The following is a 57,152-nucleotide window of genomic DNA, read 5'->3' on the forward strand; positions in this document are numbered from 1 at the left end:
CCCAAACGAAGGTTTTTTATCCACCACGGTCATGATTGTCCGTGTTGGCCATTCTCTGCAGTACCGTCAGAAATGACCATGCTCGATAAAATGGTGGCATCATTCACCACTTTTTTATGGGCGAAAAATCATGCAAATCGGTTACGTAAGGGTGTCAACAAATGACCAAAACACAGCGTTACAACGAAATGCGCTGGAGTGCGCAGGATGTGAGCTGATATTTGAGGATAAAATGAGCGGTAAAACCTCTGATCGTCCGGGGCTAAAGAAGGTCCTGCGCACGCTCTCCGAAGGGGACACGCTGGTAGTCTGGAAGCTGGACAGGTTGGGCAGGAGTATGCGGCATCTTGTTACTCTGATCGAAGACCTGCGAGGGAGGAGAGTAAATTTCCGCAGCCTGACAGACAGCATTGATACATCAACTCCGATGGGGCGTTTCTTTTTCCATGTTATGGGTGCCCTGGCAGAAATGGAGCGAGAGCTGATCGTAGAGCGAACCCGTGCCGGGCTGGCTGTAGCGCGTGCGCAAGGGCGGATTGGTGGCCGACGGCCAAAGCTATCAGAGGATGAGTGGGCGCAAATTGGCCGGTTGCTGGCTGCCGGAGAAACTCGAAAACGCGTGTCGATAATTTTTGATGTTGGCATATCTACCATTTACAAAAGATTCCCCGCGTCGGGCTTAACTGAATTGTCTGAACGCTCAGACACTCCTGTATAAATGAACATGCTTTCTCATTTATGTAACCTGAAATCAGGCACATAAGAGAGGCAAGGCTATGCAAAAAGCAGTTATTGGGGCGGCAACTATTTACTGTGGTGACAGCCTGGCAATTTTGCGCGAACTCACTGGCGAATTTGATGCAGTAATTACTGATCCGCCTTATTCCAGCGGTGGTATGACGCGCAGTGATCGGCAGGCCAAACCCTCCGGGAAGTATGTAGGCAATAACAACTACCATGAGTTTTTCGGCGATAACAGAGACGTGCGCTCCTGGGCGTTCTGGATGACGCAGTGGATGAGTCAGGTTAACCGCCTGGTTAAGTCAGGCGGCTATGCCATGGTTTTCACTGACTGGCGGCAGCTTCCAACGCTTACTGACGTTTTCCAGGCTGGCGGTTTTGTGTGGCGGGGGCTGATTCCGTGGGATAAAACGCTTTCAACCCGTGCGCCTCATACCGGTTATTTTCGTCATCAGTGCGAATACGTGGTTTGGGGAAGTAACGGACCATTGCCTAAAAGTCTGCATGGTGGACCCTGGCCGGGTATGGTGACTCGTCGGGTTATTCCGTCTCAAAAACTCCATATGACCGGCAAACCGATTGAGCTTATGGAGAGCCTGGTTGCTCCAGTTCCCCCTGGCGGCCATATTCTTGATCCATTTATGGGGAGTGCATCAACTGGCGTTGCCGCGCTGAGGAAGGGATATAAATTTACCGGGATTGAAATGAGCCAGCAGTATTTTGATATCTCATGCGAACGCCTGGAAAAAGAAAACGCAGATATCCGCGCGGGCGTATTGTGTGATTAAGGGAACAATGCCGCGTAGCTGTCTGCGCGGCCCATTCAATTCACCATAGGGCGAAACCTAAACACCGGAGGGTTCGCCGTATGGCTCAGGATTATCACCACGGTGTGCGCGTCGTTGAGGTCAACGATGGCACCCGCCCCATTTCAACAGTAAGCACGGCAATTGTCGGTATGGTCTGTACCGGCGATGATGCAGATGCGTCCGTGTTTCCCCTCAATAAACCGGTCCTGCTTACTGACGTGCTGACCGCCAGCGGTAAAGCAGGCGAGTCCGGCACGCTGGCCCGCTCGCTGGATGCAATTGCCGACCAGGCTAAACCCGTGACCGTCGTTGTGCGCGTTGCACAGGGTGAAACCGAAGCGGAAACAACCTCCAACATTATCGGCGGCGTGACAGCTGACGGTAAAAAAACGGGGATGAAAGCGCTGTTATCTGCGCAGTCCCAGCTCGGCGTTAAGCCGCGCATTCTTGGCGTGCCGGGGCATGACACGCAGGCAGTTGCCACTGAGCTGCTGAGCGTGGCGCAGAGTCTGCGCGGCTTCGCCTATCTGTCAGCCTACGGCTGCAAAACGGTAGAGGAGGCCATTGCCTACCGCGCTAATTTCAGCCAGCGCGAGGGGATGCTGATCTGGCCAGATTTCATCAGTTTTGACACCGTGCTGAACGCTGACGCAACGGCTTACGCCTCAGCCCGTGCGCTTGGCCTGCGTGCCAAAATTGACGAACAGACCGGCTGGCACAAATCCCTGTCCAACGTGGGCGTGAACGGCGTCACCGGTATTTCTGCTGATGTGTTCTGGGATTTGCAGGACCCTGCAACTGATGCGGGGCTGCTGAACCAGAACGATGTCACCACGCTGATCCGCAAAGACGGTTTCCGCTTCTGGGGTTCCCGCTGCCTCAGTGACGATCCTCTGTTTGCCTTTGAAAACTACACCCGCACCGCGCAGGTACTGGCTGACACCATCGCAGAAGCGCACATGTGGGCGGTGGATGGCGTGCTTAACCCGTCGCTGGCCCGCGACATTATCGAAGGTATTCGCGCAAAACTGCGCAACCTGAAAACGCAGGGCTACATCATCGGCGCAGACTGCTGGCTGGATGAGTCCGTAAACGATAAAGATTCCCTGAAAGCCGGGAAGCTCACTATCGATTACGACTATACGCCGGTACCGCCTCTGGAAAACCTGATGCTGCGCCAGCGCATCACCGATCAGTATCTGCTGGATTTCTCCAGCCAGGTCAGCGCGTAAGGGGACAAAATGGCTTTACCACGCAAGTTAAAACACCTGAACCTGTTTAACGACGGGAATAACTATCAGGGGATTGTTGAGTCCCTGACCCTGCCTAAATTCGGCCGCAAGTTTGAAAAGTATCGCGGCGGCGGTATGCCCGGTTCGGCTGATGTTGATCTGGGGCTTGATGATGGCGCGCTGGACACGGAATTTTCAATCGGTGGCACCGAACTGCTGTTATTCAAGCAGATGGGTAAAGCCACCGTTGACGGCATCCAGCTGCGTTTCACCGGCTCCATTCAGCGTGATGATACCGGCGAAGTGCAGGCCGTTGAGCTGGTTGTGCGCGGGAGACATAAAGAAGTCGATTCCGGCGAATGGAAAACCGGCGAGAGCAACACCACAAAAGTCAGCAGCACCAACAGCTACGCGAAGCTGACCATTAACGGCGAGGTGCTCTATGAGGTTGATGTGATCAACATGATTGAAATCGTTGATGGCGTGGACCTGATGGAAGAACACCGCAACGCCCTGGGCCTCTGATCTACTTTAAAGGCGCGGGCAGCCGCGCCAGTACCTTATTAACAGGAAATGACAATGAGCGAACAACTGACTGAAAAAACCGTACAGCTGGACACCCCAATCAAACGCGGTAAAACCGAAATTGCCGAAATTGTACTGCGCAAGCCGCAGTCCGGCGCGCTGCGTGGCACCCGTCTGCAGGCGATCATGGATATGGACGTCGGCGCGATGATGACGATTATTCCCCGTATCTCCACGCCCGCGCTGACCGCTCAGGAAATGGCTGAAATGGACCCGGCCGATCTCACCGCGCTGTCGGTTGAGGTGGTCACTTTTTTGTTGAAGAAATCGGTGCTTGCCGGTTTGCCGACAGCCTAACGTTAGAAGACCTGGTGGCTGATATTGCCACCATTTTTCACTGGCCGCCGTCCGTCACTGACGTTATGCCGCTGACCGAAGTGCTGGAGTGGCGGCATAAAGCGATTCAGAGAAGCGGGGCCAGCGATGAGTGACACTAACCTGCGTTTGCAGGTAATTCTAAATGCGGTTGATAAACTCACCCGCCCATTCCGATCAGCGCAGGCCAGTTCTAAAGAGCTGGCTACCGCCATTCAGCAAAGCCGCGCAAGATTAAAAGAACTGGACGCCCAGGCGGGCCGTATTGACGGCTTCCGCAAGGCAAGCGCGCAGCTGGCCGTCACCGGCAACAGTCTTAAAGCCGCACGCGAAGAAGCGGCGAAGCTTGCCACGCAGTTCTCGGCCACTAACCGGCCGACGGCGGCGCAGGCGCGTCTGCTGGAGCAGGCAAAAAACCGCGTTAACGAGCTGCAGAGCAAATACAACGGCCTGCGTCAGTCGGTGCAGCGTCAGCGTCTTGCGCTCAATGAGGCCGGGCTGGACACCAAAAAGCTGAGCAGTGCGCAGCGGGAGCTGCGGCAGAATGCCGACGAAACCCGGCAGGCGCTGGACCGACAGCAGAAATCCCTTAAGCGCCTGGGCGAGCAGCAGGCCCGTATGAACGCCGTACGCGATCAGTATTCGCGGCGCCTTGAGGTGCGGGATCGTATTGCGGGCGCCGGAGCAACAACTACTGCCGCCGGGCTGGCGATGGGCGCGCCGGTGATGGCAGCCGTTAAAAGCTATGCCAGCATGGAAGATGCGATGAAAGGCGTTGCAAAGCAGGTTAACGGGCTGCGGGACGACAACGGCAATCGCACAAAACAGTTTTACGATATGCAGGATGCCATCAAGGCTGCCAGTGAACAGCTGCCGATGGAGAATGGCGCCATCGACTATGCCGCGCTGGTTGAAGGTGGCGCCCGCATGGGCGTGACAAACCAGAACGATTCTTACGAAGACCAGAAGCGTGACCTGCTGGCCTTTGCATCCACTGCTGCAAAGGCCGCAACGGCATTCGAGCTGCCCGCTGATGAGCTGGCGGAGGGGCTGGGCAAAATCGCGCAGCTCTATAAAGTGCCGACCCGCAATATTGAACAGCTTGGCGATGCCCTGAACTACCTGGACGATAACGCCATGTCTAAGGGCGGCGATATCATCAATGTGCTGCAGCGCATGGGCGGCGTGGCTGACCGGCTTGATTTCCGCAAGGCGGCCGCGCTGGGTTCCACCTTCCTGTCTCTGGGCGCCGCGCCTGAAATTGCCGCCAGCGCATCAAATGCGATGGTGCGCGAACTGTCGATTGCAACCATGCAGAGCAAGCGGTTCATGGAAGGTATGGATCTGCTGAAACTCAATCCAGAAGAGATTGAAAAGCAGATGACAAAGGACGCAATGGGGACCATTCAGCGCGTGCTGGAGAAGGTCAACAAACTGCCGCAGGACAAACGCCTGTCCGCCATGACGATGATATTTGGCAAGGAGTTTGGCGACGATGCGGCGAAGCTGGCAAATAACCTGCCGGAGCTGCAGCGACAGCTGAAACTTACCTCAGGCACTGAGGCTAACGGCTCCATGCAGAAAGAATCCGATATCAATAAGGATTCACTTTCCGCGCAGTGGTTGCTTGTTAAAACGGGCGCGCAGAACGCTTTCAGTAGCCTGGGTGAAACCCTGCGCCAGCCGCTGATGGATATCATGGGGTACGTCAAAAGCGTTACCGGGGCACTGCGTCGATGGGTTGAGGCTAACCCGCAGCTGGCGGGCACGCTGATGAAAGTGGCGGCTGCCACTGCTGCGATAACCGTTGTACTCGGCACGCTGGCGGTGGCCGTGGCTGCCGTGCTGGGGCCGCTGGCGGTGATCCGTTTAGGCCTGTCCGTGCTGGGTGTAAAAACACTCCCATCGGTTATGTCTGCAGTGACCCGCACCGGAGGTGCGCTGTCCTGGCTGGCAAATGCGCCGCTTTCCCTGTTGCGCCGTGGCCTGGCGGCATCCGGCAGCAGCGCCGGATTGCTGACGTCTCCCCTTAACTCCCTGCGCCGTTCTGCCGGGCTGGCTGGCAATGCGCTGAAAGCGCTGGCCGGTACGCCGCTTGCTGTCCTTCGCGGCGGAATGTCTGGTATTAGCAACATTATCGGCATGGTAATGAATCCGCTGGCCGCGTTGCGCGGGGGATTATCCGCAGCCGGTGGCGTGCTTCGTTTTCTGGCGTCCGGCCCGCTGGCTCTCCTTCGCGTTGTGCTGTACGGGATTTCTGGATTGCTGGGCGCCCTGCTTAGTCCGATAGGTCTGGTCGTGGCGGCGCTGGCTGGCGTGGCGCTGGTTGTCTGGAAATACTGGCAGCCGATAAGCGCATTTTTAGGTGGAGTGGTTGAAGGATTCAAAGCTGCAGCTGCGCCTATCAGTGCGGCGTTTGAGCCACTGCAGCCTGTTTTCCAGTGGATAGGTGACAAGGTCCAGGCGTTGTGGGGCTGGTTTACTGATCTGCTGACGCCGGTTAAATCCACCTCTGCAGAACTGCAAAGCGCGGCGTCGATGGGGCGGCAGTTTGGCGAAGCGCTGGCGGCAGGGCTGAACATGGTCATGCACCCGCTGGATTCGCTTAAATCGGGCGTGTCCTGGCTGCTTGAAAAACTCGGCATTGTCAGCAAGGAGGCGGCCAAAGCGAAGCTTCCTGAACAGGTCACGCGGCAGCAGCCAGCTACGGTCAACAGAGACGGTAAAGTGGTGCTGCCGCCTGGCGGATTCCCGACGATGGTTTTTGCTGGAATGTACGACAGCGGCGGTACCATTCCGCGCGGCCAGTTCGGCATCGTGGGCGAGAATGGCCCAGAGATTGTTAACGGACCCGCCAATGTCACCGGCAGGAAACGGACTGCTGATCTGGCGAGGGTGGCGGCAACGCTCAATCCTTCCCGGGGGGAACCGGCCAGCGCTCAACAACGTCCTGAACGCGGGATAGTTCTGCCGCCTGATAGTGTGAACGGTCCGGCAAATATTCCGGTAATCAATCGCACTACTGAACTGGTGAAACTGGCGGCAACAGTAAGCCCCGTTCGTGATGTAACAGCCAGCCCGGAGCAACGGCCTGAAAGCAGGTTAATACTGCCTCCTGAGATTGTTAACGCCCCGGTAAAACTTCCTGGTCGGGATCGTGCTGCGGAGCTGGCTGATATCGCTGCTGCCGTCATGCCAGCACCGGCCATTATGGAAATCACGGATAACAGGGCTGACCCGATGGCTATGCGCCAGAAGGTGTTCGCTTCCGTGGTCGCTGGCGTAATGGGCCTTGCGGCTGCCCCGGCAGAAGCCGCACCACTTCATCCGTACAGTGTGCCTGTCAGGACGCAACCGGCGCCGTCGCCGAAGGAAGAGAGACAGCCGCAGGTAATTAAGTACGAGATAAGCGCGCCAATTCATATTGTCGCGCAGCCAGGGCAAAGCGCGCAGGATATCGCCCGCGAGGTGGCCCGGCAGCTTGATGAGCGTGAGCGCAGGGCCAGGGCAAAAACACGCAGTAATTTCAGTGATCGAGGGGGTTACGAATAATGATGATGGTGCTGGGGTTGTACGTATTCATGCTGCGAACAGTGCCCTATCAGGAGCTGCAGTATCAGCGCAGCTGGCGGCACGCAGCCAACAGCCGGGTTAACCGGCGCCCGTCAACGCAGTTTCTTGGACCGGATAACGATACGCTTACTCTGTCCGGTGTCCTTCTGCCGGAGATTACCGGCGGCAGGTTGTCTTTGCTGGCGCTGGAGCAGATGGCGGAGCTGGGAAAAGCCTGGCCTCTGATTGAGGGGAGCGGGACGATTTACGGCATGTTTGTGATCGAGAGTCTGAGCCAGACAAAAACAGAATTTTTTGAGAGCGGTATGCCCCGGCGCATCGAATTTTCGCTGAGCCTGAAACGGGTGGATGAGTCGCTGTCTGATATGTTCGGCAGTCTCAGCGACCAGCTCAGTAATTTGCAGGAATCTGCCACCTCTGCGATAGGCAATATGAAAAATACGGTTGGAGGGTTACTGCAGTGAATTTCAGCTCTGATCTCCTGAACAGCAAAACTCCCGGTTTCAGTATCATCATTGAAGGTAAAGATGTGACTACCGTGCTGGATGCGCGCCTGATGAGTCTGACGCTGACGGATAACCGGGGCTTTGAAGCGGACCAGCTTGATCTGGAACTGGACGACTCGGACGGGCTAATCGTTCTGCCGCGTCGGGGGGCCATTATTCAGTTTGCGCTGGGGTGGAAAGGTCAGCCGCTTTTTCCGAAAGGGGCGTTTACTGTCGATGAGATTGAGCACAGCGGCGCGCCTGACCGTCTCACAATCCGCGCGCGTAGTGCAGATTTCCGTGAAACCCTGAATACGCGGCGTGAAAAGTCCTGGCACCAGACAACGGTGGGCGAAGTTGTGAAGGAAATCGCGGGCAGGCATAAATTAAAGATGGCGCTGGGAAAGGACCTGTTGGACAAGCCTGTCGATCATCTTGACCAGACTAATGAAAGCGACGCCAGCTTTTTGATGAAGCTGGCGCGGCAGTATGGGGCGATAGCCTCAGTTAAGGACGGCAATCTGCTGTTTATCCGCCAGGGGCAGGGCAGAACGGCAAGCGGTAAGCCGCTGCCGGTTATCACCATCACCCGCCAGGCTGGTGACGGTCATCGTTTTACCCTGGCTGATCGCGATGCCTATACGGGGGTAATTGCCAGCTGGCTCCATACCCGTGAGCCAAAGAAAAAAGAGACAGCAAAGGTTAAGCGCCGTCGAAAGAAAACCACCGCGGCAAAGGAGCCGGAAGCAAAACAGGGAGATTACTTGGTTGGGACGGATGAAAACGTGCTGGTACTCAACAGAACTTATGCAAACCGCAGCAATGCAGAGCGAGCGGCAAAGATGCAGTGGGAGCGCCTGCAGCGCGGGGTTGCAACATTCTCCCTGCAGCTCGCAGAGGGAAGGGCTGATCTGTATACCGAAATGCCGGTGAAGGTGAGCGGCTTTAAACAGCCCATTGATGATGCCGAATGGACCATTACCACGCTGACGCATAGTGTCAGTGCAGATAATGGTTTCACTACGACTCTGGAGCTTGAGGTAAAGATAGGTGATTTAGAAATGGAATGATAATGTTCACAAAATGGATGTTCGTGTATCATTATGGGATTGCGGGTAATGACTTGGGGAGAAACGGATATGATGAATTGTCCGAAATGCGGACACGCGGCACATACTCGCAGTAGCTTTCGTGTATCAGATAATACGAAAGAGCGTTATTGCCAGTGCCAAAACATTAACTGTGGAACCACTTTTGTAACTCATGAAACCGTAGTGCGCTTTATCGTAACACCCGGACAGGTCGATTATGTGCCTCCGCACCCTTTAAACAGTGGTCAGGGACACATGAATTTTTGACAAACTAACCCGCTTCGGCGGGTTTTTTATTGGTGGCAGCTTATTTCCTGCTGCCATTTTGCTGCCAATGATGAAACCATAAACAAAAAAGCCACTCGCTAGAGTGGCTTAATTATATGAATTTAAAGCTAAAATTTGGTGGCCCCTGCTGGACTTGAACCAGCGACCAAGCGATTATGAGTCGCCTGCTCTAACCACTGAGCTAAGGGGCCGTGGCGGTGAATTATAAAGTAACTCCCCGCAGCAATCCAGCCATTCACTCCTGCCTGCTGTTTTTATAAACAATGCATAATCAATCCTTTATACTTCCATAACGATGTATCAGTGGGAGTAAAGATGATCAACGACATTCTGGCCCCTGGCCTGCGGGTGGTGTTTTGCGGAATCAACCCGGGGAAATCCTCGGCGCACACCGGTTTTCACTTCGCCCATCCGGGAAATCGCTTCTGGAAGGTGATCTATCAGGCCGGGTTTACCGACAGGCTACTCAAGCCAGAAGAGGAGCAACACCTGCTTGATACGCGCTGTGGGATCACCATGCTGGTCGAGCGTCCTACGGTGCAGGCGACCGAGGTAAATCTGCATGAATTACGCAGCGGCGGGCGTGAACTGGTCAAGAAAATAGAGGATTATCAGCCCGCAGCGCTGGCTATCCTCGGCAAGCAGGCTTACGAGCAGGCATTCAGCCAGCGCGGGGTGCAGTGGGGTAAACAGAGCATTAGTATCGGCGTAACGCAGGTGTGGGTGCTGCCAAACCCAAGCGGGTTAAACAGGGCAACGCTGGATAAGCTGGTTGAAGCCTATCGCGAACTGGATGAGGCACTAATGGTGCGCGGGCTGTAGCTGCCGGAGCCAGAGGCTCCGGCGTGACTGTCAGAACTCGAAGCGTGCGCCCAGGTTGTAGCGGCGTCCTTCCAGCAGGGAAGACTGGTTATAGGACGTTTTGTAAATCGGGTTCACGTCGAACAGGTTATAGACCCCCGCCATCAGCGTGATGCGCTTGTTGAGATGGTAGCGTGCGCCTAAATCAACCAGCGCATAGGCCTCTGTGGATGTCGATTTACCGGTGTTCGGTGTGTTGCTGCGCCAGCTGGCTTTGGTCCACAGCTCGAGATCGTTAAGCGCGTTCCACGTCAGGGAGAGGTTGGCCATGCTTCTCGGGAATTCGTTCAGCGCTTCACCCTTGTACTGACCGCTCTTTTGCTCGCTGTGCGTATAGGTGTAGTTCGCGTTAGCCTTCAGCGCGGGCGTGACCTGCCAGTCACCGTTCAGCTCCAGACCATAAATTTCCGCGTCGCTGACGTTGAAGTACTGGGAGACCTCTTCCGCTTCATAGCCGTTGTACACACACTTCTGCGTAGCCGTTGCGGTACAGATGGTGTAGTCGCTGATCTTGTCTTTAAATTTGGTGAAGAACACGGTGGCATCCAGCGCCAGCGCGTCCTCTTGCCAGTAGACGCCCAGTTCGGTGTTGACGCTTTGCTCCGGCTTCAGGTCGTTGTTACCGATGCCAATGTAGGAATAAGGATACGAACCGTAAACGCTGGTGAAGCCTTCGTTGTTCTGGCGCAGATCCGGTTTTTTATAGCCCGCAGAGACGCCACCTTTCAGCGCCCAGCTTTCATCAATCGTCCAGTTACCATAGAGCTTTGGCGTCACGTGGTAGCCAAAATAGCTGTCGTGATCGAGACGTGCTGAGGTGGTGAGGGTAAAGTCCGGCACCATCATCCAGGCGTCTTCGGCGAAGACCGCCCAGCCGTTACGCGTGATTTTGCTGACTGGCGTGACGCCCGGCACTTCCTTGTCTGCAATACCGAAGGTGTCGTCCAGCTCGTTGCGGGTGAAGTTAATCCCCAGCGTCAGCTTGTGATCGCCAAGCGTAAAGGTGTTCGCACTATTGGCCTCGTAGTTACGCTGTTTAATGAACTGCGAGCTCATCCCCGGAACGCGATATTCGGTTTTGGCGTTCTCGTAGCTGATGAAGTTCTTCGCTTCCAGCAAATCGTCACCGTACCAGGCGTGCTGAGAAAGCGACGCAGCATCGCGGTCAAAATCCCATTCCCAGGCTTTATCGTTATGTGATTTTTCCTGATGCCCTTTAACGACATTTAAATCCCACAGCTGGGTATCGGTCGGCGACATGTTGATGGTCGCGTCCAGATTTCCGGCCTGATGCTTAACAAAGCGCTCATCGTTCTGACTGTCGTCATCGCGACGGTCCAGATAATCCGCTGCCACGCTCACCCCGAGTTTGCCGGGAATAATAGGCCCCATCAGGAAAGCGTTGGTCTGGTTGGTGTTGCCGTACTCGCTCTTCTCCTGCAGGAAGTAGTTATCTTCCAGTACGCCGGTCCATGCATCCAGATTGTAGCCTTTTTTGGTGATGACATTCACCACGCCGCCAATGGAGTCAGAGCCATACAGGGAGGACATTGGCCCACGGATCACCTCAATGCGCTCGATAGCGGCAAGCGGAGGTAAAAAGGCCGCTTCGGTACCGATGTGGTGCCCGTAAGGGCGGGATTCGCGGGTACCCTGTTTGATGCCGTTCACCATGTAAGAGGTATAGGTCGAGTCCATGCCGCGCATCTGCACATCACCCGTTGCCAGGCTTCCGTTACCGTTGCCCACTAATACACCGGGCATATCACGAAGCGCCTCGGTGACGTTCTGGTTCGACCGGGTGTTAAGCTCTTTTTCACCGACGACAGAGATGGTGGCCGGTGCTTCGCGTCGTTCCTGCGCGAAACCGGTGGCGGTGACGACAAGCTGATCTTCATCTGCCGGGGTAGCTTCCTCGGCGAACACCGCCGCAGGAAGTGTGGTGAGGGCGAGCGACATCGCCAGCGCCGTTCGTGTCTGGTTCATCACATCGCACTCCTCAGAATGGGGTTAAATCGAGTTTGAGCACATAGTCAGCCTTGTTGGCCTTTTCATCCTGTTTCACGCTGACGAACAGCGTTTTGTTGTCAGGGGAAAGCACCATGCTGTTTGGCATCGCCGCCGTTTTGACGGTGTGTTTCAGGCTGTAGGTATTGGCATCGATAACGCTTATCTGACGGGCATTGCGATGGGTAACATACACTTCATCGCGCGCAGGGTTGTAGACCGCGGCAATAGAGTTCGGTGTTGGAACGCGATGAACAATTTTGCCGGAGTCGAGCTGGACAACCAGTACGTCACGGGTGTTGGTATCCGCAATAAAACCAACGCCTTTGGCGGTGTTCAACGCGATGTTCAGGAAGTAGTGTTTAGGTTCAGCGGGGTCAACCTTCACGCGGGAGATAACCTGTGAGGTTTTGCCATCCAGGGTAATCAGTTCGCCTTTGCCGGTCACAGCGTAAACTTTGTCGCCTGCTTCATCGACCGCAAAACCGACCGGATCCATCTGTTTGTGGGTCAGCAGTAACGTCTGTTTTTGCGAGTCGACGACCCACAGCACGCCTTTGCCTTCGCTGCCGATGCCGGAGACATACAGGCGGTGGTGTTTCTTATCAAGAACCACCTCGCGGACGTGTGCTTTATTCTCAGCATCCGCAAGCTGGAGGGATTTCACCTCTTTGTTGGTGCGGGTATCCAGCAGTGTTACTGAGCCATCAAGCGCGTTGCCTAACCACAGGATATGAGTGGCGTCATCCAGTGAAACCGCAAACGGGCGGCGCTGGGTAGTAATGCGCTCATCAACTTTTAGTGAGTCGGCCGCAAGCTTGAACACTTCACCGGCGGTTTTGTCTTTCTCGAAAGAGGGGGCAGAGGCCGCGTAGAATGCCTTTTGTCCAGCATCATAAGCCAGTTCGTAAACGCCGTGACCCAGCGGCTGAGAGGTAAACCGATCTTCCGTGAAGTCCTTTGCCAAAACAGACCCCGCGTGAAGTGCCAGGGACATCGCGAGCGCGCAGAGGGATTGATTTTTTAATGTTTTGAAATTCATGTAATTTTTCTTTACAGTAGTTTACGAAAAGAAAAATGATAATGAAAATAAATATCATTTACAATTGCATGTGTGAGCGGTTACCCCTACTAATTTTTGTACTCCCGCTAGAAAATCCCCAAAAAAAAACTCCCCGCAGGGAGTTTTTACTGTCAGGACAGATTAGTCGTCCAGGAAGCTACGCAGCACTTCAGAGCGGCTTGGATGACGCAGCTTACGCAGCGCCTTCGCCTCGATCTGACGGATACGTTCGCGGGTAACGTCGAACTGTTTACCCACTTCTTCCAGCGTGTGGTCGGTATTCATATCGATACCGAAACGCATACGCAGTACTTTTGCTTCACGGGCGGTCAGGCCAGCCAGAACGTCGTGCGTGGCAGCACGCAGGCTCTCGGTAGTGGCAGAGTCCAGCGGCAGCTCGAGGGTGGTATCCTCGATGAAATCACCCAGATGCGAATCTTCATCATCACCGATTGGTGTTTCCATGGAGATTGGCTCTTTGGCGATCTTCAGCACTTTACGGATCTTGTCTTCCGGCATCAGCATGCGTTCAGCCAGCTCTTCCGGCGTCGGCTCGCGGCCCATCTCTTGCAGCATCTGGCGGGAGATACGGTTGAGCTTGTTGATGGTCTCAATCATATGCACCGGAATACGGATGGTGCGCGCCTGGTCTGCGATAGAGCGGGTGATCGCCTGACGGATCCACCATGTCGCATAGGTAGAGAACTTGTAACCACGACGGTATTCAAACTTATCTACCGCTTTCATCAGACCGATGTTGCCTTCCTGAATCAGATCCAGGAACTGCAGACCACGGTTGGTGTATTTCTTGGCGATAGAGATAACCAGACGCAAGTTCGCTTCAACCATCTCTTTCTTCGCACGGCGGGCTTTCGCTTCACCGATGGACATACGACGGTTAATGTCTTTTACCTGTTCAATGGTCAGGCCGGTTTCTTCTTCGATCTGCTGAAGTTTCATCAGGCCGCGCTGCACATCGTCTTTCACATCATGCAGTTTTTCTGACCACGGTTTGTTCATCGCGATAGCCGCGTTGAACCAGGTCTCGCTGGTTTCGTTGCCGGTGAAGAGGGTGATGAAGTTCTTCTTCGGCATTTTGCACTGTTCAACGCACAGCTTCATGATGATACGTTCCTGGGTACGCACGCGATCCATCATGACGCGCATGCTGTTCACCAGGTAATCGAACTGTTTTGGCACCAGGCGGAACTGTTTGAACACTTCAGACAGCTTCAGGATCTCTTCCTGAGCGGCAGCATGGCTGCGGCCTTTCGCTTTGATGGTGTCACGCGTGACTTCGTACTGGGTACGCAGTTCAGCGAACTTCTCACGCGCCAGCTCTGGGTCGATGCTGTTGTCGTCGTCGCTGTCGTCTTCTTCTTCCTCATCTTCGTCTTCGTCGTCATCCATCTCTTCCTGAGACAGTTCAGAACCGACGTGAGTGGCGGTAGGCGCCAGATCTTCTTCAGCGTTCGGATCGACAAAGCCGGTGATCAGATCGGACAGGCGAGCTTCTTCAGCTTCAACGCGATCGTACTGTTCCAGCAGATAGGTAATGGCTTCAGGGTATTCGGCAACAGAGCACTGAACCTGGTTGATCCCGTCTTCGATGCGTTTAGCGATGTCAATTTCGCCTTCGCGGGTCAACAGTTCAACGGTACCCATTTCGCGCATGTACATGCGGACCGGGTCAGTGGTACGCCCGATTTCAGATTCCACGCTGGACAGTACCTGTGCAGCAGCTTCTTCCGCATCTTCGTCAGTGTTGTTGGAGGTTTCAGCCAGCAACAGATCATCGGCATCCGGTGCTTCTTCCATCACCTGAATACCCATGTCATTGATCATTTGGATGATGTCTTCGATTTGATCTGAATCGACGATATCTTCCGGCAGATGGTCATTGACCTCGGCATAGGTCAGATAGCCTTGCTCCTTACCGCGTTGGACAAGAAGTTTCAGCTGTGACTGCGGGTTTTGCTCCATAAGACGGTATCCACACTTATTTCGTTTGATTGGTGTCGGCGATGGGGCTGCCAACCTTTAAAGCGAGGGCGTACTTATATTTTTGCCGCTGCCTCTCAGTGCGGCTGCCGGGGGCTTCCCGATCGATATTCGGCACTTAAGCCGTTAAATTTTTTATTTCTTCGCCAGTTCCTGGTTAATCATCCAGAGCTCCCGGCGTTCTTCGCTGCTTAAGCCGTGTGTGCGCTCGCGAGCTATCAACTCTTCCTGGCGCAACTCAAGCATCGAATCAAACATATGGTTGAGCGAGTCGGTGAACGTTTTTTCTGCAATGTCCTTATCTGCTATATCGTCCCACATCGACAATTTTTCAAGGGTAGCGGCCTCTTTTGTGCCGCGATAATGCTCTAAAAGTTGTCCGGTGGTCAGACCTGGTTGAGACAAACACGTGTTGACCAGTTCTGAAAATAAGCCAAGTCCGGGCAATTTTTCGTGGTTCAAACCCGCCAGCGACGGCACTTGCGGAGCAAGCTCGGGGTTTTGCACCAGTAACCCTATCAGTATACGCATGGTTGTGCGTTTTAGCTGAGGCGCGGGGCGAACCGCACCGTTTTCAGCCTGTTTTGGCATTAAACGTTCAAGCTGGCTGTCATCCAGAATGCCGAGCTTGTTGCCTAACTCCTGACGCAGATAGATGCGCAGCGTTTCGCCGGGCACCTGGCTGATTAACGGCAGCGCCAGCGTACTGAGCTGCGCGCGCCCGTCAGGGGTACTCAAATCGACCTGCGGCATCAGGCTGTTAAACAAAAACGTGGAGAGCGGCTGAGCCTGCTCCATCCGCGCTTCAAACGCCGATTTGCCCTCTTTACGCACCAGCGTATCCGGGTCTTCACCGTCGGGCAGAAACATAAAGCGTAGCTGACGCCCGTCGGTCATATAGGGTAGCGCGGTTTCCAGCGCACGCCAGGCGGCGTCGCGTCCTGCGCGGTCACCGTCGTAACAGCAGATGACGTTGTTGGTCACCCTGAACAGCAGCTGAATATGATCGGCAGTGGTGGACGTGCCTAACGACGCAACCGCGTAGTTGATGTCGTACTGCGCCAGCGCCACGACGTCCATATAGCCTTCGACGACCAGAAGACGCGGAGGTTCCGCATTATCCTGTTGCGCCTCATAAAGACCGTACAGCTGGCGGCCCTTATGGAAAATATCGGTTTCCGGGGAGTTGAGGTATTTCGGCAGGGCATCACCCAGCACGCGACCACCAAAACCAATTACCCGGCCTCGCTTGTCGCGGATCGGGAACATCACCCGTTCGCGGAAGCGGTCGTAGCTTCGTCCCTGGTCGTTGGTGACCAGCATGCCTGCATCGATGAGAGACTTACGATCTTCGCTATTGCCGCCAAAACGCTTTAACACGTTGTCCCAGCCGGGCGGGGCGTAACCAATAGCGAAACGCGCAATGACATCGTCGCTCAGTCCGCGCTTGTTCAGATACTGACGCGCAGGCTCAGCCGCAGAGTGCTTAAGAGACTGTTGATAAAACGAATTCAGGCCATCCATCAGTTGATACAGCGTTTGCCGTTGATGGCGCTCGATCTGACTTGGCCCACTGCCTGCTTCATACGGCACTTCAAGGTTATGCATCGCCGCCAGCTCTTCGACGGTTTCAACGAACTCGAGCTTGTCGTAGTTCATCAAAAAATCAACGGCATTACCGTGTGCGCCACAGCCGAAGCAATGGTAGAACTGCTTTTCACCGTTTACGGTGAAGGAGGGGGTTTTTTCGTTATGGAACGGACAGCACGCATGGTAGTTCTTGCCCTGCTTTTTTAGCTTTACCCGCGCGTCGATGAGATCGACGATGTCGGTTCTGGCAAGCAGGTCATTGATGAAAACGCGTGGGATTCTTCCGGCCATATGCCCCAAAATTTTAAGCGACTTATAAACGAAAACAAGCCGCGCATTCCTTCCGGAAGCACGGCCTTACGACTACTACTCTGTCTGTCAATTGAGGGCATTGGCCCTCAACAGATTAGTACAGACGAGTACGGCGTGCGTTTTCGCGAGCCAGTTTCTTCGCGTGACGTTTCACAGCGGAAGCTTTAGCGCGCTTACGTTCGGTCGTTGGTTTTTCATAAAACTCACGACGACGAACTTCAGCCAGAACACCTGCTTTCTCGCATGAACGTTTGAAGCGACGCAGTGCTACGTCGAACGGCTCGTTTTCACGTACTTTAATTACCGGCATGTAACTCTCACCTTTAATAAATTCGGTTTGCCGCTGGCATCAACGCCAGCTTATTTCAAAATGGTGCGGAATTTTACTGCAAATGCTGCTGCTTTGTAAAGCACCGATGCGATTTTGAAAGGGACTTTAATAAGGGTGAGGAGTATACACGAGCCTTCTTCCTGGGGCGAACAAAGTTTTACATCAACCCGCCCAGGCTCTACACTGCGCGGTATTGAAACGAGGTAAAACAAGTCATGCGTGTACTGGGTATTGAAACATCCTGCGATGAAACCGGCATCGCCATTTACGACGACGAAAAAGGGCTTCTGGCCAACCAGCTGTATAGTCAGGTGAAATTGCACGCTGACTACGGCGGCGTCGTCCCTGAACTGGCCTCTCGTGACCACGTGCGTAAAACGGTTCCCCTGATTCAGGCGGCGCTGAAAGAAGCGGGATTAACGGCAAAAGAGATTGATGCAGTGGCGTATACCGCAGGCCCTGGCCTGGTCGGCGCGCTGCTGGTTGGCGCAACGGTGGGTCGTTCGCTGGCGTTCGCGTGGGATGTGCCGGCGATCCCGGTTCACCATATGGAAGGGCATCTTCTGGCACCGATGCTGGAAGAGAATCCGCCTGAATTCCCGTTTGTGGCGCTCCTGGTCTCCGGCGGCCATACGCAGCTGATTAGCGTAACGGGCATTGGAAAGTACGCGCTGCTGGGCGAGTCGATCGACGACGCCGCCGGTGAAGCCTTCGATAAAACCGCCAAGCTGCTGGGGCTGGATTACCCTGGCGGCCCGATGCTGTCAAAAATGGCGTCCCAGGGAACGGAAGGGCGCTTTGTCTTCCCGCGCCCGATGACCGACCGTCCAGGGCTGGATTTCAGCTTCTCCGGACTGAAAACCTTCGCGGCGAACACGATCCGCAATAACGACAACGACGAGCAGACCCGCGCAGATATCGCCCGCGCGTTTGAAGATGCGGTAGTGGATACGCTGATGATTAAGTGCAAGCGCGCACTGGATCAGACCGGCTTTAAGCGTCTGGTAATGGCCGGCGGCGTAAGCGCCAACCGCACGCTGCGCGCGAAGCTCGCCGAGATGATGCAAAAGCGTCGCGGGGAAGTGTTCTATGCCCGTCCGGAATTTTGTACTGATAACGGCGCGATGATTGCTTACGCCGGTATGGTGCGCCTGAATGCGGGCGCAACGTCCGACCTGAGCGTGTCCGTGCGTCCGCGCTGGCCGCTGGCGGAACTGCCGGAGGCGTAAGTTTTTTTGCCCGGTGGCGCTGCGCTTACCGGGCCTACAACACCCACGTGTGCTAACGTGCAATAAACCGCACTACACCCGCAACATCCCTTTCTCTTCCAGAAACGCAATAATCGTCGCCAGACCGTCACCCGCCTTCAGGTTGGTAAACGTCCACGGACGATCGCCGCGCATGCGGTTGGTATCGCTCTCCATTACCTCCAGCGACGCGCCGACGTACGGCGCGAGATCGGTTTTGTTGATCACCAGAAAATCGGACTTGGTGATCCCCGGCCCGCCCTTGCGCGGGATTTTTTCCCCTTCGGCCACGTCGATGACGTAAATAGTCAGATCCGCCAGCTCCGGGCTGAAGGTGGCGCTCAGGTTATCGCCGCCGCTTTCAACGAAGATGAGATCCAGATTGCCGAACTTCTCGCTTAGCGCCTCTACCGCCGCCAGGTTCATCGACGCATCTTCACGAATGGCGGTATGCGGGCAGCCTCCCGTCTCTACGCCCACGATGCGCTCCGGGTCCAGCGCGCCAGCCTCGGTCAGGATGCGCTGATCCTCTTTGGTGTAGATATCGTTGGTCACCACCGCAAGATGGTAGGTATCGCGCATCGCCTTGCAGAGCGCTTCCAGCAGCGCGGTTTTGCCCGACCCTACCGGGCCGCCTACGCCCACGCGCAGGGGATGTTTGTAATCAGCCATGTTGACTCCTCAGGAACGGAATAGTCGTGAATATTGGGTTTCGTGGCGCGCGGAGGCGATGGCGGACAGCGGCGTCGCTGCCCCCAGCGCGTCGTCGCGACGTAACAATGCCTGTTCAAAACTAGCGGCGTAGTGGTCGCTCAGGTCGATAATCAGCTGCTGCGCGGCCTGTTGCCCAAACGGCACCAGCTTGACGCCCGCCATCACCGCGCTCTCCATCCAGCTGTAGCCGAGGCTCAGCGCCAGCTCGCGCGCGCTAATGCCCCAGCGCACGCCGAGCCAGGCCATGCCGCAGAGCTGGCTTTGCATAAACAGCGGCAGCCATTCGGGCGGACAGTTCGGCTCCCAGCTCTTAATCAGCCGCGTAAACGCCGCCCCGCGGTTACGCTCCTCTTCGCGCAGCTCGCGCGTTTCCCGGCAGGCGAGAAGGTATGCCGTCCAGCGTTTTGCATGTGTAAGATCGCGTTGCTCACAGGCCTGATAAAGACGGATAAACAGCGGCAGGTCGACGCAGAAAAAGCTCTGCTCCATCTGCTGGATTTGCCAGCGTTTAAAGGCGTCGGCGTCCGTGACCCAGCCTGCCTCAACGGCCCACTCCAGCCCCTGCGACCAGGTAAACGACCCGACCGGCAGGCTGCTGCTGGAGAGCTGCATCAGGCGCAGCCGCTGGCGCGCGTGCTCCATCAGCTCATCAGCGCCAGCAGGGCGGAGACAATCAGCCCGCCGCCGAAGGTTTTACGCAGGCCGTCGTGACGGCGCAGCAGCAGCCCTGCAGCAAAGCTGGCGCACAGCACCGTGGCGCTGGCGAGCATGAAGCCGCTGGTGAAGAGCCAGAAGCTGTGGCCGGACATCTCCACGCCGTGCGCCCAGCCGTGGAACATCGCCAGGGCAGGCACCGCCAGCAGCAGGCGGTTTTCAGTTTTAAACATCATCACGCCGGATACCGCCAGCGAGGCGATAATCAGCATCTCCATGCCGCTAAAGCCGCCGAGCAGGCTGCCCGCAATGGCACCGAGAAGCATCATCCCGAGGGTGGCAAACGGCAGCAGGAGTTTGCGGCCGCTCAGGGCAGAGAGCACGCCTGCGCCCGCCAGCATCAGCAGGTGATCGAACCCGGTCAGCGGGTGGAGAAAACCGGCCTGAAAGCTGTCGGCACCGTGGCCGGGATGGGCGAGTGCGGGAACGGAAAAGGCCAGAAGCAGCAGGGGTAAATACTTACGCATGATTAATCCTTAATGTGAATGAGCGTGAGAGTGGCTGTGAGCATCGCTAGTGTACGCGCCTGCTTCCGGTTCAAACGGCAGAGTGGCGAACGTCACCTCCAGCCCGAACTGGCGCAGCATGTCGTCGAGAACGTGGTCGTGGTGATAACGCAGCTCGCCGGGCATGATCTGCAGCGGCACGTGGCGGTTGCCCAGGTGGTAGCAGGCGCGGGCGAGCAGGAACGGATCGGCGCAGCGCACCACGGAGACAGACTCCGGGGCGGCGATCACCTCGACAACCTCGCTACCGTCGTCGGTGGTCAGCAGGTCGCCCCCGCGCAGCAGCAGGCCGCGCGGCAGCATCAACCCGGCTTCGCGGCCGTCGTTCAGCGATACGCGGGCGCGGCTTTTCACCCGCACGTCAATCGGCAGCGTGACGCTGGCGGTAATCGGGTGCGCATGGTCCAGGCGTTGGGTTAAGTAGATCATCATCACTCCTCAAAACAGGAAATAGCGTTGCGCCATCGGCAGTACGTCAGCCGGTTCGCTGGTTATCAGTTCACCGTCGACGCGCACCTCGTAGGTTTGCGAGTCGACGGTGATATTCGGCAGCAGGCCGTTGTGGATCATGTCCGCCTTTTTCACCGATCGGCAGCCTTTCACCACCGCGGTGGCGCTCTGCAGGCTGAGTTGCTGCGGGATGCCGTTCGCGCTGGCGGCCTGCGAGATAAACGTCAGCCGGGTGGCGTGGCGCGCGGCGCCCAGCGATCCAAACATCGGGCGGTAATGCACCGGCTGTGGCGTCGGGATCGAGGCGTTGATATCGCCCATCGGCGCACAGGCGATCATCCCGCCCTTGACGATAGTGGCGGGTTTGACGCCGAAGAACGCCGGGGACCAGACCACCAGATCCGCCAGCTTGCCCGCCTCAATCGAACCGACTTCATGGGCGATGCCGTGGGTGAGCGCCGGGTTAATGGTGTATTTGGCGACATAGCGCTTCACGCGGAAGTTGTCGTTCTCGCCGGTCTCTTCCGGCAGCGCGCCGCGCTGGACCTTCATGCGGTGCGCCACCTGCCAGGTGCGGATAATCACTTCCCCGACGCGGCCCATGGCCTGCGAATCTGACGAGGTGAGCGAGAACGCGCCGATGTCGTGCAGCACGTCTTCCGCGGCGATGGTTTCCCGGCGAATGCGGGATTCGGCAAACGCCACGTCCTCGGCGATATCCGGATCGAGGTGGTGGCAGACCATCAGCATGTCGAGATGCTCGTCGATGGTATTGACCGTGTAGGGCAGCGTCGGGTTGGTGGAGGAGGGCAGAATATTCGGGTGCGCGCAGGCGGTGATGATATCCGGCGCGTGGCCGCCGCCCGCGCCTTCGGTGTGGAAGGTGTGGATGGTGCGCCCGGCGATGGCTGCCAGCGTGTCTTCGACAAAACCGGACTCGTTCAGCGTGTCGCTGTGTAGCGCCACCTGAATATCCATCTCGTCAGCCACCTCCAGCGAGCAGTTGATCGCCGCAGGCGTCGCGCCCCAGTCTTCGTGGATCTTCAGCCCGATGGCACCGGCGGCGATCTGCTCGCGCAGGGCGTTCGGGTTGGAGCCGTTACCCTTGCCGAGCAGGCCGATATTCACCGGCAGCGTATCGGCAGCCTGCAGCATGCGGGCGATATACCACGGCCCCGGCGTGCAGGTGGTGGCGTTGGTGCCCGCCGCCGGTCCGGTGCCGCCGCCGATCATGGTGGTGACGCCGGAGACCAGCGCCTCTTCCGCCTGCTGCGGGCAGATCCAGTGGATGTGGGTGTCGATCCCGCCAGCGGTAACGATCTTCCCCTCGGCGGCAATCACTTCCGTTGCCGCGCCAATCGGGATCGTCACGCCGGGCTGGATGTCCGGGTTCCCGGCTTTGCCAACGGCGAAGATCCGCCCGTCCTTGACGCCGATATCGGCTTTTACGATCCCCCAGTGATCGACGATCAGCGCGTTGGTCAGCACCAGATCCACGCAGGCATCAGCGGTCATCTGCCCCTGGCCCATGCCGTCGCGGATCACCTTCCCGCCGCCGAATTTGACCTCTTCGCCGTAGATCGTGAGATCGTCTTCCACTTCGATCCACAGCTCGCTGTCGGCCAGTCGCACCTTATCCCCGGTGGTGGGGCCAAACATATCGGCATACGCCAGGCGTGAAATCTCAGCCATGTTTCACCTCTCCCATCACCTCGCCGCGAAAGCCGAAAATGCGCTGCGCGCCGGTGACCTGAACCAGCGTGACTTCCCGCTTCTGGCCGGGCTCGAAGCGCACGGCGGTGCCCGCCGGGATGTTCAGCCGGTAGCCTTTGGTGGCTTCCCGATCGAATTTCAGCGCCGGATTGACCTCGTAAAAATGGTAGTGCGATCCGACCTGGATCGGCCTGTCGCCGTGGTTTTCGACAACCACGCGTTGGGTTTCTCGCCCGACGTTAAAGCTGATATTGCCCGGTTTGATCTGATATTCACCTGGGATCATCACGCGCTCCTTAGACGATCGGGTTATGGACGGTGACGAGCTTGGAACCGTCCGGGAAGGTGGCTTCGACCTGAATATCCGGGATCATTTCCGGGACGCCCTCCATCACCTGGTCGCGCCTCAGGACGTGGCGGCCCGCCTCCATCAGCGAGGCGACGGTTTCGCCATCGCGCGCGCCTTCCATAATGAAGGCGCTGATCAGCGCGACCGATTCCGGATAATTGAGCTTTACCCCGCGCGCAAGGCGGCGCTCGGCAACCAGCGCGGCGGTAAACAGCAACAGCTTGTCTTTTTCTCTGGGGGTCAGTTCCATAACGTTTCTCTTATGTCTGCCAGATACGCGGCGAACAGGCGGTTTTGGTGGTGAGAAGCGGGCGAAGCGACTGCCAGATATCGCGCATCACCCGCTGGCAAATCAGGTTGTCGTGGGAGAGAAAACGCACCGACAGCAGGTCATCGGTGAGCGTTGCACCCGCATAATTTTCCAGCGGTGCGAGCCGTTCGCGCACCGCGTCGAGATGCTCTTCCAGGGCTGGGTAGAACAGCAGCGTGCCGATCCACGGATGTCCGGCGACGGGCGTGAGATCGCCGTCGCTAAGATGCTGGCGCTCAATCAGGCGCGGCTCGTCATCTACCCACACCTCAAGACGGCTCTCCAGCGTGCCGTGGCTGAAGGTCTCACCGATCACCGGGCGACCCAGGCAGTACAGCTCCCACGCCAGCAGCGTGCTGGAGGCCTTCAGGTGGAAGACGGAGCACAGCGCGGCATTCGCGCCGGGAAAAATAATGGTGTCCTGCGGCAGCCACTCCAGGGTGGAATTTTCCTCGAGATAAAAATGCTGGCTCAGACGGGCCTGCGGGCCGCTGCTGCGATAGAACTTGCTGGCCCCGGGCATGGTGATAAGCGTATGGCTTTTGGCGTCCAGCCGAACGGAAATGTCCAGCGTATCGCCGCCCACAATCCCGCCGGGCGGGTGCAGCAGGTAAAGGTGGCAGGTTTCCCCTTCAGGATAAAACGGACGCTGAACGGTAAGCGGCCCGACGTGATGAGCGGAGTACAGGAGGGTTTTCTCAGGGGTGTGACAAAACTGCAGGGCAAGCGAAGCCTGCCAGCCTTTGTACGTATTATCAGTGACCTGAGCTGCTAACATGCTGCATCCATCTGCTCACCATCGGGGTCGTTTCAGTATGCCCTGGCACAAATGAAGGCTGTCATATGAGTCGCTTATGGATAAAAAACGGCTCATGTGATTTTCGCCCGGCGGCGCTACGCTTGCACGGGCCTACAAGATAATGCGCAGTGTAGGCCGGGTAAGCGCAGCGCCACCCGGCAGGAAAGGCTAGCGGTAATCCTCCGCATCCACATCATACCCGGACGGTTCGCAGCGGATCGCCAGCAGCGACGCCAGGCCGATAAACGGTGCCAGCGCAATCACCCAGAACACGGCGGTATCCAGCGAAGCAACCAGCAGCGGGAACAGGAACAGTGAGAGCGTCGAACTGCTGCGCATTAGTGTCTGGTTGAGACCCACGCCCACGCCGCGCAGGGAAGTCGGGTAGCTCAGCGAGGCGAACGTCATGGTATGCGCGCCAGGGCCAAATCCCTGACCGAACAGGAAAAGCGCCAGCATCGAAACAGCAAGCACCCCTTCAGAGGCACCTTCCGGTCGGCCAATCAGCGCCAGGCCCAGCAGCGCCACAAGCTGGCAGGCATAGCCCGCGAGCGACATCCGCCACGCGCCGAAGCGTGGAACATAGCGCACTGCCAGTAACCCACCGACAAACGCAAACAGCAGGTTCAGCGCCAGCGATATCAAAATGGTGGTGAGCATCGACTGCACGAAGAAGCTTGAAATAATCACCGGCAGGCCAAAGGCCACGGCGTTATAGGCGAACGAAGAGACGACCGACAGCAGCGTGGCGAGCGTGGTGCGCCGCAGATAGACGCCGCGGAACAGGTTGAGGTAGTTCGACCATTTTGCCTTGTTAACCACCGGCGCGGGCTGGTCAAGGGCATCCTGCGGCACGTGGGCGTTAATGTTGTACGACTGTCGCAAAATGGACGCCGCCTCTTTCAGGTTGCCCTGATTCGCCGCCCAGACCGGAGATTCGCTCATATAGCGGCTGCGGATGGCGATAATCACCAGCGCGGGCACTGCGCCAAAGCCGAGGATCAGGCGCCAGAGCCAGTCGCTGTGGCTTTCCGGCAGCACGGCGTAGAAGAACAGCACCAGCAGGTAGGAGACGCTGATGGCCGCATACCAGGTGGGGCACCACATCGCGACGCTGGAAGCTTTGTTTCCCGGACCTTTCAGTCTGGCGAACTCGCTGAGAAACGCCATCGCCACGGGAAGGTCGATCCCCACGCCGAGCCCCATCACAAAGCGCGCGCCCGCCAGCACATATTCGTTCGGAGCGAGAGCACAGGCGATAGCGGCGACGACAAAGAAGACCATATCGGCCATAAACACGCGGTAGCGCCCGATTTTATCCGTGAGATAGCCGCCGAGCAGCGCCCCGACGATAGCACCAAAGGTAATGGCCGACGCCACCATGCCGGTGCCTGCGGGAGTTAAATTGAATTCGCGGGTAATGTCCTTGATGCCAAACGCCAGCGCGCCGAGATCGTAGGCGTCGAGAAAAATACCGCCCAGCGCGATACCGACCACGATACGGGCGTTGGCCCGGCCCTGAGAACCGTCGTTAACCAGACGTGAAACGTCCGATGCGCTGCGCACCCACTGGATGTCGCCATCCGGGGTGCTTCCTGCCGTTGAAAGGGGAGTTGTATCTGTAATTTCTGCCATTTTTCTTTTTGTGTGGTTGTGTTGTGTCTCTAACAGTTACCACAGGCAGAAGGTGACCAAAATCACATTTGGTTATAAGGCATAACGAACGCTTTATTTGGCGTCTTTCTTCTTACGCTTGAGCTTCGTCCAGATCTTGGTTTCCTGACGACGCCACAGGCGCTGAATATTGTCGTGATGGCGCAGCAGGATCAGGCAGGAGAGCATCGACACCGGGAAGGTGAACTGGGGTTTAAACCACCAGACGTAGAACGGGGCAATCAGCGCGCTGACGATAGCGCCCAGCGACGAGTAGCCGCTCAGAAGAATGGTGAGCAGCCAGGTCCCTGCCATGACGCCGGTGAGATCCCAGCCGATAGGTGCAATCGCACCGAAGGCCGTCGCAACGCCTTTTCCACCTTTAAAGCCAAAGAAAACGGGCCAGATATGGCCGACGCAGGCGGCGATGGCGATAAGACCGAGCCAGAATGGCGTGACGCCCAGCGCATACGCGCCCCAGACGGGTAGCATCCCTTTCAGTACATCAAAAATCAAAACCGCTACGGCTGCTCCCTTGCCGCCAATTCGTAGTACATTGGTCGCCCCCGGGTTCCCGGAACCACTTTCGCGTGGGTCAGGCAACCCGGCGATGCGGCAGACCAGAATGGCGCTGGAGATTGAGCCGCAAAGGTAGGCGAGGATAATCATTCCAGGCGCGATTGCACTCATAACGCTGTTCCGTTTTGAAAATGTATCTGTATTCTCAGCATCTGTGGATAATACGCATAATTCGCCGGAAGTGGTATCCGGTTTAGCCAAAAAGCAGGCAGGTCGTGATGGATATTGTATTTATAGAGCAACTTTCGGTAATCACCACTATTGGTGTTTACGACTGGGAACAGACCATCGAGCAGAAGCTGGTGTTCGATATCGAAATGGGCTGGGATAACCGCGCGTCGGCAAAAAGCGATGACGTGAAGGACTGTCTGAGCTATGCCGACATCAGTGACGCGGTCGTGGGACACGTGGAAGGGCAGCGTTTTGCGCTGGTGGAACGCGTGGCGGAGGAGGTGGCGGACCTGCTGCTGACCAAATTTAACTCCCCATGGGTACGCATCAAGTTAAGCAAACCGGGGGCGGTAGCGCGCGCTGCCAACGTAGGCGTGATTATCGAGCGTGGCAATAATCTGAAAGCAAAGATTTAACGTCATAATCGCTAAACCATTTTAGGTTATACCGGTCATAAAGCTGTATCTTTCACGGTTGTCCACGTGGGACACCGTTTTTTTATATCTTTTTAGGGGTTTATAGATGAGCGATATGCACTCGCTGCTGGTGGCGGCAATACTGGGTGTGGTCGAAGGATTGACGGAGTTTTTGCCGGTTTCCAGTACGGGCCATATGATTATCGTCGGCCACCTGCTGGGCTTTGAGGGCGATACCGCAAAGACGTTCGAAGTGGTGATTCAGCTGGGTTCGATTCTGGCCGTCGTCGTGATGTTCTGGCGTCGTCTGTTTGGCCTGATCGGCATCCACTTTGGCCGTTTGCCGCAGCGTGAAGGGGAAGGCAAGGGCCGTCTGACGCTGATTCACATTCTGCTCGGCATGGTCCCGGCGGTCGTGCTGGGGCTGGTATTCCACGACACCATCAAATCGCTGTTTAACCCGATTAACGTGATGTATGCGCTGGTGGTCGGCGGTTTCCTGCTGATCGCAGCAGAAGTGCTGAAACCGAAAACTCCGCGTGCGGAAGGTCTGGACGATATGACCTACCGTCAGGCGTTTATCATTGGCTGCTTCCAGTGTCTGGCGCTATGGCCGGGCTTCTCCCGTTCAGGGGCGACCATTTCTGGTGGCATGCTGATGGGCGTAAGCCGTTACGCGGCTTCCGAGTTTTCGTTCCTGCTGGCGGTGCCGATGATGATGGGCGCGACCGTGCTCGACGTCTATAAGAGCTACCACTTCCTGACTACCGGCGACATTCCGATGTTCGCCGTGGGCTTTATCACCGCCTTCATCGTGGCGCTGATCGCCATCAAAACCTTCCTGCAGCTGATCAAGCGTATCTCGTTCATTCCGTTCGCGATCTACCGCTTTATCGTCGCGGCTGCGGTGTACGTGGTCTTCTTCTGATGACCTGCGGCCCTCAGTCTTTTGGCTGAGGGCAACGCTTTTCCTTCCAGGCCGCGACCGCTTCTGTCCTGCGTTTCGTCAACTCTTCCCGAATTTCCGGTCCTTTGAATCCTGCTTCAACAACATCTTTCGTGGGTACGGCTTTCGCCACGTCCCAGGCTTCGCGCAGCAAGCGACCCTGCGGGTAATCGCACGCCTCAAACCCGGTGCGACCACGGACGTCGGCTTCGCTGGTCAGGGCGATCTGCTCCACGCGCTGGGGTTTGCGCCAGGCGTCGATGTTATCGAACAGCTTCACGATGGTGGCCGGTTTCAGGATCGGGAAGGTATGGATGAGGTCGTGGAACTCTGCCACCAGTTTTGCCAGGTCGCGGATCTCATTTGGCACGCGCAGACGCTGGCAAATGCCTTCGACCAGCTTCACGCCTGCCGGACCGTGTCCGTGATGGCGCGGCCAGAACTCCTTCGGCGTTAACCCTTTGCCGAGATCGTGGCACAGAGTGGAAAAACGCACGTCCACGTCCGGGCTGAGCATGGCGGCCATGCTGAGCGTCATCAGGGTATGAATACCGGTATCAATTTCCGGGTGCCATTTCGCCGGGGCGGGGACGCCAAACAGCGCGTCGATTTCCGGGAACAGCACCTTTAGCGCACCGCAGTCGCGCAGCACCTGGAAAAAGACCTGCGGATTGCGGGTCGTGAGGGCGTTTTCCGTCTCTTTCCAGACGCGTTCTGGCGTCAGGTGTTCCAGCTCGCCCGCTTCGGTCATCGCGGTCATCAGCGCCATGGTTTCATCAGCGATACGGAAGCTGAGATGCGCATAACGCGCGGCGAAACGCGCCACGCGCAGCACGCGGAGCGGATCTTCAGAAAACGCAGGGGAAACGTGACGTAAAAGACGGTCGCGCAGATCGTCCTGACCGCCGTAGGCATCAACGATCTGACCATTCTCGTCCTGCGCAAGGGCGTTGATGGTGAGATCGCGGCGCAGCAGATCCTGCTCCAGCGTCACATCCGGGGCGGCGTAGCAGGTAAAGCCGGTATAGCCAGAGCCGGATTTACGTTCGGTACGCGCCAGAGCGTACTCTTCACGGCTTTTAGGATGAAGAAAAACGGGAAAATCGCGGCCTACCTGCTGGTAGCCCGCGTCGAGCATCTCTTGAGGGGTGGCGCCCACCACCACCCAGTCTTTATCTTTGACCGGCAGACCTAACAACGCATCACGTACCGCACCACCGACCAGATAACTCTTCACACACACGCTCCCGTTTTCTCTTTTCGCAAGATAATACGTAAGTGTGGCAGAGAAGACGAGTTAGTTCATCCAGCGGTCTTTGCGCTTACGGCTTGGGATCAGCATTGGCAGCACCAGACCCAGCACCAGACCGACGCCCAGCACGCCGCCGCCATACATAAACCACTGCATGATGATAGTGCGCTGTTTGTCATCAAGCTGCAGGTTGGCGGCATTCACTTTCTTCTGCGCGACAATCAGTTCGTTTTTCAACTTCTGATTCTCTTCCTTCAGACCGTTTATCACGCCATCGCTCTGGGCCACTTTCTGCTGCATTTCTGCCGTGCGCTGGTTCCAGGTGTTATCGATGTTGGTTAGCTTATCGGTCAGGGTTTTCACCTGGTTTTCCAGATCCGGCACACGGGTGCGCAGGCTTGGCACGTTGCTCAGCTCTTTCAGCGGGATCCAGGAGGTGCGGCCGGAGCTGTCGCGTACCTGACCGTAGTTGGTGTCTGCATTGGTTTGTAACAGAACCACTTCCTCGCCGGCATTTACCGTGCCCACGAGGCGATAATTGTCCCCAGGGCCACTGCGTACCCAGGTGTTCAGTTCATCAGAAACGTAACGCTTCTCTTCAGCGTGGACCGCGGTTGCGGCGCTAAAAGCGAGTAAAGTAAGTCCAATCAGGCGTAATTTAAGCATATCAGTCGTTATTTTCATAAATAGTGGAACGATAGTAGTGGTATCAGTGTCGCTACGCAAAGGATTCGTCATCAATCGGAATCATCTGTGTCGTGATTTCCACCACTTCAAACTTTTACGCCCGTCAAATTGCTCATTGCGTGGTAATTTGGCGCAAAATACTATGTACTGACAAACAAATGGCGAGGAAGTTCGCCTTCATCGACGCGTCTGTGACGCAGGCAAAAGTACAAGGCTATGGCACAAGAAATCGAATTAAAGTTTATCGTCGAAAAAGACAGCGTTGACGCGCTCCGTCAGCATCTGCACACGCTTTCCGGCGAACACCATGAACCGGTACAACTGTTTAATATCTATTACGAAACGCCGGATAACTGGCTGCGTCGTCACGATATGGGCCTGCGCATTCGTGGCGCGAACGGGCGCTACGAGATGACGATGAAAATTGCCGGTCGCGTGGTGGGCGGTTTGCACCAGCGCCCGGAATACAATATCGACATCAGTAAGCCAGAACTTGAGCTTGAACATTTTCCGGCTGAGGTCTGGCCGGAAGGCAAACTCCCGGAAACCTTATCCGCAGAGGTAAAGCCGCTGTTTAGCACCGATTTCTGGCGCGAGAAATGGCTGGTGACGGAAGGCAAAAGCCGTATTGAAATCGCCCTCGATCTGGGCGAGGTGAAGGCGGGAGAGTTCCAGGAACCGATTTGCGAACTGGAGCTTGAACTGCTGGAAGGTGACGCGAATGACGTGCTGAAGCTGGCGCGCAAGCTGGTGAACCAGTCGGGTCTGCGTCAGGGAAGCCTGAGCAAAGCCGCTCGCGGCTACCATCTGGCGGCGGGGAATGCGCCGCGCGTGGTGAAAGAGACGACTATTCTGCACGTCGCGCCGAAAGCCAGCGTTGAACAGGGTATGGAAGCCGCGCTTGAACTGGCGCTTTCCCAGTGGCAGTACCATGAAGAGCTGTGGGTGCGTAATGTGAAAAACGCGAAATCCCACGTGCTGGCGGCCATTGCCCTGGTGCGTCATACCCTTGCGCTGTTCGGCGGTATCGTTCCTCGCAAAGCGAGTGCTCACTTACGCGATCTGCTGACGCAAACCGAAGCGCTGATGCTCTCCGACGTCTCCGCGCAAACGGCGATCTACAGCCCGCAAACTGCCGCGGCAAAACTGGCGCTGACCGAGTTCCTGGTGACGCGCGGCTGGCGCGCCTTCCTGGATGCGAAAGCAGAGGCCAAAATCGCGGAAAACTTTAAGCGTTTCGCGGATATTCATCTTTCCCGTCATGCCGCCGAACTGAAGACTACGTTTGCTTACCCGCTGGGCGACCAGTATGGCGATCAGCTTCCTCGTCTTTCGCGCAATATTGACAGCATGGTGCTGCTCTCCGGTGCCTATGACGGCGTGAAGGCGCAGGCCTGGCTGGAAAACTGGCAGGGGCTGAAGCATGCCATTGAAACCCGCCAGCATATTGAGATTGAGCATTTCCGTAACGAGGCCATTTCGCAGGAGCCGTTCTGGCTGCACAGCGGAAAACGTTAACTCTGGCAAGGAACCCCAATAATGCCGCTTTCTTCGCAATTACAGCAGCAGTGGCAGACCGTTTGCGAACGTCTGCCTGAGTCATTACCGGCCTCATCGTTAAGCGAGCAGGCAAAGAGCGTGCTCGCCTTCAGTGATTTTGTGCAGGAAAGTATCGCCGCCAACCCGGACTGGCTGGCAGAGCTTGAAAACGCACCGCCGCAAGCGGACGAGTGGCGGCATTATGCCGGCTGGCTGCAAACCGCACTCGAAGACGTTGCGGATGAAGCGACGCTGATGCGCGTCCTTCGCCAGTTCCGCCGTCGGGTGATGGTACGCATTGCCTGGGCGCAATCGCTGGAGCTGGTAAGCGAAGAGAGCACGCTGCAGCAGCTAAGCGAGCTGGCGCAAACGCTGATTGTCGCCGCGCGCGACTGGCTCTACGCCGCCTGCTGTAAAGAGTGGGGCACGCCGTGCAGCGAGGAAGGGGTTCCTCAGCCGCTGTTGATTCTGGGGATGGGCAAGCTGGGCGGCTGCGAGCTGAACTTCTCCTCCGACATCGACCTGATTTTTGCCTGGCCCGAGAACGGCTCCACGCGCGGCGGCCGTCGCGAGCTGGACAACGCCCAGTTCTTTACCCGTCTCGGCCAGCGCCTGATTAAGGCGCTGGATCAGCCGACGCAGGACGGTTTTGTCTACCGCGTGGACATGCGCCTGCGGCCGTTTGGCGACAGCGGCCCGCTGGTGCTGAGCTTTGCCGCGCTGGAAGATTATTACCAGGAGCAGGGGCGCGACTGGGAACGCTACGCGATGGTTAAAGCGCGGATCATGGGCGACAGCGACGACGCTTACGCCAACGAGCTGCGCGCCATGCTGCGCCCGTTCGTGTTCCGTCGCTATATCGACTTCAGCGTGATCCAGTCCCTGCGTAATATGAAAGGGATGATCGCCCGTGAGGTGCGCCGTCGTGGTCTGAAGGACAACATCAAGCTCGGCGCGGGCGGAATTCGTGAAATCGAATTTATCGTGCAGGTCTTCCAGCTAATTCGCGGTGGCCGTGAGCCTTCGCTGCAGTCCCGCTCGCTGCTGCCGACGCTGAGCGCCATCGAGCAGCTGCACCTGCTGCCGGAAGGCGACGCGCAAACCCTGCGCGAGGCCTATCTTTTCCTGCGCCGTCTGGAAAACCTGCTGCAAAGCATCAACGACGAACAAACCCAGACCCTGCCGGGCGATGACCTTAACCGGGCGCGTCTGGCCTGGGGCATGCGCGTGAATGACTGGGCTGCGTTAACCGAGCGGCTGGATGCCCACATGGCGGGCGTGCGCCGCATCTTTAACGACCTGATTGGTGATGACGAAAGTGAATCCCAGGACGATGCGCTTTCCGAGCACTGGCGCGAGCTGTGGCAGGATGCGCTTCAGGAAGATGACACGACCCCCGTGCTGGCGCACCTGAGTGACGACGCGCGCCACCGCGTGGTGGCGCTGATCGCGGATTTCCGTCTTGAGCTGAACAAACGCGCCATCGGCCCGCGCGGTCGTCAGGTGCTGGATCACCTGATGCCGCACCTGCTGAGCGAGGTCTGCTCGCGGGCGGACGCGCCGGTACCGCTGTCGCGCATGATGCCGCTGCTGAGCGGGATTATCACGCGTACCACCTATCTGGAGCTCCTGAGCGAGTTTCCGGGGGCGCTCAAGCATCTGATTTCCCTCTGTGCCGCGTCGCCGATGGTGGCGAACAAGCTGGCACGTTACCCGCTGCTGCTGGATGAACTGCTCGATCCGAACACGCTGTATCAGCCTACGGCGACGGATGCCTACCGCGACGAGCTGCGTCAGTATCTGTTGCGCGTGCCGGAAGAGGACGAAGAGCAGCAGCTTGAGGCGCTGCGCCAGTTTAAGCAGGCGCAGATGCTGCGCGTGGCGGCAGCGGATATCGCCGGAACGCTGCCGGTGATGAAAGTGAGCGATCACTTAACCTGGCTTGCGGAAGCGATCATCGACGCGGTGGTGCATCAGGCGTGGGTGCAGATGGTGGCGCGCTACGGCCAGCCGAAACACCTGGCCGACCGTGAAGGGCGCGGCTTTGCGGTCGTGGGGTACGGCAAGCTTGGCGGCTGGGAGTTGGGCTATAGCTCCGATCTGGATTTAATCTTCCTGCACGACTGCCCGGTTGACGTGATGACCGACGGCGAGCGTGAGATTGACGGGCGCCAGTTCTACCTGCGTCTGGCGCAGCGCATCATGCATCTGTTCAGTACCCGCACCTCGTCGGGCATTTTGTATGAAGTGGATGCGCGCCTGCGTCCGTCCGGCGCGGCGGGCATGCTGGTGACCTCAACGGACTCCTTCGCCGATTACCAGAAGAACGAAGCCTGGACGTGGGAGCATCAGGCGCTGGTGCGTGCCCGCGTCGTGTATGGCGATCCTCAGCTGAAAATGCAGTTCGATGCCGTTCGCAAGGACGTCATGACGACGGTACGTGAGGGGGCCACGCTGCAAACGGAAGTCCGTGAAATGCGCGAGAAAATGCGCGCGCATCTCGGCAATAAACACCGCGATCGCTTTGATATCAAAGCCGACGAGGGCGGGATAACCGATATTGAGTTCATCACCCAGTATCTGGTGCTGTTGCACGCGCACGACAAGCCGAAGCTGACGCGCTGGTCCGATAACGTGCGCATTCTGGAACTGCTGACGCAAAACGACATCATGGACGAGCAGGAGGCGCAGGCCTTAACCCGCGCCTATACCACGCTGCGCGATGAGCTTCATCATCTGGCATTGCAGGAACAGCCGGGTCATGTTGCGCAGGAGTGTTTCTCAGGTGAACGCGCACAGGTCACGGCAAGCTGGCAGAAATGGCTGGTGGAGCCGTGCGTAACAAATCAAGTGTGATATTATCGCGCGCAAATTGTGAATCTTTCTGGAGTCAGGAATGAAAGTAACACTGCCAGAGTTTGAACGTGCTGGGGTTATGGTTGTTGGGGATGTGATGCTGGATCGTTACTGGTACGGCCCGACCAGCCGCATCTCTCCGGAAGCACCGGTGCCGGTGGTTAAGGTCGACACCATTGAAGAGCGTCCCGGCGGCGCGGCAAACGTGGCGATGAACATTGCTTCACTGGGGGCGCATTCGCGTCTGGTGGGCTTGACCGGTATCGACGATGCAGCCCGCGCGCTGAGCAAGTCGCTGGCGGACGTGAACGTGAAGTGCGACTTCGTTTCTGTTCCGACCCACCCGACCATCACCAAACTGCGCGTGCTGTCGCGCAACCAGCAGCTGATCCGCCTCGACTTTGAAGAAGGTTTCGAGGGTGTCGATCCCGAGCCGCTGCACGAGCGCATCAACCAGGCGCTGGGCAATATCGGCGCGCTGGTGCTGTCCGACTACGCCAAAGGCGCGCTGGCGAGCGTGCAGACGATGATTCAGCTGGCGCGTAAAGCCAATGTACCCGTGCTGATCGACCCGAAAGGCACCGATTTTGAGCGCTATCGCGGCGCGACGCTGCTGACGCCAAACCTCTCCGAGTTTGAAGCGGTGGCGGGCAAGTGTAAAACCGAGGAAGAGCTGGTTGAGCGCGGCATGAAGATCATTGCTGATTTCGAGCTGTCCGCGCTGCTTGTCACCCGCTCCGAGCAGGGGATGACGCTGCTGCAACCGGGCAAAGCACCGCTGCATATGCCAACCCAGGCGCAGGAAGTGTACGACGTGACCGGTGCCGGTGATACGGTGATCGGCGTGCTAGCGGCGACGCTGGCAGCAGGAAACTCGCTGGAAGAGGCGTGCTACTTCGCTAACGCCGCGGCGGGCGTGGTCGTCGGTAAGCTCGGGACCTCTACCGTTTCGCCTATTGAGCTGGAAAACGCGGTGCGCGGTCGTGCGGATACCGGTTTTGGCGTCATGACCGAAGACGAGCTGAAGGTGGCCGTCGCCGCCGCGCGCAAGCGTGGTGAAAAAGTGGTGATGACCAACGGCGTATTTGACATCCTGCACGCGGGCCACGTTTCGTATCTGGCGAATGCGCGCAAGCTGGGCGATCGCCTGATTGTGGCGGTCAACAGCGATGCGTCGACGAAGCGCCTGAAGGGCGAAACACGTCCGGTGAACCCGTTGGAACAGCGCATGATTGTGCTCGGCGCGCTGGAAGCGGTGGACTGGGTTGTGTCGTTTGAAGAAGACACCCCGCAGCGTCTGATTGCCGGTATTCTGCCGGATCTGCTGGTGAAGGGCGGCGATTATAAGCCGGAGCAAATCGCGGGTAGCGAAGAGGTCTGGGCGAACGGCGGCGAGGTGATGGTGCTCAACTTTGAGGACGGGTGCTCAACCACCAACATCATCAAGAAGATCCAGAAAGACAGTCAGTAAAAAACGGGCCTGTTGGCCCGTTTTTTTATGTCGGGTGGCGGCTGCGCCTTACCCGACCTACGCCTGGTCGTCCACGGGTGGAATAGCCGGTGCTGGCTTCACTTCTTCCGGCGCATTGCGGTTTTCCAGCTCGGTCAGACGCTGTTCCAGCAGCGCCAGCTTCTCGCGGGTGCGCAGCAGAACCTGGGTCTGCACGTCGAACTCTTCGCGGCTGACTAAATCAAGGCGAACCAACTGCGCCTGCAGCGTCTGGCGGATTTTCTTCTCTACGTCATCACCAAATTCACGAATGCCTTTCGGCATAGATTCATGAACCTGACGCGCAATTTGCTCAATTTTCTTTGGGTCAATCATTGTCGTTTCCCTTGATGAAAAGGTGTTAGTGCCTATTGTAGCCTGCATGCCTCGGGTTAAACAAAATTGTTTGATGCTTATGCATTGCCCAGGATAATCAATAGCGTTATAGTTATCTCGCTTATTCTCAGGGCGGGGCGAAATTCCCCACCGGCGGTAAATCAGCTCAACGCTGAAAGCCCGCGAGCGCTTTGGGTGAATTCTCAAAGGTCAGCAGATCCGGTGTAATTCCGGGGCCGACGGTTAGAGTCCGGATGGGAGAGAGTAACGATCCAGTCGGGCATGGGCCCGCTCACGTTATCTTTTTGCCGCTTATACGGCGCTCCTAAGACTGCCCTGATTCTGGTAACCATAATGTTAATGAGGTTTTTTTACCATGAATCAGACGCTACTTTCCTCTTTTGGCACTTCAACTCAACGTGTTGAACATGCACTGGATGCACTGCGCGAAGGCCGCGGTGTGATGGTGCTGGACGATGAAAACCGTGAAAACGAAGGCGACATGATTTTCGCCGCCGAAAACATGACCGTTGAACAGATGGCGCTGACCATCCGTCACGGCAGCGGCATCGTATGCCTGTGTATTAATGAAGATCGTCGTAAGCAGCTCGACCTGCCGATGATGGTCGAAAACAACACCAGCGCCTTTGGTACCGGTTTTACCGTGACCATTGAAGCGGCGCATGGCGTGACCACCGGTGTGTCTGCGGCTGACCGTCTGACCACCGTACGCGCCGCGATTGCAGACGACGCGAAGCCATCCGATCTGCATCGTCCTGGCCACGTCTTCCCACTGCGTGCGCAGGCGGGCGGCGTGCTGACCCGCGGCGGTCATACCGAAGCGACGATCGACCTGGTGACGCTGGCAGGCTTCAAACCTGCGGGGGTGCTGTGCGAACTGACCAACGATGACGGCACCATGGCGCGCGCGCCGGAGTGCATCACCTTTGCCCGTCTGCACAACATGCCGGTAGTAACGATTGAAGATCTGGTCGAGTATCGCCAGGCGCACGAGCGCAAAGCCAGCTAAAATGGTTGATATGAAAAAGCCGGGGAAACCCGGCTTTTTTGTTTTTAGTGGTAGTTAATTTTGAACAGCACCACCGTTTCGAACGGGCCGGACTGGATCGCTTTTCCTTCGACCGGCGATAGCTCTGCGGTGTAATCCTGCTGATACTGTAGCGTGCTGCCCGTAAAATCCGCATATTCGTTGTAATGGTTAAAGGTGTAGGGCTCGGTCCCGTTAAGGATCCTCAGTTTCAGGCCATTACCTATTAGCAGCGCGGTATCGTTGGCGGTAAGCGATTCACTGGTATAGAACGACGAGTCCATCTTGAACCCGTCTGAACATTGCGCATCCTGCACCTTCGTCGTCTTCACCGAAAAGGTTCGTTTACGCGTCTGTTGATTCACTATATCGCGAGCGCTAAAGGTGCCGAAATCAATCTCCTGGTTCTCAGGGTAAATACTGAACGTCGCCCCGCAGTCCAGTACGGTAATGTTTTGCAGACCCGTAATGTGGTACTTGAGGTTTTTCGCGTCCGCCATCTGGTTCACGCCGCCTTTGCCGTCAAACTGGACAACGATGTAATCGCTCAGCGAGCTAACGTAGCCGTGGGGCGGCATGGCTTTGATTTTTACATATAAGCGCAGTCGGGCAACAAAAGTGCGTGACGTGTGGATATCATCTGCATTTCCGGAGCAAATAAGATTCTCCCAACCCATCTGTCGGATCTGTGCCGGGGTATAAATCAGGATATTGTGGTTATCCAGGCACTGACGGGTATCTACGCCGTTAGGCTGCCCGGTTGCGTCGTAATCCATCCCTTCATAGGTTACGCCAAGTTCATAATACGGGTCCGATACAGACGGGTAGGGGTTTACCCATCCGAAGACATCTTCTTTTTCAAAACCGCCGGCAACGTTGTGATCGCACGTCACCGGGATTTTAATGTCATCCGACTCCCAAATTTTTTCACCCACCTGCGCGTTACTGGGTATGGCAAACGGCGAGATGGTTTTGGTTTCTTCCACTGGACCGCCGGAGCCACCCAGATAGCAGTCGAGTGCCAGCGCCTCTTTAAAAGGTAGTATCGAAACCAGCAAAATAAACAGTAGGTTAGCGAGCTTTCGCATCTTTATCGATCTTCCGTTCGGTGAGCGTGCATTGAGCCGTTCCGGCGCACTGCGCGTCGACTTTTTTCAACGCACCGTAATCGTCGATGTAACCGATGCTGTAGTAGTTGCCGTGATAGTCACCCGTAGACGTGGTTGCTGTCGCGAAAGGGGCGATCATCAGGCTGTCAAAGCCCGGCAGCATGGTCTTCGCATTCTTGCTGAGCCACGCCAGGGTGATGTAATACGGCGTAGGGTTATGCACGGTCAGGCCTTTGGCATTGGCTGAAATTTCCATGCGCATTTCCGCCTGCTCACCGGGCTTTTTGGTAATCGCTTTTGGACGCCAGAACAGCTTAATTCGGCTCTGCATCGCGACCTGCATGACGCTGCGTTCCTCGCTGGCGCTGCTGCTTTTAGGCGGCACTTCTCGCAGATTGAAGTAAAAGAGGGATTCTCGGTCTTTCGGCAACTGGCTGGTGGCCGCTTGCTTAACGATCCTGACCTGCGACGCGGAGCCCGCTTCAAGGCGCTGAATAGGAGGGAGCGCCATGAAATGCGTGTCTTCTTTGCGGCCCTTTTCATCTTCAATCCATGAGAGCGCCAGATAAGGCAACGCCTTGCTCTGGTTTTCAACCTTCAGGCTGCTGGCTTTGTCGCTTTCCGGGAAGACGATGCGCGTGCGGTCGAGGTTTACGGCCGCGTGGGTGGTGAATGCTGTGCCGACCAGCATCAGGCACAGGCTTTTGAGTGAGGTTAATTTCATCATGGTTTCTTACTGACATGGCAGTATCAACTGCATACTGTTTTCAAGGTGTGAAGGTAACGCGAAGCGACACTGCTGATTGTCTCCCCACGTCACGCGGAACTGTTGCTCTGGCTCGACGGCACCGAGCCAGACGTGGCCGTCATCAGCGACCATGGCAATCTGCTTATCGTTTTCCAGCAGGCGAACAACCGCGCCAAGCGGCGGCGTACCGGAAGCGGTGCGTAAGATGCCTGCAATATCGTTGCCTGCACGCGTGGCAATCTGACGATATCCAATGGCGCCTTCCGTCCAGGTTGAGGTGACGACGCGGGTGTCCACGTCCACGCCATCGGGCAGGTTGTTCATATTGACCTGCACGCTGGAGGGCGAATAGCTGGAGATGGACGGTAAAACGCCAATGCCAAACCGGTTGGTTTCATCCCGCGACATGTTCAGCGGAATGTTGCCTACGCCGTCGGTGCTGATCATCACGCGCGGTTCATTACCGTAGCTGCGGCGGTGCAGGGCGGCACCTTTGGCCGTTGAGGTGAATGAACCGTTCCAGCTGGCGCTCAGGGAATTGTATTCATTAGCCTTATAGCTCCCGGAGAGATTCAGATCGCCATAAGGAGAATAATGCTGATAGTTGCCGCTCACCTGCGCGCCAGCATCTGACTTCTCGCTCTCGGTGCCTGCGGAAACGCCCCAGGTATTATTGCGATCTGATGTGTCATACCACGACACGTTCTGGCTCAGGCTGTCACTGTTGCGCAGGTCGTAATTCAAACGATGATCGGGATCGAGCGGTACGCTCAACGAGAGATAGAACTGCGTATCGTCTGCTTCATCTTCATAATGCGTTTTACTCCACGAGAGGGTTACGCCCAGGTTTTTCCAGCGACCCAGATCAAAGTTGTAGCCTGCGGTCACGCTGCCCGTTGTGGAAGGCGAGTCGTTCCACCAGGTCTGACGCAGCATGTTCACATACAGGTTTAGCGATAACGCCGAAATATACTGGCTTGCCGTCACGCTGAGCGTCTGTTTTTCAGACTGGCGGTCGTTGTTGTCATAATCCAGAAAACGGGCGTAGCTCAGGAATTGCGGGTCCGAATAGCGGTAGCTGGCGAGCGTCAGTTGGCTGCCCGTGGTATCGAAACGTTTACTGTAGTTAAAGCGGTAGCTGTAGCCTGTCTGGCTATTCTGCTGGGGCAGTTGACTGGTCGCCTGAGTGACGTCAAAAGAGAGCGCCCCCAGATATTCCATATTTTGGCCGATCCCAGCGGCGATTGACCGGTAATGATCGCCGTCGGCAAGCGTCCCGCCGTAGAGGGAGGTTTGCGACAGCATGCCCCAGGAGAATTCCCCGCTCATAAAGGCGTTATCTTCAACGTCATGTGAGGCGTCCTTGCGAGCCTTACCGGCGACAAGCTTGTAGCGCACCTGCCCTTTGCGCGTTAAAAAAGGCACCGATTCTGCCGACACCTGGAAGGTGCTAACACGTCCGTCTTCTTCCGTGACTTTGACGTCCAGCGTACCCTGCACAGACTGGTTAAGATCCTGAATAACAAACGGTCCTGGGGGAACTTTGCTCTGGTAAATCACGCGATCGGCAAGGCTCACCGTTACCGTGGCGTTGGTTTGCGCGATACCGGTAATCTGCGGCGCGTAGCCGCGCAGGGACCATGGCAGCATACGCTCATCGCTAATCAGCGAAGCGCCGGTATAGGTGAAGGCATCGAAAATTGCGGACTGGAAGTCCGTTTCTCCCAGCGTAAGTTTGGCGCCGAGCGACGGGAGAGGGCGGAACATATAGACACGTGAAAAGCGACCATCATTTTCTGAACCCGTGTCTGTATGGGTTTGCGTGTACTGGTAATCGCTGCGCAGCCGCCAGGCACCCATATTGGCACCCGCCGTTCCGTAAGTGTTCACATTGTCGGTACTGCTGCCATCATTTGGCTGATAATGGCTGGCAAAAACGTTGTAATCCAGCAGCACGCCGGGCACGCCGTTGTCCCAGGTTGAGGGCGGCATCCAGTCGGCAGCACGGTACTGTAACCACGCCTGGGGGATAGTGACTTTTAATGTCTGGCTGGCTTGCTCAAAGGTAAATTTAATATCCGGTTTTGACGCAAAGTCGATGCACCCGTCTTTTTCAGGCAATGCGCTACGTATGGCGTCCTGAAGAGCAAACGTATCGGCCAGCTCGGGTGGAATACAGACTTGTACGCTATTATTTATCTCCCGCCAGCGAAGCTGCCAGCCGTTCGCCAGTGGAATATCATTAATTGAAACGGATACAAAATAGTTGCCTGGCGTGACGGATATTTGATCTTTAAAAAGGGATAAATCAACGCTGCCACGCTGATCTTTATCAATGGCATTGATGTTAAATTCGGTAGCGGAGGAAAGTTTCGTCATTAACAGGGACGTAATAATGATTATCCATTGTAATTTATATGTCATCGTCCTGTTACTCAAATAAACATATGCAATGCCGGCTGCATTAAATGCCAGCCGGTTTATACCCTGATGCGAAGTTATTATTTATACGCCAGAACGTAGTTAGCGGTGGCTTCGACCTGACCCGCCGTAGCGGTTTTGCCTGCCAGGACTTCCATTAACGCTTTGAAGTGCAGCGTTTGCGTGGTAGAACCAGCCAGCAGATCAACTTCTTTAGCCTCACCCAGCGTAATGTTGGCTTCGGCGTTATCCAGAAGACGAACACCCACGTTCTGTGCGCCGTTGGCATAGGTGTTGGTCATCAGGCTGGTATCCGTCGCGTCTGTCGCTGAGCTGGTGAAGGTGACATCGACTTTGGTAATTGGCGTGTCAGTCTCATCCGCAGGATCGTCAAGCTCGCAGTTTTCAAGGTTGATCTCAACCGGTACAGCGGTAGACTTTTTGTTGGCGTTGATGACATCAGTAGTTACTTCACCGAGATCGATTTCTTTATCAACACTGTCTGGTGCAATGCTGCAAGGCGCATCGATAACAACGCCTTTGAATTTGATTTTTCCTGAACCCTGGTCCTCAGCAAAAGCAGAACCCGATACGATAGCAGCCATAGCAACGGCTAATAGAATTTTTTTACCCATATACATGAAATTATCCTTTTTCAAACGAATTCATGCTCTGAATATTAATTTCAGAACGCATGTCGAGTATACGGGAGGAAGGCGGGGGGATGCGATTACCGCAGCTTAAAGCTATTTTAAGATTAAATTAATCTATAATGTCTGTTGAATGTAAGTGTCGACATATTCTCATTATTTAAGCATGAAATGGTTAATATCAAAACGCATTTATTTAAGATTTCTACCATAAATTAATATTATTGTATGTAACTATTTTGTTGGTGATAAGACAGGTTATTTTTATATGTATCTGAATGTTTAGCCAGCCAGCCTCCGTATTAAACGGAGGCTGGCTCATTTTAACCAATGCCCGCAGACTGCAATAATACCAGGCTTAACCCCATTACCGACATTCCACACAGTACGCCATAGCTGGGGTTGTTATTCGGGTCGATCTCTTTCGCCAGCGGCATGAGCTCATCGACGGAGAGCGCAACCATGATCCCGGCAACCGCGGCCATAATGGCAGCCATTACAACGGGGGAGACCAGACTTCCGAGGATCAACCACGCCAGCACGCCTCCAAGGATTTCGGCCATCCCGGAGATCCCCGCCCAGAATACGGCCGTGCGTTTTGAGCCGGTCGCAGCATAAACCGGTCCGGCAACGGCGAGTCCTTCAGGAATATTGTGTAAAGCTACCGCCAGGGCGACGCCAAAGCCCATCTCCAGATTGCTGCTGGCCGTCACGTAGGTGGCGACACCCTCCGGGAAGTTATGCAGGCTGATGCCGAGCGTCAGGAGAATGGCGGTACGCTTGATATTGCTCGGCAGGGGGGTAACGTTTTTTTGCATTAAATCCTGCGGATGTGCGTGAGGCAGCATGCGGTCGAGGGCAAAGTAGCCCAGCAGCCCCAGTACAAACATGCCGTAGCCCAGAATGGGCGACATGCCCCTGGTATCCAGTGCCGCAGGAAGCATCTCCATTAACGAGATGAGCAGCATAATTCCCGCAGCAAAGCCCAGTGAGAAGGCCAGCACGCGATTAGATGGTTTTTGTCCGAGCACGCCGAGGATCGCGCCAATAAAGGTGGCAGCCCCCGCCAGTATTGTCAGAATTAAAGGTACTGACATTCATCCCTCCTACGCTGTTCCTGATATTCAAATTTCCTGATGATGATCTTCATGCTTATCTGCGTTTATCTGGACGCGATCGCGCGTAATGTAGCACCATCAAATAGCCAATATCTCTAAGGATATCACCATGACTTCTTCACGTATGCCAGCACTGTTTTTAGGCCACGGTAGCCCAATGAACGTTCTGGAAGATAACGTCTATACCCGCGCCTGGCGTCAGCTGGGCGAGACGTTACCGCGTCCGAAGGCGATTGTGGTGGTATCTGCACACTGGTTTACCCGTGGTACGGGCGTCACCGCGATGGAAGCACCAAAGACCATCCATGATTTCGGCGGCTTCCCGCAGGCGCTGTACGACACGCATTATCCTGCGCCGGGTTCGCCTGAACTGGCGCAACAGCTGGTTGATTTACTGGCTCCCGTCCCGGTCACTTTGGATAAAGAAGCCTGGGGCTTTGACCACGGCTCGTGGGGCGTGCTCATTAAAATGTACCCGGATGCCGATATCCCGATGGTGCAGTTGAGCATCGACAGCACCAAACCCGCCGCCTGGCATCTGGAAATAGGCCGCAAGCTGGCAACTCTGCGTGATGAAGGAATCATGCTGGTGGCGAGTGGCAACGTGGTGCATAACCTGCGTACGGCACGCTGGCACGGTGAGAATACGCCATACCCGTGGGCGACCTCGTTTAACGACTACGTCAAAGCCAACCTGACGTGGCAAGGCCCGAGTGAGGCGCATCCGCTGGTGAACTATCTGGATCACGAAGGCGGTTCGCTCTCTAACCCGACGGCGGAACACTTCCTGCCGCTGCTTTATGTATTAGGCGCATGGGACGGTCAGGAGCCGATTACCATTCCGGTTGATGGCATTGAGATGGGCAGTTTGAGCATGCTGTCGGTGCAGGTGGGATAATAAAAGCAAAACGGCAACCTCAGGTTGCCGTTTTTAGTGTTTGCACCCTCTCCCAGTGGGAGAGGGCTGGGGTGAGGGCACCAGGCCGCAGTCTTACTCCACAAAGATATGCGGATAAAACCGTGACAGATCCTGGGTGATCAGCGCGCGATCTTCGCGAATGCCAATCCCGGCTGGCTGGTCGTTGATGAGCCAGCTGCCAATCAGGGTATAGCTGTCGCCAAATTTCGGCAGCTGATAGAACTCCTGGACGATCATCCCTTCTTCGCCGTAAGGCCCTTCAACCGCTTCCAGCGTTTTGCCGTTTTCGATAATCGACACGTTTGCGCCTTCGCGGGAGAAGATCGGCTTAACGACGAATTTCTCCATCTGTGGATGATCGTCTTCCGCAAAATAGGCTGCCAACAGGTTAGGATGGTTCGGGAACATCTCCCACAGCATCGGCAGCAGGGCTTTGTTGGAGATAATGCTCTTCCATGCCGGTTCCAGCCAGCGCACGCCAGCATCCTCGAGCTTGGTGGAGAACATCTCGCGCAGCATGTACTCCCACGGATAGAGCTTGAACAGGTTGCTGATGACCTGGTCCTGCGTGTCGGTAAACTGACCTTTCTCCCCCAGACCGATATCTTCGATATAGAGGAACTCTGTCGCTACTTCCGCTTCTGCTGCGCAATCCTGCAAATACTGAACCGTTCCACGGTCTTCTTCCGTATCACGACAGCAGGCAAGGTGCAGCAGGTTGAAGCCGTGCTGCTCGCGCAGTTCGGCAAAGCGCTCGATCAGCTTTTCCTGCAGACTGTTAAACTGGTCGCTGCCTTCCGGCAGGTTCCCGGCGCTCACCTGATCTTCCAGCCAGATCCACTGGAAGAACGCGGCTTCGTACAGCGAGGTCGGGGTATCCGCGTTGTTCTCAAGCAGCTTAGGTTCGCCCACGCCGTCCCATGCCAGATCGAGGCGAGAGTAAAGCGACGGCTGGCTGGTTTTCCATGATTGACGAACAAAACTCCAGGTGTGTTTCGGGATGCGGAATTTGGTCATCAGCTCATCGCTGTCGATAACCTTCTCGACAACCTTCAGGCACATCTGGTGCAGCTCAGCGGTGACCTCTTCCAGTTTTTCAACCTGGGCAAGCGTGAGCCTGTAGTACGCATCTTCACACCAGTACGGTTCGCCGTACATGGTGTGAAAGTTAAAACCGTATTCTGTGGCTTTTTCGCGCCAGTCCGGGCGCTCGGTGATACTGACTCGTTCCATGATCAGCCGCCCATTGAGCGAGTCGAGGTACCGGACGCGCTACGCTGCATGGAGGTCTGTTTCGCCACAGACTCACCGAAGCCGCCACGGGTGATGGTGCTGGTGGTCGCCGGCTTAGGTGCCATCGCCGTTTTAGGCACGGTCGTGGTCCGGCCAGGCGTTGCTGCACCGTAGTTTTTACCGCTGGCGTCGGTGTATTTACCGTATGCCGGGCTGTTTGGGTTTTTGGAGCTAAACAGCGGCTGCTGCTGGTAGCCCGCGCCGCCGCTCATCATGCGGCCCATCATGTAGCCCGCCATCAGCGGCATCCAGAAGCTGCCGCTGGACTGCGCCTGCGCCTGGTTTTCCGGCGCCATGCCTGCCTGAGCAGGCGTCTGCTGGCACTGGCCTTCGCCGAATTCCGCCACGCAGTCTTCGCGTGAGGCATATTTCGGCGCAGTACGTTCCGCTTCTTTCAGCGCGTTGTTATAGGCCGTCGTACATTCAGCGGCTTTACCGGTTGCGGCCGAGCAGTCGTCCGCGTTTTGATACATGGAGACCGTTTCGTCGCTTTGCTCACAGCCTGCCAGCATAAAGACGGCGGTGACCGCCAGTGCAACAGGGGTGAGGTGACGTGCGTTCCAGCTCTTGCGGAACGACGCGTGATTAATCGTTTTTGTCCGTTTCATGTTTGTCTTCCAGGACCCAGTGGTAATAACGCTCAGGATAGAGGATGAGTGGTTGAAAATGAAGCGAAGAGGGGCGGAATCAGGGGGATCTTTACGTTGGCTTACGTTCGAGTGTGATTTTGCGCCGGGTGGCGCTGCGCTTACCCGGCCTACGAAAACGTAGGCCCGATAAGCACAGCGCCATCGGGCAATGTTTAATTACGGAATGGATTGCTGCTGTTGCTGGCTGGAGTGGTCGTACGCGCAGCCGTTGGCTGTGCTGCTGGCACGTTGCTGTCACCGTTGAAGTTATCTACGGCGGCAACCTGCTCAGGATTCTCAGGTGCAACGCTTTCCGGTGAAGTCGAAACCGGTTTGCCCAGCGCGCTGTTCAGCATCTGCAGATCCTGCTCGTTCAGCGTACCCAGAGCCTGCTTGATGTTCAGCTGGTTAATCAGGTACTGGTAACGTGCGCTGGAGAGCTGCTGTTTCGCGTTGTACAGCGTGGTGGTCGCGTCCAGCACGTCAACGATGGTACGTGTACCGACCGAGTAACCCGCTTCCATCGCATCCAGGGAGCTTTGTGCAGACACTACGGCCTGTTTGTACGCGTTGATGCTGCTGATCGAGGCGTTCACGTTGTTGAAGGAGGAGCGCACGGTCTGCACCACGTTACGGTGCGCGCTTTCAAGCTGTTCGCTCGCGCCAACAAAGTTGTACTGCGCCTGTTTCACCTGGGAATTAACCTGACCGCCCTGGTACAGCGGCAGGGAGAAGCTCAGACCCACTTTGTTCTGACCCATATTGCTGTCGTCATACTGGGACGTATTGGTTTTAGAACCGCTGTAGCTGGTATCAGACACGCCGGTAGAAGCGCTCAGGCTCAGGGTTGGCAGATGGCCGTCCTGCGCCTGACGAATTTGCTCGCGGGCCAGATCCTGGCTCAGACGCGCCTGCAATAACGCCAGGTTGCGGTTTTCCGCTTCTTTCAGCAGGGCGTTAACGGCCTGCGGCTTATCAGTTTTGAAGCTGTCCACGTTCAGGGAGGCCAGCTCAGGGTAGTAGTTGCCGGTCACCTGGCGAAGTGATTCCAGCGCGTTATCAAGGTTGTTACGCGCGGTGACTTCGTTGGCCAGTACGCTGTCGTACTGTGAACGGGCGTTCTGCACGTCGGTGATCGCCACCAGACCCACGTTGAAGCGCTGGGTGGTTTGATCCAACTGACGGTAAATCGCCTGTTTCTGCGCTTCGGTGTAGGAGAGCGAGTCAATCGCGCTCAGCACGTTGAAATACGCGGTGGCGGTATTGAGGATCAGCGTCTGCTGATCGGTCTGATACGTCACATCCTGAATACCCGCGCTCTTTTCCTGCAGGGTCAGGGCGCGCCATTTGGACATATCAAACAGCGTCTGGGTTAACTGCAGTGATGCGCTGGTGGCATTGGAGTTAACGCCGTTAGCGTCGCGGAAACCGTTGCTGTAGGTATAATCTGCACCTAAACCTAACTGCGGCAGCAGCGGGCTACGCGCTTCGTTAATCTTTTCAAACGCAGCATCACGATCGGCCGCTGATTTACGTAAATCAGGGTTGCCCAGACGTGCCTGCTGGTAGACCTGTAACAGGTTTTCCGCCTGGCTCATTGCACTGAAGCCCGTCAGGCTCAGGCCGATAAGGATGGGGAGCAATTTCTTCATTTGCATTCCTTGTTGTGAAGCAGTATTAGCGCTGATCTAATTAAAAATAATTGCCGATTCTAACAGAATCATCCACACCAAAAGGTTGGCGTTACGTGCCATCTGGCGGTAATTTGCACCAATCTATCATATAGCCTTACAAACGGCAGCCAAACAGCCTTGAAATTCATCATTTCATCACCATTGCTACCAGGACACGATTTATGCAAAAAACAGAGAAGTTGCCCGTCACATTCGCCAAAAACGATGTAGAAATTATTGCACGAGAAACGCTTTATAGCGGTTTTTTTTCAATGGATCTTTACCGTTTCAGGCATCGCCTGTTTAACGGCGAGATGAGCGGCGAAATCAAACGCGAAATTTTTGAGCGCGGGCATGCTGCAGTCTTGCTACCCTTTGACCCAGTGCGCGATGAAGTGGTGCTGGTTGAGCAGATCCGCATAGCGGCGTATGACGTCAGCGAAAGCCCGTGGCTGCTGGAAATGGTGGCCGGGATGATTGAAGAAGGCGAATCGGTCGAGGACGTTGCCCGCCGCGAAGCGCTGGAAGAGGCGGGTCTGGTTGTCGGGAGAACCAAGCCCGTGCTCAGCTATCTGGCAAGCCCGGGTGGCACAAGTGAACGCTTATCCATTATGGTGGGCGAAGTGGACGCCACGACCGCGGAAGGGATCCACGGTCTGGCTGATGAAAACGAAGATATTCGGGTTCATGTGGTGAGCCGGGAGCAGGCTTACCAATGGGTAGAAGAGGGGAAAATCGACAACGCAGCGTCTGTCATCGCCCTGCAATGGCTGCAGCTGCATTATCAGACATTACGAAACGAGTGGATAAAATGAAGCGCTATACACCTGACTTCCCAGAAATGATGCGCCTGTGCGAAACCAATTTCGCACAGTTGCGCCGCCTGCTGCCGCGAAACGACGCACCCGGCGAAACGGTAAGCTATCAGGTGAGCAACGCGCAGTATCGGTTAACGATAACAGAATCAACGCGCTACACTACGCTGGTGGAGATTGAGCAAACGGCCCCGAGCATTAGCTACTGGAGCTTACCGTCGATGACGGTGCGCCTCTATCACGACGCGATGGTCGCTGAAGTGTGTTCGAGCCAGCAGATCTTTCGCTTCAAAGCGCGGTATGATTATCCGAATAAAAAGTTGCATCAACGCGACGAAAAGCATCAAATTAACCAGTTTTTAGCCGACTGGCTAAGATATTGTTTAGCACATGGAGCAATGGCGATTCCGGTTTGTTAGCGTCATAAACCTACCTAAGGACACCATTTGGAAAGCCTGTTGAACCTGACTGTTGCTGGTGGGGCGCCAGTCAGGATATTACAAATCACCGATACCCACCTGTTTGCCGAAAAGCATGAAACTCTGCTGGGCGTGAATACCTGGGAGAGCTATCAGGCTGTACTTAACGCGATTCACGCCGAAAATCGCGCCTGCGATCTGATTGTCGCAACGGGCGATCTGGCGCAGGATCAGTCCTCCGCGGCCTACCAGCATTTTGCTGAAGGCATCGCGAGCTTCAGCGTGCCCTGCGTATGGCTGCCCGGCAACCATGATTTCCAGCCTGCCATGTACAGTTCGCTCCTGGAGTCGGGGATCTCCCCGGCGAAGTGTGTTTTCGCAGGGGACCACTGGCAAATTTTACTGCTCGACAGCCAGGTCTTTGGCGTCCCGCACGGTGAGTTAAGCGAGTTTCAGCTTGACTGGCTTGAAACCAAACTGGCTGCCGAACCGGCACGCAATACGCTGCTGTTGCTTCATCATCATCCGCTGCCGGCGGGCTGCAGCTGGCTCGATCAACACAGCCTGCGTAACTCAGCGGCGCTGGACAGCGTGCTGGTGAACTTCCCTCGCGTGAAAAACCTGCTGTGCGGACACATTCATCAGGAACAGGATCTCGACTGGAATGGCCGCAGAATGCTCGCCACGCCGTCCACTTGCGTGCAGTTTAAGCCGCATTGTGCCAACTTCACCCTGGACACCATCGCACCAGGCTGGCGCTGGCTGGAACTGCATGCCGATGGCAACCTGACGACAGAAGTGTGCCGTTTGTCAGGCGCAAAATTCCGCCCCGATACCGCTTCAGAAGGCTATTGATGTCTACGCTTCTCTATCTTCACGGGTTCAACAGCTCGCCGCGCTCCGCGAAAGCGACGCAGTTTCGCCACTGGCTAAGCGAGCATCATCCGCACGTTGAGGTGATCGTCCCGCAACTGCCGCCATACCCTGCGGAAGCGGCGGAGATGCTGGAATCGATCGTCCTCGAACACGGTGGCGAATCCTTTGGCGTGGTCGGTTCATCGCTGGGAGGATATTACGCTACCTGGCTCTCGCAATGCTTTATGCTGCCCGCAGTGGTGGTCAACCCGGCGGTACGGCCATTTGAGCTACTGAGGGACTTTCTTGGCGAAAACGAGAACCCCTACACCGGCCAACAATATGTGCTAGAGTCACGCCATATTTACGATCTCAAAGTTATGCAGGTCGACCCGCTTGAAGCGCCGGATCTCATCTGGCTGCTGCAGCAGACGGGTGATGAAGTGCTGGATTACCGCCAGGCAGTGGCGTATTACGCATCCTGCCGCCAGACTATAGAAGAGGGCGGAAACCATGCTTTCACGGGCTTTGAGGATCATTTCACCCAGATTGTCGATTTTCTTGGACTGCACAGCCACTGACAATCAATGCGAATTGCTAGTTTAAATCATGACGCAAACCTATAACGCTGATGCCATTGAGGTACTCACCGGGCTTGAGCCGGTTCGCCGCCGCCCGGGGATGTACACCGATACGACGCGCCCAAACCACCTGGGCCAGGAAGTTATTGATAACAGTGTGGACGAAGCGCTGGCAGGCCATGCCAAACGCGTCGACGTTATCCTGCACGCCGATCAGTCGCTGGAAGTTATCGACGACGGGCGCGGCATGCCGGTGGATATCCACCCGGAAGAGGGCGTGCCTGCCGTTGAGCTGATCCTCTGCCGTCTGCACGCGGGCGGTAAGTTCTCCAACAAGAACTATCAGTTCTCCGGTGGCCTGCACGGCGTGGGTATTTCCGTGGTGAACGCCCTGTCCAAACGCGTGGAAGTGAACGTTCGTCGCGACGGTCAGGTCTATAACATCGCGTTCGAAAACGGCGATAAGGTGCAGGATCTGCAGATTGTGGGTACGTGCGGCAAACGCAATACCGGTACCAGCGTGCACTTCTGGCCTGACGAAAGCTTCTTCGACAGCCCACGTTTTTCCGTTTCTCGCCTGACGCACCTGCTGAAAGCCAAAGCGGTGCTGTGTCCGGGCGTGGAAATCACCTTTACCGATCACGTTAACAATACCGCCCAGACGTGGTGCTACGCCGATGGTCTGAACGACTACCTGTGCGAAGCGGTAAACGGCCTGCCAACGCTGCCGGAAAAACCGTTTGTCGGTAACTTTAGCGGCGATACCGAAGCCGTGGACTGGGCGCTGCTGTGGCTACCGGAAGGCGGCGAGCTGCTGACCGAAAGCTACGTTAACCTGATCCCTACCATGCTCGGCGGTACCCACGTTAACGGCCTGCGTCAGGGGCTGCTGGACGCGATGCGCGAGTTCTGCGAATACCGCAACATCCTGCCGCGCGGCGTGAAGCTGTCGGCGGAAGATATCTGGGATCGCTGCGCCTACGTGCTCTCCGTGAAGATGCAGGATCCGCAGTTTGCCGGTCAGACCAAAGAGCGCCTGTCGTCACGTCAGTGCGCGGCGTTCGTCTCCGGCGTGGTGAAAGATGCGTTTACCCTGTGGCTGAACCAGAACGTTCAGGCAGCAGAAATGCTGGCTGAAATGGCGATCTCCAGCGCCCAGCGTCGTCTGCGTGCGGCCAAGAAAGTTGTGCGTAAAAAGCTGACCAGCGGCCCTGCGCTGCCGGGCAAGCTGGCGGACTGTACCGCGCAGGATCTCAACCGTACCGAGCTGTTCCTCGTGGAAGGGGACTCGGCGGGCGGATCGGCCAAGCAGGCGCGCGATCGTGAATATCAGGCGATCATGCCGCTCAAGGGTAAGATCCTGAACACCTGGGAGGTCTCTTCTGATGAAGTGCTGGCTTCGCAGGAGGTGCACGATATCTCGGTGGCGATCGGCATCGATCCGGACAGCGACGATCTGAGCCAGCTGCGCTACGGCAAGATCTGTATCCTGGCGGATGCGGACTCCGACGGTCTGCACATCGCCACGCTGCTGTGCGCGCTGTTCGTGAAGCACTTCAAAACGCTGGTGAAAAACGGTCACGTCCACGTGGCGCTGCCGCCGCTGTACCGTATCGACCTCGGCAAAGAGGTGTACTACGCGCTGACGGAAGAAGAGAAAGCGGGCGTGCTGGAACAGCTGAAGCGCAAGAAGGGCAAACCGAACGTGCAGCGCTTTAAAGGGCTGGGCGAGATGAACCCAATGCAGCTGCGTGAAACGACGCTGGATCCGAACACGCGCCGCCTGGTGCAGTTGACGATCAGCGACGAAGACGAACAGCAAACCAATGCCATGATGGATATGCTCCTTGCCAAGAAGCGTTCGGAAGACCGACGTAACTGGCTGCAGGAGAAAGGCGATATGGCGGATATTGAGGCCTGATGTCCCCTCACCCTAACCCTCTCCCCAAAGGGGAGAGGGGAAACACCCGCACTGAAATCAAAACTCCATCTTCACCGTAAACTGCACTTCGCGCGGATCGCCAATCTGGTTGCCCAGGTTGTTGGTCGCAATGGACGACGTGTAGTAGATCTTATCAAACAGGTTTTTCACGTTCACCTGCAGCGTCACCGGATACTGCAGCTTCATCTTATACGCCGCAAACGCATCCGCCACGAAATAGCCCGGCAGATAGTAATCCGCACCGTTGGTCGCTGAGCGACGGCTGACGCCGTGCCCGCCACCGCCCAGCGTCAAGGTATTCCCGGCAAACGCATTGTGAATATCGTAGGTCAGGAACAGGGAGCCGGTATGGCGCGGCACGTTTGGCAGCGGTTTACCCGCATAGTCCGGGTCTTCCAGCACCTTCGCGTCGGTATAGCCGTAGCTGGCGATAATGTTGGTGTTCTCGGTCAACGAACCGGCAAGATCCACTTCCACGCCCTGAGAGCGCACGCGGCCCGCGGTTTTGGCGACGGTTTCATCACCCACGCTTTCGGTGTACAGCACGTTGCGCTTGTGGATATCAAACAGCGCAATATTAGCGGTAATACCGTCGAACAGGTCAAACTTAGCGCCGATTTCATACGCATTCGACGTTTCCGGCGGTAGGTCGCCAATGTAGCTCGCAATGGACGACTGCGGCATAAACGTCTGGGAATAGTTGGCAAACAGCGAGACCGCCGGGGTGAGCTTATACACCAGCCCCAGCTTAGGCGTCCACTGGTCGTCGCTACTGTCGGTATTCACATTAAACGGACGGCCTTTCCCCGCGTACTGGGTGTAATACTGGTAGCGCAGTCCGGCGACGGCGATCCATTTATCGGTCAGGTACAGCGCGTCCTGCGCGTAGGCAGAGTAGCTCTCCTGCTTAATGGTCTGGTCGCTGTCGGACGCCGAGACGGTGGTGCACTTGTCGAGGTTTCCATACGTCGGATTGTAGATATTGAAGCCTTTGACGTTCTTACAGCGCATCATATCCGTGCGCAGCAGATCGTAATTCTCATACGACACGCCGGTCAGGATCTCATTGTAGAAACCGGCGATATCCACGTTCCCCTGCAGATCCGCCCGCGTCGTGTGCATACGCTGGGTCGAGCCCTGGGTCGCATCCACGCGGCGGGTCAGATTACCGGTTTTTGAATCGTAGGCCATCACGCGGGCCTGATTATCGCTGTACTTATCCTGGCTGTAGCTGTAGTCGAACTTCGCGGTCCACTCGCTGTTAAGGCGATACTCCGCGTTGAGCTGAGCGAGATCGGACTGGCCGTCGGTTACGTTAAACGGCTCATCGAAGCGGGTTTTGCGATCGACGTCGACGGCCTTTTTGGTGTTGAGATCGAAGATCGTTCCGCGATCGAACGGCGTTTTATAGTCGCGATGCGAATAGAGCACGGTCACGGTGGCGTCATCGCCAAACCAGGTCAGCGAGGGGGCGATAAAGGTGCTGCGTTCGGTGCCGAAATTGCGCCAGTAGTCCTCGTCCTGATATTCCCCTGTCAGGCGATACGCCAGGCGCGTCCCGTCAATCGGACCGGTAACATCGATCTGTCCGGTACCGCCGCCAAAGCTGGTCGAGGTGGCAGAAATCGAGCCGCCGAAGGTTTTCTCCGGACGTTTGGTGACGACGTTAATCAGGCCGCCGGGGTCGAGAATACCGTACAGGGTCGAGGCGGGGCCTTTCAGCACCTCCACGCGTTCGGTTGAGGCGTTAAAGCTGCGCGGCAGGACGGTGCGCAGGCCGTTGGTCATGATCGAGCCATCGCGGTTTGCGCCAAAACCACGGCGCACAAAGGCATCCTGCGTGCCGCCCAGGGTGTTGGTCTGCACCACGTTGCTGACGTTATACAGCGCTTCGTCGAGCGTGGTCGCGTTCTGATCTTCCAGCACTTTATCGCTGACGGTATTGACCACCTGCGGGATGTCCAGCATCGGCATGTTGGTCAGCGTGGCGGTGGAGGTGTTCAGGGGCTGATAGCCGCTGGTAGCGTCGGGGGCCGCATTCGGATCGGCGGTAACGGTCAGGGTCTCGCCGTCGTTTGCTACTGCGTGTACCAGAGGTGCCATAAACAACAGAGAAAAGAGCGCGCGCCCTTTTACCCCAGAAAATGAAGGTGTGAACTTAGCCATTACATCTGTTATCCCAGAATATCCGGCGAAACAATCTTCGCGGAAAAATGTGTGAGTCATTGCCCTTACGGTCTGTTCGTTAGCCTGAAAGGCATCGAACTTGTAATTGAGAATCATTCAATCATGCGGAATTGTAGTAGTAAATGGAAAAAGTAAAAAAATGGCTACAGTGTTTTTTGTAGCGTTTTAATCAAAGTGGTTCGCTTTTAATTTATTGAAATAAAACGATATCCATTAATTTAACTTTGCGTTTTCTGTTGCGATCATCCCTGGTTTGTTCAGGGCTTTTATTCACTTGACTACTACATGGTGCAGCGGCAAACTTCTCAAAAGAGAATGAGTTTTATTTTTATTTATTGGTTTTTCATTACGTTGGCATTCACGTGGCGCATAACACGACAAAACCGGGACTGGTTCTGGAGAATCTTTCTGCGGGTTATCACAAAAAAAAAATCATCGTTGATGATATCTCCCTCGCGATCCCGCAACGGAAGATGACCGTTCTGGTGGGGGCGAACGGCTGTGGAAAATCCACGCTGTTGAGCACCATCGCTCGTCTGCTACAGCCGCTTGGCGGCAGCGTCGTGCTGGATGGCAAAGCCATTCATGAACAGCCGACCAAAGCGGTCGCCCGTCAGCTTGGCATTTTGCCGCAGTCTCCGCTGTTGCCGGAGGGGTTAACCGTCTTTGAACTGGTTTCGCGCGGGCGCTTTCCCTGGCAGAACTTTATGCGTCAGTGGAGTGATGAAGACGAGCTGGCGGTGGAGGAGGCATTACGCCTGACCGGAACGGCGGAATTTGCCCATCTGCCCGTCGAAAGCCTGTCCGGCGGCCAGCGTCAACGCTGCTGGATCGCCATGGCGCTGGCGCAGCAAACGCCGTATATCCTGCTGGATGAGCCCACGACGTATCTCGATCTTCGCTATCAGGTCGAAATTCTGGAACTGCTTCACACCCTGACGCGCCAGCACGGGCGCACCGTTGTGGTGGTGCTGCACGATCTCAACTTCGCCGTGAACTACGGCGATTCGCTGGTCTTTTTACGCCAGGGCAAAGTCGAGGGCGTATTACATGAAGGCGATACCTGCACGCCGTCGCTGATCAAAACGGTGTTTGACGTCGACGTGCATATGTCAATTAACCCGATGACCGGAAAGCCGTTCTTTATGCCGTTTCGCCGGGTCGCTGAACAACCATGATGCGCACGTCTCTGGCACTCCTTGTATTCGCCTTGCTGCTGGCGATGGGCGCGATTGCACATCTGGGCATCGGCGCGCGCGTTATCGCTCCCTGGACGGTCGTGGACGCAATCTTCCATTTCGATCCGCGCAATTTCGACCATAACGTGATTATCAGGCTCCGGCTGCTGCGCCTCTGCGCCGCAATGGTGACTGGCGCCGCGCTCGGCGTGGCGGGCGTGTTGCTGCAGTCGGTGATCCGTAACCCGCTCGGCGAGCCGCATATTCTGGGGCTTAATGCCGGGGCGGCGCTGGCGGTGGTGATCGCCAGCGCGCTTGGGCTGTCGCTCCCGTTCGGTCGCCCGCTCGTTGCCGCCGTCGGTGCCGCGGCGCTGTTTCTGCTGGTGCTGACGTTCTCCTCGTCCGGTCGCACCGGGCTGACGCCGATGAAGGTCACGCTGTGCGGCGTGGCAATGTCGGCGTTTGCCTCATCGGTGACTGCCGCGATATTAATCCTTGATGAACAGACGCTGCTCGCCATGCGCACCTGGCTGGCGGGAGATTTAGCGGGGCTCAGCGCCGGGACGATAGGGAGCGCTGCAGGGATTGCGGCCGTTGGCTTTGCGCTGGCGCTGTGGCTCTCGCCCTCGCTCAACATGCTGGCGCTGGGCGACAGAATGGCGCAGGGGCTTGGCGTCTCATTGCTGAAGACGCGCCTGTTCGCGCTGCTGGCGATTGCACTGCTCTGCGGCGCGGCGGTTTCCATCGCCGGACCGATTGGTTTTATCGGCCTTGTGGTGCCACAGCTGATCCGCCGCCTGGTGACGGTGGACATCCGCGTGATGGTGCCGCTTTCGGCCCTGTGCGGGGCGCTGGTTCTCCTGCTGGCGGATATCGCCGCCCGCACGCTGTTTACGCCGTATGAGCTGGCAACCGGCGTCATGACCGCGCTGGTCGGCGCGCCCGTCTTTATCTTCATGGCGTCGAGGATGTTCAAATGAGCTGGGCGGGACTGCGTGCGCTACGCGTCGGCCCTCTTTCGGCGCTGGTTCGCCCAAAAGCGCTGGCATGCCTGGCCTTTTTATCGCTGGCAGCCTTGCTGCTGCTCAGTTTTGGTCTGACCCACGGCTCGCTGCCCATTCCTGCCTCTGCCATCGGGCGCGCGCTGTTTTATCCGCAGACGCTGGAAGCAGAGACACATTACATCGTGATGGATATCCGCCTGCCGCGCCTGCTGATGGCGGTGCTGTGCGGCGCAATGCTCGGTATGGCGGGGGCGGCGATGCAGTCCATCACCCGCAATGGCCTGGCTGACCCCGGGCTTATCGGCGTGAAAGAGGGCTGTAGCGCGGCGGTGCTGCTGCTGATTTTTCAGTTCCCGGCGCTCAGCCTGTACTGGCGACCGCTGGTCGGCATGGCCGGTGGGCTGCTGACCGCGCTGCTGGTGGTGGCGCTGGCCCGCGATATTTCCCGTCCGCGATTCATCCTGACGGGTATCGGCGTGTCATGGGCGTTTGCCGCCGCAATGGGCGTTTTTATGACTACCGCGGACGTGCGTGACGTGCAGACCGCGATGCT

General features: G+C 56.5%; 54 protein-coding genes, 1 tRNA gene and 1 riboswitch (1 of these 56 running past the window's edge). Of the genes, 27 read left to right on the top strand and 28 right to left on the bottom strand.

The features are described from left to right. Positions 1 to 130: 130 nt before the first annotated feature. The 10 genes from K5E19_RS14190 to K5E19_RS14235 all read left to right on the top strand — a co-directional run bounded on the left by K5E19_RS14190 (position 131) and on the right by K5E19_RS14235 (position 9,098). Complete coding sequence (locus K5E19_RS14190; protein ID WP_221551794.1) at positions 131 to 718, top strand: recombinase family protein; 588 nt, start codon at positions 131 to 133, stop codon at positions 716 to 718. 58 nt (positions 719 to 776) lie between these two features. Beyond that, a complete protein-coding gene (locus K5E19_RS14195; RefSeq protein ID WP_221551795.1) occupies positions 777 to 1,529 on the top strand; it encodes a DNA methyltransferase in 753 nt (250 codons plus the stop codon). An 80-nt stretch (positions 1,530 to 1,609) separates the two neighbouring features. Further along, positions 1,610 to 2,782, top strand: coding sequence for a phage tail sheath protein (locus K5E19_RS14200; protein WP_007848866.1), 1,173 nt, complete (start codon positions 1,610 to 1,612; stop codon positions 2,780 to 2,782). 9 nt (positions 2,783 to 2,791) lie between these two features. Continuing rightward, positions 2,792 to 3,307, top strand: a complete 516-nt coding sequence (locus tag K5E19_RS14205) for a phage major tail tube protein (protein ID WP_007848874.1) — start codon at positions 2,792 to 2,794, stop codon at positions 3,305 to 3,307. Between the two features lie 54 nt (positions 3,308 to 3,361). Further along, a complete protein-coding gene (locus tag K5E19_RS14210) occupies positions 3,362 to 3,664 on the top strand; it encodes a phage tail assembly protein (protein WP_007848877.1) in 303 nt (100 codons plus the stop codon). Positions 3,665 to 3,678: 14 nt separating this feature from the next. Further along, positions 3,679 to 3,798: a GpE family phage tail protein gene (locus K5E19_RS14215; RefSeq protein WP_007848878.1), complete on the top strand. Its 120-nt coding sequence runs from the start codon at positions 3,679 to 3,681 to the stop codon at positions 3,796 to 3,798. Continuing rightward, a complete protein-coding gene (locus K5E19_RS14220; protein WP_221551796.1) occupies positions 3,791 to 7,234 on the top strand; it encodes a phage tail tape measure protein in 3,444 nt (1,147 codons plus the stop codon). The genes K5E19_RS14215 and K5E19_RS14220 overlap by 8 nt, the downstream gene beginning before the upstream one ends. Further along, complete coding sequence (locus K5E19_RS14225; RefSeq protein WP_014884887.1) at positions 7,234 to 7,719, top strand: phage tail protein; 486 nt, start codon at positions 7,234 to 7,236, stop codon at positions 7,717 to 7,719. The genes K5E19_RS14220 and K5E19_RS14225 overlap by 1 nt, the downstream gene beginning before the upstream one ends. After that, entirely contained in the window at positions 7,716 to 8,810 is a 1,095-nt protein-coding gene (locus K5E19_RS14230; RefSeq protein ID WP_221551797.1) for a phage late control D family protein, read from the top strand. The genes K5E19_RS14225 and K5E19_RS14230 overlap by 4 nt, the downstream gene beginning before the upstream one ends. A gap of 69 nt (positions 8,811 to 8,879) precedes the next feature. Continuing rightward, entirely contained in the window at positions 8,880 to 9,098 is a 219-nt protein-coding gene (locus K5E19_RS14235; RefSeq protein WP_072049702.1) for a DNA-binding transcriptional regulator, read from the top strand. Positions 9,099 to 9,234: 136 nt separating this feature from the next. On the opposite strand, the gene K5E19_RS14240 is transcribed toward K5E19_RS14235, so the two are convergent. After that, positions 9,235 to 9,310: transfer RNA gene (locus K5E19_RS14240), tRNA-Ile, on the bottom strand. A 124-nt stretch (positions 9,311 to 9,434) separates the two neighbouring features. Between K5E19_RS14240 and mug the strand changes: the two genes are divergently transcribed. Then, positions 9,435 to 9,941, top strand: a complete 507-nt coding sequence (mug, locus tag K5E19_RS14245) for a G/U mismatch-specific DNA glycosylase (protein WP_109081698.1) — start codon at positions 9,435 to 9,437, stop codon at positions 9,939 to 9,941. 30 nt (positions 9,942 to 9,971) lie between these two features. Here mug and K5E19_RS14250 read toward each other — a convergent pair whose 3' ends face one another. The 5 genes from K5E19_RS14250 to rpsU all read right to left on the bottom strand — a co-directional run bounded on the left by K5E19_RS14250 (position 9,972) and on the right by rpsU (position 17,263). Then, positions 9,972 to 11,969: a TonB-dependent receptor domain-containing protein gene (locus tag K5E19_RS14250; RefSeq protein WP_221551798.1), complete on the bottom strand. Its 1,998-nt coding sequence runs from the start codon at positions 11,967 to 11,969 to the stop codon at positions 9,972 to 9,974. Between the two features lie 10 nt (positions 11,970 to 11,979). After that, positions 11,980 to 13,029 (bottom strand): YncE family protein, encoded by a 1,050-nt coding sequence (locus K5E19_RS14255; RefSeq protein ID WP_221551799.1) that lies wholly within the window; start codon positions 13,027 to 13,029, stop codon positions 11,980 to 11,982. A 162-nt stretch (positions 13,030 to 13,191) separates the two neighbouring features. Continuing rightward, positions 13,192 to 15,063 (bottom strand): RNA polymerase sigma factor RpoD, encoded by a 1,872-nt coding sequence (gene rpoD / locus K5E19_RS14260; protein WP_311775520.1) that lies wholly within the window; start codon positions 15,061 to 15,063, stop codon positions 13,192 to 13,194. Between the two features lie 123 nt (positions 15,064 to 15,186). Beyond that, the gene (gene dnaG / locus K5E19_RS14265; protein WP_221551801.1) at positions 15,187 to 16,932 is read right to left on the bottom strand and encodes a DNA primase; all 1,746 of its coding nucleotides are present in this window, start codon (positions 16,930 to 16,932) and stop codon (positions 15,187 to 15,189) included. A 115-nt stretch (positions 16,933 to 17,047) separates the two neighbouring features. Further along, complete coding sequence (gene rpsU / locus K5E19_RS14270) at positions 17,048 to 17,263, bottom strand: 30S ribosomal protein S21 (protein WP_001144069.1); 216 nt, start codon at positions 17,261 to 17,263, stop codon at positions 17,048 to 17,050. A 236-nt stretch (positions 17,264 to 17,499) separates the two neighbouring features. Here rpsU and tsaD point away from each other — a divergent pair, with 236 nt between their 5' ends. Then, positions 17,500 to 18,513: a tRNA (adenosine(37)-N6)-threonylcarbamoyltransferase complex transferase subunit TsaD gene (tsaD, locus tag K5E19_RS14275; RefSeq protein ID WP_120158602.1), complete on the top strand. Its 1,014-nt coding sequence runs from the start codon at positions 17,500 to 17,502 to the stop codon at positions 18,511 to 18,513. Positions 18,514 to 18,585: 72 nt separating this feature from the next. Here tsaD and ureG read toward each other — a convergent pair whose 3' ends face one another. From ureG to plsY, 10 genes are all read right to left on the bottom strand, one after another. Next, positions 18,586 to 19,203: an urease accessory protein UreG gene (gene ureG / locus K5E19_RS14280; RefSeq protein ID WP_221551802.1), complete on the bottom strand. Its 618-nt coding sequence runs from the start codon at positions 19,201 to 19,203 to the stop codon at positions 18,586 to 18,588. Between the two features lie 9 nt (positions 19,204 to 19,212). Continuing rightward, positions 19,213 to 19,887, bottom strand: coding sequence for an urease accessory protein UreF (locus tag K5E19_RS14285; RefSeq protein WP_221551804.1), 675 nt, complete (start codon positions 19,885 to 19,887; stop codon positions 19,213 to 19,215). Beyond that, entirely contained in the window at positions 19,887 to 20,426 is a 540-nt protein-coding gene (locus K5E19_RS14290) for a HupE/UreJ family protein (RefSeq protein ID WP_221551806.1), read from the bottom strand. Before K5E19_RS14290 ends, K5E19_RS14285 begins: the two co-directional genes overlap by 1 nt. Positions 20,427 to 20,435: 9 nt before the next feature. Beyond that, positions 20,436 to 20,894 carry an urease accessory protein UreE gene (ureE, locus tag K5E19_RS14295; RefSeq protein ID WP_221551930.1) on the bottom strand — a complete coding sequence of 153 codons (459 nt, stop codon included), beginning with the start codon at positions 20,892 to 20,894 and terminating at the stop codon, positions 20,436 to 20,438. Positions 20,895 to 20,903: 9 nt separating this feature from the next. Next, the gene (ureC, locus tag K5E19_RS14300) at positions 20,904 to 22,607 is read right to left on the bottom strand and encodes an urease subunit alpha (protein ID WP_221551808.1); all 1,704 of its coding nucleotides are present in this window, start codon (positions 22,605 to 22,607) and stop codon (positions 20,904 to 20,906) included. Further along, positions 22,600 to 22,914, bottom strand: a complete 315-nt coding sequence (locus K5E19_RS14305; RefSeq protein ID WP_221551810.1) for an urease subunit beta — start codon at positions 22,912 to 22,914, stop codon at positions 22,600 to 22,602. Before K5E19_RS14305 ends, ureC begins: the two co-directional genes overlap by 8 nt. Before the next feature lie 10 nt (positions 22,915 to 22,924). Continuing rightward, a complete protein-coding gene (locus K5E19_RS14310) occupies positions 22,925 to 23,227 on the bottom strand; it encodes an urease subunit gamma (protein WP_006811999.1) in 303 nt (100 codons plus the stop codon). A 10-nt stretch (positions 23,228 to 23,237) separates the two neighbouring features. After that, complete coding sequence (locus K5E19_RS14315; RefSeq protein WP_221551812.1) at positions 23,238 to 24,065, bottom strand: urease accessory protein UreD; 828 nt, start codon at positions 24,063 to 24,065, stop codon at positions 23,238 to 23,240. Positions 24,066 to 24,254: 189 nt separating this feature from the next. After that, positions 24,255 to 25,721 (bottom strand): MFS transporter, encoded by a 1,467-nt coding sequence (locus tag K5E19_RS14320; protein ID WP_221551813.1) that lies wholly within the window; start codon positions 25,719 to 25,721, stop codon positions 24,255 to 24,257. Positions 25,722 to 25,814: 93 nt separating this feature from the next. After that, positions 25,815 to 26,429: a glycerol-3-phosphate 1-O-acyltransferase PlsY gene (gene plsY / locus K5E19_RS14325; protein ID WP_010435699.1), complete on the bottom strand. Its 615-nt coding sequence runs from the start codon at positions 26,427 to 26,429 to the stop codon at positions 25,815 to 25,817. Positions 26,430 to 26,536: 107 nt separating this feature from the next. Between plsY and folB the strand changes: the two genes are divergently transcribed. Continuing rightward, the gene (folB, locus tag K5E19_RS14330; RefSeq protein WP_221551814.1) at positions 26,537 to 26,905 is read left to right on the top strand and encodes a bifunctional dihydroneopterin aldolase/7,8-dihydroneopterin epimerase; all 369 of its coding nucleotides are present in this window, start codon (positions 26,537 to 26,539) and stop codon (positions 26,903 to 26,905) included. 106 nt (positions 26,906 to 27,011) lie between these two features. Further along, positions 27,012 to 27,833 carry an undecaprenyl-diphosphate phosphatase gene (bacA, locus tag K5E19_RS14335; RefSeq protein ID WP_211446420.1) on the top strand — a complete coding sequence of 274 codons (822 nt, stop codon included), beginning with the start codon at positions 27,012 to 27,014 and terminating at the stop codon, positions 27,831 to 27,833. A 13-nt stretch (positions 27,834 to 27,846) separates the two neighbouring features. Here the strand turns inward: bacA and K5E19_RS14340 are convergent, their stop codons facing one another. Together K5E19_RS14340 and K5E19_RS14345 are read right to left on the bottom strand one after the other, a co-directional pair. Then, positions 27,847 to 29,088 (bottom strand): multifunctional CCA addition/repair protein, encoded by a 1,242-nt coding sequence (locus K5E19_RS14340; protein WP_221551815.1) that lies wholly within the window; start codon positions 29,086 to 29,088, stop codon positions 27,847 to 27,849. A gap of 60 nt (positions 29,089 to 29,148) precedes the next feature. Continuing rightward, complete coding sequence (locus K5E19_RS14345; RefSeq protein WP_010435686.1) at positions 29,149 to 29,769, bottom strand: TIGR04211 family SH3 domain-containing protein; 621 nt, start codon at positions 29,767 to 29,769, stop codon at positions 29,149 to 29,151. A 237-nt stretch (positions 29,770 to 30,006) separates the two neighbouring features. Here K5E19_RS14345 and K5E19_RS14350 point away from each other — a divergent pair, with 237 nt between their 5' ends. Genes K5E19_RS14350 through hldE form a run of 3 tightly spaced genes read left to right on the top strand, consistent with a single transcriptional unit; the run spans position 30,007 to position 35,656 of the window. Beyond that, positions 30,007 to 31,308 (top strand): inorganic triphosphatase, encoded by a 1,302-nt coding sequence (locus K5E19_RS14350; RefSeq protein WP_221551816.1) that lies wholly within the window; start codon positions 30,007 to 30,009, stop codon positions 31,306 to 31,308. Between the two features lie 21 nt (positions 31,309 to 31,329). Further along, on the top strand, positions 31,330 to 34,185 hold the full coding sequence (glnE, locus tag K5E19_RS14355; RefSeq protein WP_221551817.1) for a bifunctional [glutamate--ammonia ligase]-adenylyl-L-tyrosine phosphorylase/[glutamate--ammonia-ligase] adenylyltransferase: 2,856 nt from the start codon (positions 31,330 to 31,332) through the stop codon (positions 34,183 to 34,185). A 40-nt stretch (positions 34,186 to 34,225) separates the two neighbouring features. Continuing rightward, a complete protein-coding gene (hldE, locus tag K5E19_RS14360; RefSeq protein ID WP_221551818.1) occupies positions 34,226 to 35,656 on the top strand; it encodes a bifunctional D-glycero-beta-D-manno-heptose-7-phosphate kinase/D-glycero-beta-D-manno-heptose 1-phosphate adenylyltransferase HldE in 1,431 nt (476 codons plus the stop codon). A 57-nt stretch (positions 35,657 to 35,713) separates the two neighbouring features. On the opposite strand, the gene ubiK is transcribed toward hldE, so the two are convergent. Next, positions 35,714 to 36,010 carry a ubiquinone biosynthesis accessory factor UbiK gene (gene ubiK, locus K5E19_RS14365; RefSeq protein WP_003862539.1) on the bottom strand — a complete coding sequence of 99 codons (297 nt, stop codon included), beginning with the start codon at positions 36,008 to 36,010 and terminating at the stop codon, positions 35,714 to 35,716. Between the two features lie 119 nt (positions 36,011 to 36,129). Beyond that, positions 36,130 to 36,280, top strand: a riboswitch (FMN riboswitch). Positions 36,281 to 36,386: 106 nt separating this feature from the next. On the opposite strand from ubiK, the gene ribB reads away from it, so the two are divergent. Beyond that, positions 36,387 to 37,040 (top strand): 3,4-dihydroxy-2-butanone-4-phosphate synthase, encoded by a 654-nt coding sequence (ribB, locus tag K5E19_RS14370; RefSeq protein WP_045330061.1) that lies wholly within the window; start codon positions 36,387 to 36,389, stop codon positions 37,038 to 37,040. 44 nt (positions 37,041 to 37,084) lie between these two features. Here ribB and K5E19_RS14375 read toward each other — a convergent pair whose 3' ends face one another. The 5 genes from K5E19_RS14375 to zupT form a co-directional block, all read right to left on the bottom strand. Beyond that, a complete protein-coding gene (locus K5E19_RS14375; RefSeq protein WP_221551819.1) occupies positions 37,085 to 38,146 on the bottom strand; it encodes a fimbrial protein in 1,062 nt (353 codons plus the stop codon). After that, entirely contained in the window at positions 38,130 to 38,891 is a 762-nt protein-coding gene (locus K5E19_RS14380) for a molecular chaperone (protein ID WP_221551931.1), read from the bottom strand. The genes K5E19_RS14375 and K5E19_RS14380 overlap by 17 nt, the downstream gene beginning before the upstream one ends. Before the next feature lie 9 nt (positions 38,892 to 38,900). Beyond that, on the bottom strand, positions 38,901 to 41,339 hold the full coding sequence (locus K5E19_RS14385; RefSeq protein WP_409334605.1) for a fimbria/pilus outer membrane usher protein: 2,439 nt from the start codon (positions 41,337 to 41,339) through the stop codon (positions 38,901 to 38,903). Positions 41,340 to 41,416: 77 nt separating this feature from the next. Beyond that, positions 41,417 to 41,977: a fimbrial protein gene (locus K5E19_RS14390; protein WP_221551822.1), complete on the bottom strand. Its 561-nt coding sequence runs from the start codon at positions 41,975 to 41,977 to the stop codon at positions 41,417 to 41,419. Between the two features lie 332 nt (positions 41,978 to 42,309). After that, complete coding sequence (gene zupT, locus K5E19_RS14395) at positions 42,310 to 43,083, bottom strand: zinc transporter ZupT (RefSeq protein ID WP_221551823.1); 774 nt, start codon at positions 43,081 to 43,083, stop codon at positions 42,310 to 42,312. A gap of 130 nt (positions 43,084 to 43,213) precedes the next feature. On the opposite strand from zupT, the gene ygiD reads away from it, so the two are divergent. After that, positions 43,214 to 44,002, top strand: coding sequence for a 4,5-DOPA dioxygenase extradiol (gene ygiD, locus K5E19_RS14400; protein WP_221551824.1), 789 nt, complete (start codon positions 43,214 to 43,216; stop codon positions 44,000 to 44,002). A 93-nt stretch (positions 44,003 to 44,095) separates the two neighbouring features. Here the strand turns inward: ygiD and K5E19_RS14405 are convergent, their stop codons facing one another. The 3 genes from K5E19_RS14405 to tolC form a co-directional block, all read right to left on the bottom strand. Beyond that, positions 44,096 to 45,256, bottom strand: a complete 1,161-nt coding sequence (locus tag K5E19_RS14405) for a glutathionylspermidine synthase family protein (RefSeq protein WP_221551825.1) — start codon at positions 45,254 to 45,256, stop codon at positions 44,096 to 44,098. A 2-nt stretch (positions 45,257 to 45,258) separates the two neighbouring features. Continuing rightward, on the bottom strand, positions 45,259 to 45,924 hold the full coding sequence (locus K5E19_RS14410) for a DUF1190 family protein (protein WP_221551826.1): 666 nt from the start codon (positions 45,922 to 45,924) through the stop codon (positions 45,259 to 45,261). Positions 45,925 to 46,118: 194 nt separating this feature from the next. Further along, positions 46,119 to 47,597, bottom strand: a complete 1,479-nt coding sequence (gene tolC / locus K5E19_RS14415) for an outer membrane channel protein TolC (protein WP_221551827.1) — start codon at positions 47,595 to 47,597, stop codon at positions 46,119 to 46,121. Between the two features lie 203 nt (positions 47,598 to 47,800). On the opposite strand from tolC, the gene nudF reads away from it, so the two are divergent. The 5 genes from nudF to parE are packed head-to-tail and all read left to right on the top strand — an operon-like array spanning position 47,801 to position 52,209. After that, positions 47,801 to 48,433, top strand: coding sequence for an ADP-ribose diphosphatase (nudF, locus tag K5E19_RS14420; RefSeq protein WP_221551828.1), 633 nt, complete (start codon positions 47,801 to 47,803; stop codon positions 48,431 to 48,433). Then, positions 48,430 to 48,852, top strand: a complete 423-nt coding sequence (locus tag K5E19_RS14425) for a DUF1249 family protein (RefSeq protein ID WP_003862516.1) — start codon at positions 48,430 to 48,432, stop codon at positions 48,850 to 48,852. The genes nudF and K5E19_RS14425 overlap by 4 nt, the downstream gene beginning before the upstream one ends. Before the next feature lie 27 nt (positions 48,853 to 48,879). Then, positions 48,880 to 49,707 carry a 3',5'-cyclic-AMP phosphodiesterase gene (gene cpdA / locus K5E19_RS14430; protein ID WP_042714985.1) on the top strand — a complete coding sequence of 276 codons (828 nt, stop codon included), beginning with the start codon at positions 48,880 to 48,882 and terminating at the stop codon, positions 49,705 to 49,707. Continuing rightward, positions 49,707 to 50,288 carry an esterase YqiA gene (gene yqiA, locus K5E19_RS14435; protein WP_221551829.1) on the top strand — a complete coding sequence of 194 codons (582 nt, stop codon included), beginning with the start codon at positions 49,707 to 49,709 and terminating at the stop codon, positions 50,286 to 50,288. Before cpdA ends, yqiA begins: the two co-directional genes overlap by 1 nt. Positions 50,289 to 50,316: 28 nt before the next feature. After that, the gene (gene parE, locus K5E19_RS14440) at positions 50,317 to 52,209 is read left to right on the top strand and encodes a DNA topoisomerase IV subunit B (RefSeq protein WP_221551830.1); all 1,893 of its coding nucleotides are present in this window, start codon (positions 50,317 to 50,319) and stop codon (positions 52,207 to 52,209) included. Between the two features lie 57 nt (positions 52,210 to 52,266). Here parE and K5E19_RS14445 read toward each other — a convergent pair whose 3' ends face one another. After that, a complete protein-coding gene (locus tag K5E19_RS14445; RefSeq protein ID WP_221551832.1) occupies positions 52,267 to 54,396 on the bottom strand; it encodes a TonB-dependent siderophore receptor in 2,130 nt (709 codons plus the stop codon). A 383-nt stretch (positions 54,397 to 54,779) separates the two neighbouring features. Between K5E19_RS14445 and K5E19_RS14450 the strand changes: the two genes are divergently transcribed. The 3 genes in view from K5E19_RS14450 to K5E19_RS14460 are tightly spaced (each overlapping or abutting the next) and all read left to right on the top strand, a layout consistent with a single transcriptional unit that may run on beyond the window. Further along, a complete protein-coding gene (locus K5E19_RS14450) occupies positions 54,780 to 55,595 on the top strand; it encodes an ABC transporter ATP-binding protein (protein ID WP_221551834.1) in 816 nt (271 codons plus the stop codon). Next, positions 55,592 to 56,575, top strand: a complete 984-nt coding sequence (locus tag K5E19_RS14455; RefSeq protein WP_221551836.1) for an iron ABC transporter permease — start codon at positions 55,592 to 55,594, stop codon at positions 56,573 to 56,575. Before K5E19_RS14450 ends, K5E19_RS14455 begins: the two co-directional genes overlap by 4 nt. Then, positions 56,572 to 57,152, top strand: partial view of an iron ABC transporter permease gene (locus tag K5E19_RS14460; protein ID WP_221551838.1) — the 5' portion only. 460 nt of this gene lie beyond the right edge of the window; the window shows 581 of its 1,041 coding nt (coding positions 1-581); the start codon lies at positions 56,572 to 56,574; its stop codon lies beyond the right edge, outside the window. The genes K5E19_RS14455 and K5E19_RS14460 overlap by 4 nt, the downstream gene beginning before the upstream one ends.

Origin of the sequence: Enterobacter sp. RIT637 (assembly GCF_019718755.1) — a bacterium.
Classification (GTDB): Bacteria; Pseudomonadota; Gammaproteobacteria; order Enterobacterales; family Enterobacteriaceae; genus Enterobacter.

Coding starts and splice junctions, on each gene's coding strand:
- K5E19_RS14190 (WP_221551794.1), top strand. CDS start 131: ATGCAAATCGGTTACGTAAGGGTGTCAACAAATGACCAAAACACAGCG.
- K5E19_RS14195 (WP_221551795.1), top strand. CDS start 777: ATGCAAAAAGCAGTTATTGGGGCGGCAACTATTTACTGTGGTGACAGC.
- K5E19_RS14200 (WP_007848866.1), top strand. CDS start 1,610: ATGGCTCAGGATTATCACCACGGTGTGCGCGTCGTTGAGGTCAACGAT.
- K5E19_RS14205 (WP_007848874.1), top strand. CDS start 2,792: ATGGCTTTACCACGCAAGTTAAAACACCTGAACCTGTTTAACGACGGG.
- K5E19_RS14210 (WP_007848877.1), top strand. CDS start 3,362: ATGAGCGAACAACTGACTGAAAAAACCGTACAGCTGGACACCCCAATC.
- K5E19_RS14220 (WP_221551796.1), top strand. CDS start 3,791: ATGAGTGACACTAACCTGCGTTTGCAGGTAATTCTAAATGCGGTTGAT.
- K5E19_RS14225 (WP_014884887.1), top strand. CDS start 7,234: ATGATGATGGTGCTGGGGTTGTACGTATTCATGCTGCGAACAGTGCCC.
- K5E19_RS14235 (WP_072049702.1), top strand. CDS start 8,880: ATGATGAATTGTCCGAAATGCGGACACGCGGCACATACTCGCAGTAGC.
- mug (WP_109081698.1), top strand. CDS start 9,435: ATGATCAACGACATTCTGGCCCCTGGCCTGCGGGTGGTGTTTTGCGGA.
- K5E19_RS14255 (WP_221551799.1), bottom strand. CDS start 13,029: ATGAATTTCAAAACATTAAAAAATCAATCCCTCTGCGCGCTCGCGATG.
- dnaG (WP_221551801.1), bottom strand. CDS start 16,932: ATGGCCGGAAGAATCCCACGCGTTTTCATCAATGACCTGCTTGCCAGA.
- rpsU (WP_001144069.1), bottom strand. CDS start 17,263: ATGCCGGTAATTAAAGTACGTGAAAACGAGCCGTTCGACGTAGCACTG.
- tsaD (WP_120158602.1), top strand. CDS start 17,500: ATGCGTGTACTGGGTATTGAAACATCCTGCGATGAAACCGGCATCGCC.
- ureG (WP_221551802.1), bottom strand. CDS start 19,203: ATGGCTGATTACAAACATCCCCTGCGCGTGGGCGTAGGCGGCCCGGTA.
- K5E19_RS14285 (WP_221551804.1), bottom strand. CDS start 19,887: ATGGAGCACGCGCGCCAGCGGCTGCGCCTGATGCAGCTCTCCAGCAGC.
- K5E19_RS14290 (WP_221551806.1), bottom strand. CDS start 20,426: ATGCGTAAGTATTTACCCCTGCTGCTTCTGGCCTTTTCCGTTCCCGCA.
- ureE (WP_221551930.1), bottom strand. CDS start 20,894: ATGATCTACTTAACCCAACGCCTGGACCATGCGCACCCGATTACCGCC.
- ureC (WP_221551808.1), bottom strand. CDS start 22,607: ATGGCTGAGATTTCACGCCTGGCGTATGCCGATATGTTTGGCCCCACC.
- K5E19_RS14305 (WP_221551810.1), bottom strand. CDS start 22,914: ATGATCCCAGGTGAATATCAGATCAAACCGGGCAATATCAGCTTTAAC.
- K5E19_RS14310 (WP_006811999.1), bottom strand. CDS start 23,227: ATGGAACTGACCCCCAGAGAAAAAGACAAGCTGTTGCTGTTTACCGCC.
- K5E19_RS14315 (WP_221551812.1), bottom strand. CDS start 24,065: ATGTTAGCAGCTCAGGTCACTGATAATACGTACAAAGGCTGGCAGGCT.
- K5E19_RS14320 (WP_221551813.1), bottom strand. CDS start 25,721: ATGGCAGAAATTACAGATACAACTCCCCTTTCAACGGCAGGAAGCACC.
- plsY (WP_010435699.1), bottom strand. CDS start 26,429: ATGAGTGCAATCGCGCCTGGAATGATTATCCTCGCCTACCTTTGCGGC.
- folB (WP_221551814.1), top strand. CDS start 26,537: ATGGATATTGTATTTATAGAGCAACTTTCGGTAATCACCACTATTGGT.
- bacA (WP_211446420.1), top strand. CDS start 27,012: ATGAGCGATATGCACTCGCTGCTGGTGGCGGCAATACTGGGTGTGGTC.
- K5E19_RS14345 (WP_010435686.1), bottom strand. CDS start 29,769: ATGCTTAAATTACGCCTGATTGGACTTACTTTACTCGCTTTTAGCGCC.
- K5E19_RS14350 (WP_221551816.1), top strand. CDS start 30,007: ATGGCACAAGAAATCGAATTAAAGTTTATCGTCGAAAAAGACAGCGTT.
- glnE (WP_221551817.1), top strand. CDS start 31,330: ATGCCGCTTTCTTCGCAATTACAGCAGCAGTGGCAGACCGTTTGCGAA.
- hldE (WP_221551818.1), top strand. CDS start 34,226: ATGAAAGTAACACTGCCAGAGTTTGAACGTGCTGGGGTTATGGTTGTT.
- ubiK (WP_003862539.1), bottom strand. CDS start 36,010: ATGATTGACCCAAAGAAAATTGAGCAAATTGCGCGTCAGGTTCATGAA.
- ribB (WP_045330061.1), top strand. CDS start 36,387: ATGAATCAGACGCTACTTTCCTCTTTTGGCACTTCAACTCAACGTGTT.
- K5E19_RS14375 (WP_221551819.1), bottom strand. CDS start 38,146: ATGCGAAAGCTCGCTAACCTACTGTTTATTTTGCTGGTTTCGATACTA.
- K5E19_RS14380 (WP_221551931.1), bottom strand. CDS start 38,891: ATGAAATTAACCTCACTCAAAAGCCTGTGCCTGATGCTGGTCGGCACA.
- K5E19_RS14385 (WP_409334605.1), bottom strand. CDS start 41,339: ATGACATATAAATTACAATGGATAATCATTATTACGTCCCTGTTAATG.
- K5E19_RS14390 (WP_221551822.1), bottom strand. CDS start 41,977: ATGTATATGGGTAAAAAAATTCTATTAGCCGTTGCTATGGCTGCTATC.
- zupT (WP_221551823.1), bottom strand. CDS start 43,083: ATGTCAGTACCTTTAATTCTGACAATACTGGCGGGGGCTGCCACCTTT.
- ygiD (WP_221551824.1), top strand. CDS start 43,214: ATGACTTCTTCACGTATGCCAGCACTGTTTTTAGGCCACGGTAGCCCA.
- K5E19_RS14405 (WP_221551825.1), bottom strand. CDS start 45,256: ATGGAACGAGTCAGTATCACCGAGCGCCCGGACTGGCGCGAAAAAGCC.
- K5E19_RS14410 (WP_221551826.1), bottom strand. CDS start 45,924: ATGAAACGGACAAAAACGATTAATCACGCGTCGTTCCGCAAGAGCTGG.
- tolC (WP_221551827.1), bottom strand. CDS start 47,597: ATGAAGAAATTGCTCCCCATCCTTATCGGCCTGAGCCTGACGGGCTTC.
- nudF (WP_221551828.1), top strand. CDS start 47,801: ATGCAAAAAACAGAGAAGTTGCCCGTCACATTCGCCAAAAACGATGTA.
- K5E19_RS14425 (WP_003862516.1), top strand. CDS start 48,430: ATGAAGCGCTATACACCTGACTTCCCAGAAATGATGCGCCTGTGCGAA.
- yqiA (WP_221551829.1), top strand. CDS start 49,707: ATGTCTACGCTTCTCTATCTTCACGGGTTCAACAGCTCGCCGCGCTCC.
- parE (WP_221551830.1), top strand. CDS start 50,317: ATGACGCAAACCTATAACGCTGATGCCATTGAGGTACTCACCGGGCTT.
- K5E19_RS14445 (WP_221551832.1), bottom strand. CDS start 54,396: ATGGCTAAGTTCACACCTTCATTTTCTGGGGTAAAAGGGCGCGCGCTC.
- K5E19_RS14455 (WP_221551836.1), top strand. CDS start 55,592: ATGATGCGCACGTCTCTGGCACTCCTTGTATTCGCCTTGCTGCTGGCG.